This window comes from Albimonas sp. (genome assembly GCF_055129145.1).
In genome coordinates this window covers 1-56070 of record NZ_JBSRTQ010000015.1, presented here as the reverse complement: position 1 = coordinate 56070, position 56070 = coordinate 1, and the positions used below count along the sequence as shown (strand labels likewise).

At 71.7% G+C, this 56070-nt stretch carries 49 protein-coding genes, 2 tRNA genes and 2 pseudogenes (1 of these 53 only partly in view); 26 read left to right on the top strand and 27 right to left on the bottom strand.

Annotated features, from left to right (window positions below; genetic code table 11):
- On the bottom strand, window positions 1-43 hold the 5' portion of the coding sequence (locus tag ACTB72_RS04650; protein WP_463035820.1) for an ABC transporter permease. It extends 782 nt beyond the left edge of the window; only the first 43 of its 825 coding nucleotides appear in the window; its start codon is at window positions 41-43; its stop codon lies off the left edge, out of view.
- A 376-nt stretch (window positions 44-419) separates the two neighbouring features.
- On the opposite strand from ACTB72_RS04650, the gene ACTB72_RS04645 reads away from it, so the two are divergent.
- The gene (locus tag ACTB72_RS04645; RefSeq protein ID WP_463035819.1) at window positions 420-800 is read left to right on the top strand and encodes a hypothetical protein; all 381 of its coding nucleotides are present in this window, start codon (window positions 420-422) and stop codon (window positions 798-800) included.
- Window positions 801-987: 187 nt separating this feature from the next.
- The gene (locus ACTB72_RS04640; protein WP_463035818.1) at window positions 988-2139 is read left to right on the top strand and encodes a polysaccharide biosynthesis/export family protein; all 1152 of its coding nucleotides are present in this window, start codon (window positions 988-990) and stop codon (window positions 2137-2139) included.
- 20 nt (window positions 2140-2159) lie between these two features.
- Here the strand turns inward: ACTB72_RS04640 and ACTB72_RS04635 are convergent, their stop codons facing one another.
- A complete protein-coding gene (locus ACTB72_RS04635; RefSeq protein ID WP_463035817.1) occupies window positions 2160-3512 on the bottom strand; it encodes a capsule biosynthesis protein in 1353 nt (450 codons plus the stop codon).
- A gap of 185 nt (window positions 3513-3697) precedes the next feature.
- Between ACTB72_RS04635 and ACTB72_RS04630 the strand changes: the two genes are divergently transcribed.
- On the top strand, window positions 3698-4945 hold the full coding sequence (locus ACTB72_RS04630) for a capsular polysaccharide export protein, LipB/KpsS family (protein WP_463035816.1): 1248 nt from the start codon (window positions 3698-3700) through the stop codon (window positions 4943-4945).
- Window positions 4946-4954: 9 nt separating this feature from the next.
- On the opposite strand, the gene ACTB72_RS04625 is transcribed toward ACTB72_RS04630, so the two are convergent.
- The 4 genes and pseudogenes from ACTB72_RS04625 to ACTB72_RS04610 form a co-directional block, all read right to left on the bottom strand.
- On the bottom strand, window positions 4955-5671 hold the full coding sequence (locus ACTB72_RS04625; RefSeq protein ID WP_463035815.1) for an SIMPL domain-containing protein: 717 nt from the start codon (window positions 5669-5671) through the stop codon (window positions 4955-4957).
- A 187-nt stretch (window positions 5672-5858) separates the two neighbouring features.
- Window positions 5859-6889 (bottom strand): annotated as a pseudogene (locus tag ACTB72_RS04620) (molecular chaperone DnaJ).
- Window positions 6890-7162: 273 nt separating this feature from the next.
- The gene (dnaK, locus tag ACTB72_RS04615) at window positions 7163-9094 is read right to left on the bottom strand and encodes a molecular chaperone DnaK (protein WP_463035814.1); all 1932 of its coding nucleotides are present in this window, start codon (window positions 9092-9094) and stop codon (window positions 7163-7165) included.
- Window positions 9095-9308: 214 nt separating this feature from the next.
- The gene (locus tag ACTB72_RS04610; RefSeq protein WP_463035813.1) at window positions 9309-9878 is read right to left on the bottom strand and encodes a hypothetical protein; all 570 of its coding nucleotides are present in this window, start codon (window positions 9876-9878) and stop codon (window positions 9309-9311) included.
- 48 nt (window positions 9879-9926) lie between these two features.
- Here ACTB72_RS04610 and ACTB72_RS04605 point away from each other — a divergent pair, with 48 nt between their 5' ends.
- Window positions 9927-10556 carry an alpha-ketoglutarate-dependent dioxygenase AlkB family protein gene (locus tag ACTB72_RS04605; RefSeq protein WP_463035812.1) on the top strand — a complete coding sequence of 210 codons (630 nt, stop codon included), beginning with the start codon at window positions 9927-9929 and terminating at the stop codon, window positions 10554-10556.
- 4 nt (window positions 10557-10560) lie between these two features.
- Here the strand turns inward: ACTB72_RS04605 and ACTB72_RS04600 are convergent, their stop codons facing one another.
- The gene (locus tag ACTB72_RS04600) at window positions 10561-11754 is read right to left on the bottom strand and encodes an FAD-dependent monooxygenase (RefSeq protein WP_463035811.1); all 1194 of its coding nucleotides are present in this window, start codon (window positions 11752-11754) and stop codon (window positions 10561-10563) included.
- 272 nt (window positions 11755-12026) lie between these two features.
- Here ACTB72_RS04600 and ACTB72_RS04595 point away from each other — a divergent pair.
- A tRNA-Arg gene (locus ACTB72_RS04595) sits at window positions 12027-12103 on the top strand.
- Between the two features lie 179 nt (window positions 12104-12282).
- Window positions 12283-13620: a UDP-glucose dehydrogenase family protein gene (locus ACTB72_RS04590; protein ID WP_463035810.1), complete on the top strand. Its 1338-nt coding sequence runs from the start codon at window positions 12283-12285 to the stop codon at window positions 13618-13620.
- Between the two features lie 123 nt (window positions 13621-13743).
- Here the strand turns inward: ACTB72_RS04590 and ACTB72_RS04585 are convergent.
- The 11 genes and pseudogenes from ACTB72_RS04585 to ACTB72_RS04535 all read right to left on the bottom strand — a co-directional run.
- Window positions 13744-14469 (bottom strand): annotated as a pseudogene (locus ACTB72_RS04585) (SMP-30/gluconolactonase/LRE family protein); the annotation flags it as partial.
- 75 nt (window positions 14470-14544) lie between these two features.
- On the bottom strand, window positions 14545-15117 hold the full coding sequence (locus ACTB72_RS04580) for a hypothetical protein (RefSeq protein WP_463035809.1): 573 nt from the start codon (window positions 15115-15117) through the stop codon (window positions 14545-14547).
- A 139-nt stretch (window positions 15118-15256) separates the two neighbouring features.
- Window positions 15257-15742, bottom strand: coding sequence for a hypothetical protein (locus tag ACTB72_RS04575; RefSeq protein ID WP_463035808.1), 486 nt, complete (start codon window positions 15740-15742; stop codon window positions 15257-15259).
- A 216-nt stretch (window positions 15743-15958) separates the two neighbouring features.
- On the bottom strand, window positions 15959-17194 hold the full coding sequence (locus ACTB72_RS04570; RefSeq protein ID WP_463035807.1) for an acetyl-CoA C-acetyltransferase: 1236 nt from the start codon (window positions 17192-17194) through the stop codon (window positions 15959-15961).
- A 172-nt stretch (window positions 17195-17366) separates the two neighbouring features.
- The gene (locus tag ACTB72_RS04565; RefSeq protein WP_463035806.1) at window positions 17367-18881 is read right to left on the bottom strand and encodes an aldehyde dehydrogenase family protein; all 1515 of its coding nucleotides are present in this window, start codon (window positions 18879-18881) and stop codon (window positions 17367-17369) included.
- Between the two features lie 109 nt (window positions 18882-18990).
- Window positions 18991-20376: an aminotransferase family protein gene (locus ACTB72_RS04560; protein WP_463035805.1), complete on the bottom strand. Its 1386-nt coding sequence runs from the start codon at window positions 20374-20376 to the stop codon at window positions 18991-18993.
- Window positions 20377-20489: 113 nt separating this feature from the next.
- Window positions 20490-21518, bottom strand: a complete 1029-nt coding sequence (locus ACTB72_RS04555; protein WP_463035804.1) for an ABC transporter ATP-binding protein — start codon at window positions 21516-21518, stop codon at window positions 20490-20492.
- Window positions 21515-22507 carry an ABC transporter ATP-binding protein gene (locus ACTB72_RS04550; protein WP_463035803.1) on the bottom strand — a complete coding sequence of 331 codons (993 nt, stop codon included), beginning with the start codon at window positions 22505-22507 and terminating at the stop codon, window positions 21515-21517. Before ACTB72_RS04550 ends, ACTB72_RS04555 begins: the two co-directional genes overlap by 4 nt.
- A 2-nt stretch (window positions 22508-22509) precedes the next feature.
- Window positions 22510-23400 (bottom strand): ABC transporter permease, encoded by an 891-nt coding sequence (locus tag ACTB72_RS04545; protein ID WP_463035802.1) that lies wholly within the window; start codon window positions 23398-23400, stop codon window positions 22510-22512.
- Entirely contained in the window at window positions 23397-24383 is a 987-nt protein-coding gene (locus tag ACTB72_RS04540; RefSeq protein WP_463035801.1) for an ABC transporter permease, read from the bottom strand. The genes ACTB72_RS04545 and ACTB72_RS04540 overlap by 4 nt, the downstream gene beginning before the upstream one ends.
- Before the next feature lie 75 nt (window positions 24384-24458).
- Window positions 24459-26048, bottom strand: a complete 1590-nt coding sequence (locus tag ACTB72_RS04535; protein ID WP_463035800.1) for an ABC transporter substrate-binding protein — start codon at window positions 26046-26048, stop codon at window positions 24459-24461.
- Between the two features lie 203 nt (window positions 26049-26251).
- Here ACTB72_RS04535 and ACTB72_RS04530 point away from each other — a divergent pair, with 203 nt between their 5' ends.
- The 5 genes from ACTB72_RS04530 to ACTB72_RS04510 all read left to right on the top strand — a co-directional run bounded on the left by ACTB72_RS04530 (window position 26252) and on the right by ACTB72_RS04510 (window position 32302).
- Entirely contained in the window at window positions 26252-27880 is a 1629-nt protein-coding gene (locus ACTB72_RS04530; protein ID WP_463035799.1) for an amidohydrolase, read from the top strand.
- Window positions 27877-28833, top strand: coding sequence for a CobW family GTP-binding protein (locus ACTB72_RS04525; protein ID WP_463035798.1), 957 nt, complete (start codon window positions 27877-27879; stop codon window positions 28831-28833). Before ACTB72_RS04530 ends, ACTB72_RS04525 begins: the two co-directional genes overlap by 4 nt.
- Window positions 28834-28911: 78 nt before the next feature.
- Entirely contained in the window at window positions 28912-30420 is a 1509-nt protein-coding gene (pdxR, locus tag ACTB72_RS04520; RefSeq protein WP_463035797.1) for a MocR-like pyridoxine biosynthesis transcription factor PdxR, read from the top strand.
- Window positions 30421-30476: 56 nt separating this feature from the next.
- The gene (locus ACTB72_RS04515; RefSeq protein WP_463035796.1) at window positions 30477-31328 is read left to right on the top strand and encodes an SMP-30/gluconolactonase/LRE family protein; all 852 of its coding nucleotides are present in this window, start codon (window positions 30477-30479) and stop codon (window positions 31326-31328) included.
- 131 nt (window positions 31329-31459) lie between these two features.
- A complete protein-coding gene (locus ACTB72_RS04510) occupies window positions 31460-32302 on the top strand; it encodes a protein-methionine-sulfoxide reductase heme-binding subunit MsrQ (protein ID WP_463035795.1) in 843 nt (280 codons plus the stop codon).
- A 690-nt stretch (window positions 32303-32992) separates the two neighbouring features.
- Here the strand turns inward: ACTB72_RS04510 and ACTB72_RS04505 are convergent.
- Together ACTB72_RS04505 and ACTB72_RS04500 are read right to left on the bottom strand one after the other, a co-directional pair.
- A tRNA-Glu gene (locus ACTB72_RS04505) sits at window positions 32993-33067 on the bottom strand.
- A 205-nt stretch (window positions 33068-33272) separates the two neighbouring features.
- Window positions 33273-33626: a DUF6476 family protein gene (locus tag ACTB72_RS04500; RefSeq protein WP_463035794.1), complete on the bottom strand. Its 354-nt coding sequence runs from the start codon at window positions 33624-33626 to the stop codon at window positions 33273-33275.
- Between ACTB72_RS04500 and ACTB72_RS04495 the strand changes: the two genes are divergently transcribed.
- Together ACTB72_RS04495 and rpoH are read left to right on the top strand one after the other, a co-directional pair.
- Window positions 33625-34740 (top strand): RluA family pseudouridine synthase, encoded by a 1116-nt coding sequence (locus ACTB72_RS04495; protein ID WP_463035793.1) that lies wholly within the window; start codon window positions 33625-33627, stop codon window positions 34738-34740. The two genes, ACTB72_RS04500 and ACTB72_RS04495, sit on opposite strands and share 2 nt — an antisense overlap.
- 227 nt (window positions 34741-34967) lie before the next feature.
- Entirely contained in the window at window positions 34968-35867 is a 900-nt protein-coding gene (rpoH, locus tag ACTB72_RS04490) for an RNA polymerase sigma factor RpoH (protein ID WP_463035792.1), read from the top strand.
- 230 nt (window positions 35868-36097) lie between these two features.
- Here rpoH and ACTB72_RS04485 read toward each other — a convergent pair whose 3' ends face one another.
- Window positions 36098-36874, bottom strand: a complete 777-nt coding sequence (locus tag ACTB72_RS04485) for a sulfite exporter TauE/SafE family protein (RefSeq protein ID WP_463035791.1) — start codon at window positions 36872-36874, stop codon at window positions 36098-36100.
- 347 nt (window positions 36875-37221) lie between these two features.
- On the opposite strand from ACTB72_RS04485, the gene mdh reads away from it, so the two are divergent.
- The 5 genes from mdh to ACTB72_RS04460 all read left to right on the top strand — a co-directional run bounded on the left by mdh (window position 37222) and on the right by ACTB72_RS04460 (window position 42231).
- Complete coding sequence (gene mdh / locus ACTB72_RS04480; protein WP_463035790.1) at window positions 37222-38184, top strand: malate dehydrogenase; 963 nt, start codon at window positions 37222-37224, stop codon at window positions 38182-38184.
- Between the two features lie 103 nt (window positions 38185-38287).
- Window positions 38288-39403, top strand: a complete 1116-nt coding sequence (locus tag ACTB72_RS04475; RefSeq protein ID WP_463035789.1) for an HNH endonuclease — start codon at window positions 38288-38290, stop codon at window positions 39401-39403.
- Window positions 39404-39536: 133 nt separating this feature from the next.
- Complete coding sequence (leuD, locus tag ACTB72_RS04470) at window positions 39537-40154, top strand: 3-isopropylmalate dehydratase small subunit (RefSeq protein ID WP_463035788.1); 618 nt, start codon at window positions 39537-39539, stop codon at window positions 40152-40154.
- Window positions 40155-40174: 20 nt separating this feature from the next.
- Complete coding sequence (locus tag ACTB72_RS04465; RefSeq protein WP_463035787.1) at window positions 40175-41014, top strand: hypothetical protein; 840 nt, start codon at window positions 40175-40177, stop codon at window positions 41012-41014.
- A complete protein-coding gene (locus tag ACTB72_RS04460) occupies window positions 41011-42231 on the top strand; it encodes an endonuclease/exonuclease/phosphatase family protein (protein WP_463035786.1) in 1221 nt (406 codons plus the stop codon). The genes ACTB72_RS04465 and ACTB72_RS04460 overlap by 4 nt, the downstream gene beginning before the upstream one ends.
- 108 nt (window positions 42232-42339) lie before the next feature.
- Here the strand turns inward: ACTB72_RS04460 and ACTB72_RS04455 are convergent, their stop codons facing one another.
- A complete protein-coding gene (locus tag ACTB72_RS04455) occupies window positions 42340-43113 on the bottom strand; it encodes a DUF1013 domain-containing protein (protein WP_463035785.1) in 774 nt (257 codons plus the stop codon).
- A gap of 295 nt (window positions 43114-43408) precedes the next feature.
- Here ACTB72_RS04455 and ACTB72_RS04450 point away from each other — a divergent pair, with 295 nt between their 5' ends.
- Window positions 43409-43609 (top strand): hypothetical protein, encoded by a 201-nt coding sequence (locus tag ACTB72_RS04450; protein ID WP_463035784.1) that lies wholly within the window; start codon window positions 43409-43411, stop codon window positions 43607-43609.
- A gap of 53 nt (window positions 43610-43662) precedes the next feature.
- On the opposite strand, the gene ACTB72_RS04445 is transcribed toward ACTB72_RS04450, so the two are convergent.
- Complete coding sequence (locus tag ACTB72_RS04445) at window positions 43663-44661, bottom strand: NAD(P)H-quinone oxidoreductase (RefSeq protein WP_463035783.1); 999 nt, start codon at window positions 44659-44661, stop codon at window positions 43663-43665.
- Between the two features lie 193 nt (window positions 44662-44854).
- Here ACTB72_RS04445 and ACTB72_RS04440 point away from each other — a divergent pair, with 193 nt between their 5' ends.
- Complete coding sequence (locus ACTB72_RS04440; RefSeq protein ID WP_463035782.1) at window positions 44855-45310, top strand: hypothetical protein; 456 nt, start codon at window positions 44855-44857, stop codon at window positions 45308-45310.
- A gap of 13 nt (window positions 45311-45323) precedes the next feature.
- Here the strand turns inward: ACTB72_RS04440 and rlmN are convergent, their stop codons facing one another.
- Both rlmN and ACTB72_RS04430 read right to left on the bottom strand, forming a co-directional pair.
- Entirely contained in the window at window positions 45324-46550 is a 1227-nt protein-coding gene (gene rlmN, locus ACTB72_RS04435) for a dual-specificity RNA methyltransferase RlmN (RefSeq protein ID WP_463035781.1), read from the bottom strand.
- A gap of 120 nt (window positions 46551-46670) precedes the next feature.
- Window positions 46671-47279 (bottom strand): invasion associated locus B family protein, encoded by a 609-nt coding sequence (locus ACTB72_RS04430; RefSeq protein WP_463035780.1) that lies wholly within the window; start codon window positions 47277-47279, stop codon window positions 46671-46673.
- Window positions 47280-47567: 288 nt separating this feature from the next.
- Here ACTB72_RS04430 and ACTB72_RS04425 point away from each other — a divergent pair, with 288 nt between their 5' ends.
- The 6 genes from ACTB72_RS04425 (at window position 47568) to ACTB72_RS04400 (ending at window position 52782) form a co-directional block, all read left to right on the top strand.
- Window positions 47568-48242: a sigma-70 family RNA polymerase sigma factor gene (locus ACTB72_RS04425; protein WP_463035779.1), complete on the top strand. Its 675-nt coding sequence runs from the start codon at window positions 47568-47570 to the stop codon at window positions 48240-48242.
- Entirely contained in the window at window positions 48235-49266 is a 1032-nt protein-coding gene (locus ACTB72_RS04420; RefSeq protein ID WP_463035778.1) for an asparaginase, read from the top strand. Before ACTB72_RS04425 ends, ACTB72_RS04420 begins: the two co-directional genes overlap by 8 nt.
- 206 nt (window positions 49267-49472) lie before the next feature.
- Window positions 49473-49862 (top strand): hypothetical protein, encoded by a 390-nt coding sequence (locus ACTB72_RS04415; protein ID WP_463035777.1) that lies wholly within the window; start codon window positions 49473-49475, stop codon window positions 49860-49862.
- Window positions 49863-50198: 336 nt separating this feature from the next.
- A complete protein-coding gene (locus ACTB72_RS04410) occupies window positions 50199-50885 on the top strand; it encodes a haloacid dehalogenase type II (protein ID WP_463035776.1) in 687 nt (228 codons plus the stop codon).
- Window positions 50879-51775, top strand: a complete 897-nt coding sequence (locus ACTB72_RS04405; RefSeq protein ID WP_463035775.1) for an alpha/beta fold hydrolase — start codon at window positions 50879-50881, stop codon at window positions 51773-51775. The genes ACTB72_RS04410 and ACTB72_RS04405 overlap by 7 nt, the downstream gene beginning before the upstream one ends.
- 35 nt (window positions 51776-51810) lie before the next feature.
- Window positions 51811-52782: a threonine ammonia-lyase gene (locus tag ACTB72_RS04400; RefSeq protein ID WP_463035774.1), complete on the top strand. Its 972-nt coding sequence runs from the start codon at window positions 51811-51813 to the stop codon at window positions 52780-52782.
- Window positions 52783-53059: 277 nt separating this feature from the next.
- Here ACTB72_RS04400 and ACTB72_RS04395 read toward each other — a convergent pair whose 3' ends face one another.
- Together ACTB72_RS04395 and ACTB72_RS04390 are read right to left on the bottom strand one after the other, a co-directional pair.
- Window positions 53060-55546, bottom strand: coding sequence for a GcvT family protein (locus tag ACTB72_RS04395; RefSeq protein WP_463035773.1), 2487 nt, complete (start codon window positions 55544-55546; stop codon window positions 53060-53062).
- Window positions 55547-55661: 115 nt separating this feature from the next.
- A partial coding sequence (locus ACTB72_RS04390; protein ID WP_463035772.1) for an EamA family transporter occupies window positions 55662-56070 on the bottom strand: 409 nt, incomplete at its 5' end.

Sequence of the window (56070 nt, the reverse complement as noted above, 5' to 3'; positions counted from 1 at the left end):
GGATCGGTGCGGGGCCGGAACGCGGGTCGGTGCTGGTCGCCATGCGAAGGCGGTCTCCTGGTGGCGGTCGTCCGGGGGGCGCGTCGCAGGCGCGGGAGGCGGGCGCGAACGGCCGGCGCGGACAAGTCGCGAACGGGGCGCGCGGGCGCGTGGCCGAAGCTCGGCCGGCGCGGGCGCTGCGGTCCCGATAGCACAGCCGGGGGGGCGAAGGCGAGCAGGCGGTTTCGGCTGGCCGGGCCGCGCCCCCGCTTCGCGCGCCGGCGCCTCCCCCGCCGCGTTCCGCTCCGCCTCTGTGATGCACGCAGGACACGCTTGCGGCCCCTGCGCGATCCGCGTCTTCGCAGTGCAGCATCGGTCACGTTGGGGTCACATTGGGCATGTCATGGTGCGAATTACCAATCAGGCAAGGAGATTCGCCTGTGAAACCGCGCCAGACCCTTTGCCTCGCGGCCCTCGGCTTCGCGATTGCAGCAATCGTCGGCCTCTCCGCCACCGCGAAGACCGACCTGACCGGGGCCGCCGATGCGGCGCTGTTCGGCGATCACCTGTCCGCCGCCGCGGCGGAACCCGCCGAGGCGGGCCCGGAGCCCCGCGTCATCGGCGCCTGGCCCTGCATCGACGCGCCCGGCTGCGACCGGCCGTCGCTGGAAGGCTTCGCGGCGACCGATGGCATGCCGAAACCCCCGCCGCAGGCGATGACCGCCACCTCCGCGGTGCCGCTGCCCACGGCGCTGACCCTGCTGGGCCTCGCCCTGTCCGGCGCGGCGCTGGGCGTCCGGTCCCGGCGCCGCGTCGCCTGAGGCGCGCCGCCTCTCCGCCCGCCAGACCGCCTGCGCCGCCTGCCCGTCCCCCGGCCGTCGGAGGCTGTGGCGTTCCGCGGGTTGCCTGCGACGCCCGGGCGATGCACAACCCGGTGGCGCCGCGCGCAGGACGCGCCGCGCGCAGCGGCGGGCGCGGATGCCGCCGGCGGACGGGGAGAAGCGGAACATGCGGGTTTGGGTGATCGGCGCGGCGCTGGCGCTTGCCGGATGCGCTTCCGTCCCGATGAACGGCCCCACCTCCGGGGCGGTTCTGGCCGCGGTGGAGGATCCCGACACCACGGTTCAGCCCTTCGCCTTCGCGGCGATCACGCCCGAGACGCTGACGGCGCTGGACCGGCGGCGGCTGGAGCCCCCCTCGGATCTCACCGGCGGCGGCGGACAGAATTTCGCGTTCAAGGTCGGCGACGAGGTCTCGGTCACCATCTGGGAAGCGGTCGAGGGCGGCGTGTTCTCCGGCGGCGGCCAGATGGGCGGCTCGCGCGGCTCGGGCCTGCCCAAGCAGCGGGTCGGGGCCTCGGGCGACATCTCGGTGCCCTATGCGGGCCGGGTGCGCGCCGCCGGCCGCACGCCCGAGGCGGTGGCCGACGCCATCGTCCAGGGCCTGCAGGGCAAGGCCATCGACCCGCAGGTGCTGGTGACGCTGGACCGGTCGCCCGTCTCCGCCGTCACCGTCATCGGCGATGGCGCCGCCAAGTCCGGCCGCGTGCCGCTGCTGGGTGTGGGGGAGCGGGTGCTCGACGTGCTGGCCGCGTCGGGCGGAACCTCGGCCCCCGCGCATCGGGCGCTGGTCCGGCTGACCCGAGGCGACGCGCAGGCCGAGACCCATCTCTCCCGCATCCTGCGCGAGCCGTCGCAGAACGTGCGGATGATGCCCGGCGACGTGATCACCGTGCTCGATTCGAACGAGAGCTATTCGGTGATGGGCGCCGCCGCCCGGGCGCGCCGCGTCCCCTTCGCCACCGAGGTGGTGACCCTGGACGAGGCGCTGGCCGATTCCGGCGGGCTCAACGACAGTCTCGCCAATCCCGAGGCGGTCTACGTGTTCCGCTACGAGCCGCTGTCGCTGGTGGCCTCGCTGCCCGGGGCGACGGTGCCGCCTTCGGCCGCGCTCTCCGGGCCGATGACGCCGATGGTCTACAATCTCGACCTGTCGGATCCAGGCTCGTTCTTCCTCGCGCGGCGCTTTCTGGTGCAGGACGGGGACATCATCTACGTGGCCAACGCCAGCTTCGCCAACGCGACCAAGGTTCTGCGGCTCGTGGCCTCGGTGCTGTCGCCGGCGGCGGCGTCGCTGCGGCTGATCAACGACATGAACTGACGCGGGGCGGGGCGGGGCGGTCAGCCCGGCCGCCCGTCCGGCCCGCAGGCCTCCTCCCGGTCCGCGTCGCGCGGGCGCACCGGCAGGCGCGGCGGCGTGGGCACGTAGGCGCCGAAGCCGTTGACCTCGCCCGCGGCGATCCGGGCCACGATCTCCGCCCTGGCCCGCGCGCGGCCCGAGGCTTCGTAGAACGAGCCCTTCACCTGCGCCGCCGCCGCCAACGCCAGCGCGAAATCATCCGACAGGCTCCGGTCCACCGGCTCGGGCGCCGTCCAGAACGCCGAGAGCGGCCCCTGATGGGTCAGCCCGGGGATGTCGTAGACCGCGGCCCCCAGCGCCAGCGTCGGGCGCTGCGCCCGGATCGCGTGCAGCCCCACCGTCGAATTCACCGAGACCACGCCCGCGGCCGCCGCGATCAGCCCATCCAGCGCCCCGCCGTCGAGATGCATGACCCGGTCCGCCACGCCGTTCGCCGCCGCGGCGCGGGCCACGGCGCGGGGCCAGTTCTCCAACCCGTTGTCGAGCGGGTGCAGCTTGAACACCAGCCGCTGATCCGGCCCGGCATGGCGGGCGAAGGAGGCGACGAGCTGGTCGATCGCCTCGCGCAGGCTGTCATAGGGGGCGTTGTCGCGCAGCTGATAGTCGGCCTCCACCTGCAGGGCCGCGAGGTGATAGGGGGCCTCGCCCGAGAGGCATCGCGCCTCGACCTCCGCCGCGTGGCGGTCCCGCGCGCGGATTTTCAGCAGCTTGGGGATCCAGCCCACGTAATCGGTCAGCGCGTGGTAGCGCTTGTCCATCTGATAGAACGGGTAGGGCCAGCAGAAGAGCGCGTTGACCAGGTTGAAGATCAGTTCGTCGCGCGCCTCGCGCACGAAGCGGTGGCCGTGGCGCGGCGCAAGGTCGGGGGCGACGCCCGCCGCGCGCGCCGCTGCGGCGATGGCGCGGATCTGCTCGGGATCGTTGGGGAAATGCGAGAACGCGCCCATGCCCCGCCGCTCCAGCGTCAGCCAGTCGGGGCGCAGATAGCCGAATTCGACGGCGTGGCAGGGGATGCCGAGCCGGTCAGCCTCCTCCGCCGCGATGACGTGATAGGGCAGGCGGTCGGCGAAATAGAGCACGTCGGTGACCTGCTCGCGCGCGAGGTGCTCGGCGATCCAGGCCCGCCAGCCCGAGAGGGTCCCGCGATAGTTCGCGGCCCCCGGGCGGCGCCACAGCAGGCGGTCGGCGGTGGAGAGGTTGACGCGCAGCGCGGCATGGCCCTGCGCCTCGAATTCGGCGGCGAGCTCGGACCAGAACGCCGTCGGCGGGCCCTGCAGGAACAGCGCCCGGCGCGGGCCGGGGGCGGTGGTCTGCGTCTCGGCCTCGTCGCGCACGCCTGTCCCCTCGCGGTCCGTCTCGTCGGGCGCGGGGCTAGGCCCGGGGCGGGGTGGTGTCAACCCGGACGCCGCGTCCCCCGCTCCCCCCATGGCGCGCGCGGCCGCCCCGGCTCGCGCCCCATGGGGGGAGGGTGTAGAAGCGGGCGAACGCCCCGTTCGACTGGCCCGGGAGGCCCCGCCGCTTGACCCAGCCCATGCCGCCCCGCGCCCGGCCCTCCCGGCGGTTTCTGATGCTGCACGGGCCGTCCTCGCTGTTCTTCTCACGGCTTGCGGGCGCGCTCGAGGCGCGGGGGGCGGAGGCGCATCGCATCCATCTGTGCCCCGGCGACGCGCTTTACTGGCGCCGGCCGCGAGGACGGTCCTATCGGGGCGACGCGGCCGGCTGGCCGGATTTCCTGGGCGACGTCATCGCGCGGGAGGGGATCACCGACCTCGCCTTGCTCGGTAACAACCGCCCCCGGCACGGGCAAGCGGTGGCGCTGGCTTTGCGCCTGGGCATCCGCGTGCACCATGTCGAACTGGGCCTCGTCCGCCCGGACTGGCTGACGGTCGAACCCAACGGCGCCGGCCCCACCTTGCCGCTGCCCGAGGCGCCCGAGGCGGTGGCGGCGCTCGCCCGGGCCGAGCCGCCGGAGGAGCGGCGCCTCTTCCCCCCGAGTTTCGCGGAATACGCGGCGCTGGACGTGGGGTGGAACCTCGCGAACCTCCTGTTCTCCTGGGCCACGCATCCGCATTATGAGCGGCACGCGATCTGGCATCCGACCGCGGAATGGGCCGGTTTCCTGTGGAAATCGTTTCGGGCGCGCCGCGACCGGGATCATGCGGCGCGGGTCTGGGAGGCGTGGGGGCGGGGCGAGGCGCCGCTGTTCCTCCTCCCCCTGCAACTGCGCACCGATTTTCAGATCCGGGTGCACGGGCCCGACCCGGACTTGCGGGTGACGATGGCGGGCGTGATCCGCGACTTCGCCCGCCATGCGCCCGCGGCCGCCCGCCTGCTGGTCAAGGAGCATCCCGGCGACAACGGCATGACGCCGTGGCGGAGCCTGCTGCGCGACGAGGCCGCCCGCCACGGCGCGGCGGATCGGGTCGAGGTGATCGACGGCGGCGACCTGAACGCCATGCTGGCGCGCGCGGCGGGGGTGGTGACGGTGAACTCGACCGTCGGGCTTTCGGCGCTGCGGCGCGGCGTGCCGGTCAAGGCGCTGGGAAAAGCGGTGTTCGCGCGCGATGGGATGACCGACCCGCAGCCGCTGTCGGGTTTCTGGACGGCGCCCGTGGCGCCCGACCCGGCCCGCGTCGCGGATCTGCTCGGCGCGCTCGGCTGGGCCACCCAGTTGCGCGGCGGGTTCGAGGGCGAGGGCCTCGCCCCCGGCGCCGCCGCGATGGCCGAGCGGATGCTGGCCCCGGCCCGGCTGCCCGGACCGGGTTGACGCAACGCCTCAGCGGCAGAGCTCGAAGGTCATGTTGACCGTGGCCGACAGGGTCTGCTGCCCCTCGGCGATCGGCATCGCCTCGGCCGCCATCGATCGGGCGAACATCGGCTGGGGCGAGGAGATCTGGCCGCCATCCGACATCTCCAGCACGTCGCCGAGCTTCAGGCCCGCGGCTTCGGCCATCGCCTTGGCCTTCTCCATCGCGTCCCTGACCGCGGCGGCGCGGGCCTCGGCCATCAGGGCGTCGGTCTCGGAGATCTCCATGCTGATGCCCGAAACCTCCGTGGCCCCGGCGTCGGCGGCGGCGTTCACCACGTCGCCGAAGCGCGCGATGTCGACCAGCGACACCCGGAGCCCGTTCGCCGCCCGCCAGGCGACGATGGCGGGGGCCTTGCCCTGCTTGGGCTCGTCGCGGACCGGGTAGAGAGAGACCTCGGTGGTCTGCAGGTCGGCGTCGGCGATGCCCTTGTCCTTCAGCGCCTTGAGCATGGCCTGGGCCTGCGAGGCGGCTCCGTTCAGCGCATCGGCCGGCGAGGCGGCCTCGGTCTCGGTGCGCAGGCTGACGCGCAGCAGGTCAGGGGCGGCGGCGGTTTCGCCCATGCCGGTGATCGCGAGGCGGCCGGGGCAGGTGGAGGCCTGCGACGCGTTGTTCTGGGCGACGGCGGTCTGGGCGACCGCGGCCAGCGTCAGGGCGGCGAAAAGCGTGGGAAGCGGGCGGGGCATGGATGATCTCCTGCGGAAAAACTCGGAACGTGTCGGATAGCGCGGGATCTTACCCGGCCTGCGGCGGCGGCGGGGCGTTTTCGAGGCCCGGAGACGAAGCCGCCGCGCTTCGGGCGAAGCGCGGCGGCGGTTTCCAGGTCGGTCGGACGGTCGGACCCAGGCGCCCGAACACCCCAGCCGGAGGCGGTCAGCCGGTCATGCCGTCCCAGAACGATTTGACGCGGCTGAAGAAATCCGAGGCGCCGGGCGAGTTGTCCTTGCCGGCCTCTTCGAATTCCTTGAGCAGGTCCTTCTGGCGCGAGGTCAGGTTGACCGGGGTCTCCACCGCCAGTTCGAGGTAGAGGTCGCCGCGCCGCCCGCCACGCAGGTTGGGCATGCCCTTCTCGCGCAGGCGCAGCTGCTTGCCGGCCTGGACGCCGGCAGGGACTTTGACGCGGGACCGTCCGCCGTCGATCAGCGGGGCCTCGATTTCCCCGCCCAAAGCGGCGGCGGTCATCGGCACCGGGATCCGGCAATGCAGGTCGACGCCGTCGCGTTCGAAGATCGAGTGCGTCTCGACCTCGATGAAGATGTAGAGGTCGCCGTTCGGCCCGCCCATCACCCCGGCCTCGCCCTCGCTGGCGAGGCGGATGCGGGTCCCGGTCAGCCCTGCTGGGCCCGCACCTTGCCGAGGCCGGAGCAGGTGGGGCAGGCGGCCGGCTGGGCGCCGCCCTCCGCGCCCGTGCCGTTGCAGGCGTCGCACTGGACCGAGCCGGGGACGGTGATCGTCTCCTGCTTGCCCTTGAACGCCTCCTCCAGCGTCACCGACAGGTTGTAGCGCAGGTCCGAGCCGCGCGCGGCGCCCGAGCGCCGACGCTGACCGCCGCGCTGGCCGCCCATGAATTCGCCGAACAGATCCTCGAACACATCCGAGAAGGCCGAGCCGAAATTCGGATCGCCGCCGGGGCCGCCGGGGCCCGGGCGGAAGCCGCCGGGGGCGCCGCCGCCGCCGTTCTCGAAGGCCGCGTGGCCGAACTGGTCGTAGGCCGCCTTCTTCTGCGGATCCTTGAGGCAGTCATAGGCCTCGTTGACCAGCTTGAACTTGCCCTCGGCTTCCGGATCATCCCGATTGCGGTCGGGATGGGTGGCCTTGGCCTGGGTGCGGTAGGCCTTCTTGATCTCTTCCTCGGAGGCGCCCTTGGCGATGCCGAGCACCTCGTAGAAATCGCGTTTCGCCATGCTTCGCATCACTCCCGTTTCACCTGGCCCCGATGCGCCCGGAACCGTTGCTCACGGTCCCTCATGCGACGGTTGCGCGCCCGGCGGATCGCCCTGGGGTCGGGGGAGCGCCCTGCGCACCGTTCCCCGGGATCCGGCCGTGGTCAACCGCCGCGCGGCTGCGGGGCGGATCGCCGGCATATGGCCCTGGGCCCGGTCGCGCCACGGCCCCGCCCCCGGTCAGGGGCGGGGCCGCGCAGTCGCGACCGGTCCGGTCCGGACCGGCCGTCAGCGTCAGCCGGCCTTGCGGCCGTCGTCCTTCTCTTCGGTGAACTCGGCGTCGAGCACATCGTCTTCGGCCTTGGCCGGACCGCCCTCGGGCGCTTCGGCGTCGGTCGGGCCTGCGGCTTCGGCCTGGGCCTTGTAGATGGCCTCGCCCAGCTTCATCGAGGCTTCGGTCAGGGCCTGGGTCTTGGCCTTGATGTCCTCGGCCTCCGGCGCCTCGGCCTCGATCGAGGCCTTGAGCGCGGCCACCGCGGCCACGATCTCGGCCTTCACCGTCTCGCCGGCCTTGTCGCCATGTTCGGCGAGCGATTTCTCGGCGCCGTGGATCAGGCTTTCGGCGTGATTGCGGGCTTCGACCACCTCGCGACGCTTCTTGTCGGTTTCGGCGTTGGCCTCGGCGTCCTTCACCATCTTCTCGATATCGTCGTCCGAAAGGCCGCCGGAGGCCTGGATGGTGATCTTCTGCTCCTTGTTCGTCGCCTTGTCCTTGGCGCCGACCGACACGATGCCGTTGGCGTCGATATCGAAGCTGACCTCGATCTGCGGCAGGCCGCGGGGCGCGGGGGCGATGCCCTCGAGGTTGAACTGGCCGAGGGACTTGTTGTCCCGCGCCATCTCGCGCTCGCCCTGGAAGACGTTGATGGTCACCGCGGTCTGGTTGTCGTCGGCGGTGGAGAACACCTGGGACTTCTTGGTCGGGATCGTGGTGTTGCGGTCGATCAGGCGGGTGAACACGCCGCCCAGCGTCTCGATGCCGAGCGACAGCGGCGTCACGTCGAGCAGCACCACGTCCTTCACGTCGCCCTGCAGAACGCCGGCCTGGATGGCGGCGCCCATGGCCACGACCTCATCGGGGTTGACGCCCTTGTGGGGCTCCTTCCCGAAGAACTTGGCGACCTCTTCCATGACCTTGGGCATGCGGGTCATGCCGCCGACCAGGACCACTTCGTCGATCTGGGCCTTGGAGACGCCGGCATCCTTCAGCGCGTCGGCGCAGGGCTTGAGCGTGCGGGCGATGAGGTCGCCCACGATCGACTCCAGCTTGGCGCGCGACAGCTTCAGCACCAGGTGCAGCGGCTGGCGGGTGTCGGGGTCCATCGAGATGAACGGCTGGTTGATCTCGGTCTGGGAGGAGGACGACAGCTCGATCTTCGCCTTTTCGGCGGCTTCCTTCAGCCGCTGCAGGGCGAGCCGATCCTTGGTCAGGTCGACGCCGGACTGCTTCTTGAACTCTTCGGCGAGGTATTCGACGATGCGCATGTCGAAGTCTTCGCCGCCGAGGAAGGTGTCGCCGTTGGTCGACTTCACTTCGAACAGGCCGTCGTCGATCTCGAGGATCGAGATGTCGAAGGTGCCGCCGCCGAGGTCATAGACCGCGATGGTCTTGCCCTCGGTCTTGTCGAGCCCGTAGGCCAGCGCCGCCGCGGTCGGCTCGTTGATGATGCGCAGCACTTCCAGGCCGGCGATCTTGCCGGCGTCCTTGGTGGCCTGACGCTGAGAGTCGTTGAAATAGGCCGGAACGGTGATCACGGCCTGGGTCACGGTCTCGCCCAGATAGGACTCGGCCGTCTCCTTCATCTTCTGAAGGATGTAGGCGGAGACCTGGCTGGGAGAGTACTTCTCGCCGCGGGCTTCCACCCAGGCGTCGCCGTTCTTGCCCTCGACGATATGGTAGGGGACCATCCCCTTGTCCTTCTCCACCGCCTTGTCGGAATACCGGCGCCCGATCAGGCGCTTGACGGCGAAGAGGGTGTTTTCCGGATTGGTGACCGCCTGGCGCTTGGCCGGCTGGCCCACGAGCCGCTCATCTTCGGTGAACGCGACCATGGAGGGCGTGGTGCGCGCGCCCTCGGAGTTCTCGATCACCCGGGCGCTCGCGCCATCCATGATGGCGACGCAGCTGTTGGTGGTCCCGAGGTCGATTCCAATGACTTTAGACATGCGTGTTCGTCCTTTCGTTCGGCGATCTGCGAGGCCGGGTCCGCTCGCGGCCCCCGCCCTCCATCCCATCGCGTCGGATCCGCGGGGCGGAGCGTGACGCTTGGCCGGGATATAGGCGCCGAGGGGGGAGGCTGCAAGCGATCCGGGGCGTGAGGTTCGCCCCCGAGCGCAAAGCGCCGCAGGGGCAGACGGAGGGCGGGCTGCCGGTCGACCGTCAGGGCCCCGGCGGGACGGCGGGGGCGGGCGGGGCCGCGATCCCGCCCCCCAGCCCGGACCGGATTTCGGCGAGCGTGGGCACGCGCAGGGCGCAGACCTCCGCCGCCGCCGCATCGAGCATGGAGGGGGTTTCGGCAGGGTTTCCGGCGGGGCTGCTGGCCGGATCTTCCGGCCCCAGCGCCGCGTCCATCTCCTGCAAATCGTCCATCGTGGCGCAGGCGTCGCGCAGGTCGAGCGCGGTGAAGCCGACCACGGCGGCCGCGCCGAGCCAGGGCACGCTCTCGGCCAGCACCGCGCCGGCATTGCGCGCCGCCCCCCGCGCCACGCGGGTCGAAACCCGGCGCGTCGCCGCCCGGATCGCGGCCTTGCGCGGGGCGACGGCCGCCGCCGCGCTGGCGGCGGTGCGCCCGACCACGGTGCCGACCCCGACCGCGGCCAGCGCGCCGTTGGCCACCGCCGCCACGCCGGACACGGTCAGCGTCGCCACGTTCAGACCCAGCATGGCGAGGAACACGATCAGGGTGGAGAATCGCCACGCGATGCGGAACAGACGGAACAGGATGGTCAAAGGCGGGCTCCTGCGGGGGCTGGCATGGGGCGCAAGATGGGGGCCCGGATGACGGATGCAACCGCGGGGCGGCCGGCGCCGCTGATGCTGAACGGGGCGGAGATCTGGAAGGGCTGGCTCGACCGCCCGGCGCAGGAGGCGATGGTGGCCGACATCCGCGCCGTCGCCGCCGCCGCCCCCTTCCAGCGATTCGCCACCGCCTGGGGCAAGCCGATGTCGGTGCGCATGACCGCCGCCGGGCGGCTCGGCTGGGTGATCGAGCGCGGCCGCTACCGCTACGCCGACCGCCACCCCGAGGGCGGGGCCTGGCCGCCGATCCCGCCCGCCGTGCTGGAGATTTGGCGCGCGGTGGCCGACTGGCCCGACGACCCCGACTGCTGCCTGGTCAACTGGTATGGCGAGGGCGCGCGGATGGGTCTGCATCAGGACAAGGACGAAGGCGAGTTCGCGGCGCCGGTGGTCTCGATTTCGCTGGGCGATCCCGCGACGTTCCGGGTGGGGGGGACGGCGCGGAGCGACCCGACCCGCTCGGTGAAGCTCGAAAGCGGGGATGTGGCGCGGCTCGGCGGGGCGTCGCGGCTCGCCTTTCACGGGGTGGACCGGATCGGCTTCGGCGGCTCGACCCTGCTGCCGGCGGGCGGGCGGATCAACCTGACGCTGCGGGTGGTGCGGGGGTGATCCCTCAGATCGGGGCGCGGACGGGGTCGTAGGCGTAAATCCGGTCGTTGAGCCCCTGGGCCTTGTCCGGCGCGACCCGCGCCAGCAGTGCCAGCGCCGCCGCCTTCGCCATCTGCTCGGGGATGGAGCGGGAGTGGAAGCGCCTGCCGGTCCGCGCCGCGGCCGCCTGCAGCCAGGTCGCCCGCGGTTTGCGCGCCGCCTCCCAGGCCGCAAGGCCGGACGTCAGCTCATGGCTGGTCAGCGCCCGGCCGAGCATCGCCGCATCCTCCAGCGCGAGACCCGCGCCCTGGGCGAGGAACGGCAGCGTCGGATGCGCGGCATCGCCGGTCACCGCCACCCGCCCCTCATGCCAGCGCGCGAGCGGCGCGTGGCGGAAGAGGCCCCATTGATAGGTCTCGTCGACCGCGGCGAAGAGCGCGCCGACCTCCTCATGCCAGCCGTGGAAGCTGGCGCGCAGCGCGTCGGGATCGCCGGGGGCGGACCAGCCCTCGGCCGTCCATTCCTCGCGCGTCTCCACCGCCACGAAGTTCAGCAGCCGGCCTTCGCGCAGGGGATAGGTCACCAGATGCCGGCGCGGACCCATCCACACCGTGCAGCGGGGCGCCAGAAGCCCCGCCGGCAGGCGATCCGCCGGGACCGTGCCGCGCCAGGCGACGAAGCCGGAATAGCGCGGCCGCCCGCGCGAGGTCAGCGCCTCGCGCACCACGGATCGCACGCCGTCGGCGCCGATCACCAGATCCGCCTCGATCCGCCCCGCATCGGTATGCAGCGCCGCGCCGCCGCGGATGTCTCCGGCGCGTTCCGCCGTCACGCCGGTGCGGATCTCCGCCCCGGCATCCCGCGCCGCGCGCTCCAGGATCGACAGCAGATCGGCGCGGTGGATGTGCAGATAGGGCGCGCGCCAGCGCGTTTCCGCCGTGCGGCCCAGCGCCAGACGATACACCTGCCGGCCCGAGCCATGCAGCCGCAGCACCACCGCCTCGGGCCGCGAGGCCACGGCCTGCACCGCCTCGCCCACCCCCAGCGCGTCGAGCGCGCGCATGGCGTTGGGCGACAGCTGAAGCCCGGCGCCGACCTCGGTCAGCGCGGGCGCGCGTTCGATCACGGCGGCGCCATGCCCGGCGCGGCCAAGCGCCACGGCCATGGCGAGCCCGCCGATGCCGGCCCCGGCCAGCGCCACTTGCAGCCTGCGCCCCATGCGCGGGCCCCCCTTCGCATTGGTCGCGCGCGTCGGCCGGGCGTGGCCCCGCGCGTCGTGATTCCCGGAGGCGACGCCCCGGTCGGGCCGTTGCGAGGCCGGAGCGGGGCGGGCGATCCTTCGTGCGCGAACGATAGCGGGCGCGAAGCGCTGCGAACAGGGGATGCGGCGACATCGGCGGGCGCGCAACCGCCCCGCGGCCCGATTTCGACGGTCGCGGCGCCAGCGACGCGTTGACCCGGCGGGGCCGGCGCGGCTATCACGCCAGGGATGGCCCCGTGGCTCAACTGGATAGAGCAGCCCCCTCCTAAGGGGCAGGTTACAGGTTCAAGTCCTGTCGGGGTCACCATCGCTTCCGGTCCCGCATCACGCCCGGCCGCGGCCGATGCGGCCCCGATCCATGATTTTTCGTTCATCGCCGTCCGCCCGCGGCCCGAGAGCCTATTGTCCGGACGCAGGGGCTGACCTACCACGGCTGCGCGACATGAGGCGCCGCCCCCGCCGGGCCGAATTTCTGAGGAGAGACGCATGCGGATCGCGATGATCGGGACGGGCTATGTGGGTCTGGTGTCCGGGGTGTGTTTCTCGGATTTCGGCCATGACGTGGTCTGCGTCGACAAGCTCGCCGCCAAGGTCGAGACCCTGCGCGCCGGCGGCGTGCCGATCTATGAGCCGGGCCTCGACGAGATGCTGGCGCGCAACGTCGCCGCCGGCCGGCTGAGCTTCACCACCGATCTGGCCGAGGCGGTGGCCGGCGCGCGGGCCGTGTTCATCGCGGTCGGCACGCCCACCCGTCGCGGCGATGGCCATGCCGACCTGACCTATGTCTACGCCGCCGCGCGCGAGCTCGCCGACGTGATCGACGACGGCGCGGTGGTGGTCACCAAATCCACCGTCCCGGTCGGCACCAACCGCGAAGTCGCCCGCGTGATCTCCGCCCGCCTGGCGGAGACCGGGCGCGACATCCGCTTCGAGGTCGCCTCCAACCCCGAATTCCTGCGCGAGGGCGCGGCGATCGAGGATTTCATGCGCCCCGACCGCGTGGTGTGCGGCGTCGAATCCGAAGCGGCCGAGGCGGTGATGACCGAGATCTACCGCCCGCTTTCCCTGCGCGAAGCCCCGGTGATGTTCACCACGCTCGAGTCGGCCGAGGTGATCAAATACGCCGCCAACGCCTTCCTCGCCACCAAGATCACTTTCATCAACGAGATCGCGGATCTCTGCGAAAAGGTCGGCGGCGACGTGAAGGCGGTGGCCAAGGGCATCGGCATGGACGGGCGCATCGGCTCCAAGTTCCTTCATGCCGGGCCGGGCTACGGCGGCTCGTGCTTCCCCAAGGACACCGCGGCGCTCGCCCGCATCGGGCAGGACCACGCCCTGCCGATGCGCATCGTCGAGACGGTGATGGCGGTCAACGACGCCCGCAAGCGGCGCATGGTCGACAAGGTCATGGACCTCTGCGGCGGCTCGGTGAACGGCAAGAGGATCGCCGTGCTGGGCGTGACCTTCAAGCCCGAGACCGACGACATGCGCGACAGCCCGTCGCTGGTCATCGTGCCGTCGCTGGTGGGCGGCGGGGCCAAGGTCTCGGTCACCGATCCGCAGGGCCGGCGGGAGGGCGAAGCGCTGCTGCCCGGCGTGACCTGGGTCGACGACGCCTATGCGGCCGCCGAAGGGGCCGACGTGGTGGTGCTGCTGACCGAGTGGAACCAGTTCCGCGCCATCGACCTCAAGCGCCTGCGCTCCGTGATGAGGGGCGACGCCTTCGCCGACCTGCGCAATGTCTACGCCCCGGCCGAGGCGGTGGCGGCGGGGTTCCGCTACGTCTCCATCGGCCGGCCCGACGCCGCCCCGGAAGCGGGCTGAAGCGGAAGGCCGAGCGGCAGGGGATGCGCCCCGGCCCGCTCGGACCCCTGGGAACATCCGTTTTCCGGGCGCGTCGCGCCTGATCCGCAGGATCGTGCCGCCGTCGGATTCGGCGATGAAGAGGCCCCGGTTCTGCCGCCCGCCATAGGCGCAATGGGCGGGCGTCAGGCCGGTGCGCGAGCGGATGCGCAGGATCGGCTTGTCCAGCGCGCTGAACGGCCAGACCACGCCGAGCCTGAAATCGCGGACCGCGAGCGTTCCGGCCGCGTCCGGCCCCATCCCCTCCGGTCCGCGGCCCCCCGCCATCGCGATGAACCGACCCGCCTTCGAGGTGCGGCCGTCCCGCAGCAGCGGCGCCCGCCAGACCGCGTGGTCGCGGGGCACGGCGACGCGCATCATCGTCTCGTCCGGGCTCATCGCCAGCCCGTTGGGGCGAGGAAGTTGGACCGGACCGCGTCGAGCCGCCCGTCGGGAGCAAGCCGGCTGAGGCGCCCGGCGGGGTGGTGCAGGCCGGTCAGGCCCCGATCGGCGAACCGCAGGTCGCCGCGTCCCGCGAAGAACAGGCCGTCGACGCCCTTGAACCGCGCCAGCGACGGGCGGTCGGAATGGGGCGAGCGGGCGCCGCGTGGAGACCCGTTGCGCCGGGACCGCCCCGAAGCTGAGCTGCCGGAGGCGCTGCGGCGCGGAAACATAGAGGTACCGCAAACGGCTGAAGCATTTCTCGTCGCCCAGACAGATGGCCTGAGGGACGGTCAGGGAAGGGCGCCGGCGACGCCTCCTGATGCACCCTCGCGATGCCGGCTCGGGCGCGTCGGCGGGGCGGGCGAAGCGAACCGGGCGACCGTCCACCGGCGCCCGCCCTCGGCAGGCGCGCGGCGATCAGCACGCCGGCGAGCGCCGATGGAAACCCCGAGGCCGCATAGGTCAGGCGCGCCACCTGGCGGACCTTGATCCCCATGCTGCGGGCGGAGCGGCGCCAGCCCCCGCCAGCCCCCGCCAGCCGATGCGCAGCCGGGCGACGGTGATGTGGATCAGGATCGCGATCACCGCCATGAACAGGAAGCGGACCGGCAGGCCGAAGACATCTCCGATTCCGATGAAGAACCGGATGGCGTCGTCGAGAAACCTGCCCGCGGTCGCCATCGCGTATCTTGGCGGCGGAAGGTCCATCGCCGCCCGCACGCCGATCAGCGCCATCAGGTTGGTCGGAAACGCCTGCCGCCTGAGAAACCCGATGAGGACGCCTTTGACCCGCCCGCCCAGCGCGCCCAGCGCCAGCGCGGTGGGGATCGCGGTCCACAGGGGCCATCCCGCCGCCGACGGCAAGCGCCCGTGCCGCCAGGTTCTGCGGCGCGCAGGTCGAACTGACCGACAGGTCGATCCCCCCGCCGCCATCGCGGTCATCATGGCGCGGGTGACCAGCGCGAACTCGCCCAGCCGCAGCCCGGTGTCCGAGATATCGCCCGCCGACCAGCAACTGGGGATCTGCGCATTCATGAACAGCGCCAGCCCCACCCGCAGCCGGAAGGGGATGGCGTTGGCGGTCCACCGCTTCCTGAGGATCGCGCCCAGCAGGGGATCGGGGATCCGGCGGTCGTGCAGCCGGAGCGCCGCTTCGGGGAAGCTCGCGTCACGCTCATGTCAGGGGGGGCGACGGCCCCGGAGGCCGCCGCCGCCGGCCGTCTAGGCTGGCCGCGTCGCTGCAGGCGGCCGAGGGGCCGGAAATGGGCGTCGTCGATGGTATCGCCGAGATCATCTTCAGGGGCGAGCGGAGCTTGGCCTCGGTCTCGCCCGCCTTCCCCGCCTCCTTCGCCGCCGCCGCCGTGCCGGTGTGCATTGCGTCACGGAAACCGATGGCGGCGCAGAGGTCGGGGCGCCGCTGCCACACGATCGCGGTGATGGTGCGCGCCTTGGCGGCGTCCCAGCCGGCGGCCTGGCCGGAGACGAGCTTGATCTCGGAAGGCTGAGGAGGTTGTCCACGCCGCGCATGGTGCAGGCCTACGCCGCCGCGGCCAGCACGCCCTGCGCGATCTGCACCTTGCCGGTCGTCCCCGCTCGACGCCTTCGCCTTGAGGGGGCAGGCCCAGGTCGGATCCTCGGCTCGGGATGTGGTCGCGATCATCTCCCGCGCCGAGGCGCAAGTGGGTAGGCCGAGGGCGTTGTTCTCAGTCGCCCCTGTCACGGCGCGGCGAAGCGCATCGGCGCCCGGCCGGTCCGCACGCGGGAGCGCCGGTCCATCGCGCCCGCCCGCCCCACGAAAAAGCGCGGCGCCCAGGGGGCGCCGCGCGTCGCGTTTTCGGGGAGCGTTCTGGAGGGAGCGCTGTCGCGCCCCGAAGGATCAGACCCGCTCGATGATCAGCGCGGGGGCCATGCCGCCGGCGGCGCACATGGTGACCAGGCCGCGCTTCAGGTCGCGCCGCTCCAGCTCGTCGATCAGGGTGCCGATGAGGATGGAGCCGGTGGCCCCGATCGGATGACCCAGCGCCATCGCGCCGCCGTTCACGTTCACCTTGTCACGATCCAGCTTCAGATCGCGGATGAACTTCTCGGCGACCACCGCGAAGGCTTCGTTGATCTCCCACAGGTCGATGTCGTCCACGGTCAGGCCGGCGCGGGCCAGCGCCTTGCGGGCGGCCGGCACCGGCGCGTTCAGCATCAGCTCGGGGCTGTCGCCGATGTTCACCGCGGTGACGATGCGGGCGCGCGGCTTCCAGCCGTTGGCCTCGCAGGCCTCCTTCGAGGCCACCAGCATCGCCGCGGCGCCGTCGACCACGCCGGACGAGTTGCCGGCATGGTGGATGTGCTCGATCTTCAGGTCCGGATAGGCCTTCTCGATCAGCTGGCGATGGGTGACGCCGGTGTCGTCCACCGGCATGTCGAGCATGCCCTCGAAGGCGGGCTTGAGCTGGGCCAGACCCTCGAGCGTGGTCTGCGGGCGGGGGAACTCCTCATGGCTCAGCGCCACGGTGCCGTCGGCCTTGCGGACCTCGATGAGCGATCGGTCGAAGCGGCCCTCGGCGATGGCGCGGGCGGCGCGGACCTGCGATTCGACGGCCAGCTCCTCCGTCGCGCGGCGGGAAATCCCTTCCAGCGTGGCGATGGCGTCGGCGCAGATGCCCTGGCCGACCTGGGGGTGACGCTCGCGCAGGCGCATGTTGCCGCCGTCGAAGCTGACCTTGCGCCGGCCCTCGGGGGAGGATCCGTAGGACATCATCTCGCAGCCGCCCGAGATCACGATGTCCTGCAGGCCGGCCATGACGGTCGCCGCGCCCAGCGCCGCGACGGTGAGGCCCGAGCCGCAGAACCGGTCGAGCGTGACGCCCGAAGCGCGCACGTCATAGCCGGCGTCGAGCGCGGACATGCGGCCGAGGTCGCCGCCCTGCTTGCCGGACTGGTTGGAGCAGCCCCAGATGATGTCGTCGACCTGGGCGGTGTCGATGTTGTTGCGGTCGCGGAGCGCCGACAGCACGGCGGCGCCCAGATGCTGCGGATGCATGTCCGCCAGCGCGCCCTTGCCGACCTTGCCGATGCCGCGGGGCGTGCGGCAGTGATCCACGATGAAAGCTTCGGCCATGACGATTCCTCTCCAATGGCACGCGGCCTTGGCGGCCGTCGTCGGAGGGCGAGCATAAGCCCCTTAATCGAGCGATGAAACCATGTTCCGCCTGGCGCGACGTGGTGCTGCACTGCGTGATGACATCCGGCTCGGGCGGGGGGCGGACGCCCTCCCGCCCGGGCCGGTCCCCTCACATGGCGGCGAGCACGATGGTCTTCGACCGGGTGAAATGCGCCAGCATCGCCTCCAGCGACGCCTCCTTGCCGAGGCCGGAGCGGCCGAAGCCGCCATAGCTGAGGTTCGGCTGGATGGTGAGGTTCTGGTTCACCTGCACATAGCCCGCATTGACCCGGCGCGAGGCGTCGAGCGCAACCCCCAGATCCCGGGTCCAGATCGTCGCCGCCAGCCCGTAGCGGGTGGCGTTGGCGGCGGCGATCACCGCCTCGTAGTCGTCCCAGGGCTGGATCACAGCCACCGGGCCGAAGATCTCCTCGCGCACGCAGGGGCTGTCTTCGGGCAGGCCGAGCAGCAGGGTCGGCCGCATGAAGAGGTCGGGGGCGACGCCGGCCTCGGGGGTCTTGCCGATGCGGCGGACCTCGGCGCCCTCCGTCGCCTCGGCGATGGCGACGTAGCGCTCCACCGTCGCCTTCTGGGCCTCCGAGATGATGGTCCCGACGTCCGTCGCCTCATCCAGCGGATCGCCGATCACCAACGCCTCCAGCTTCGCGGTCAGGCCCTCGAGGAAGCGGTCGTAGAGGTCCCGGTGCACGTAGATGCGCGAGGCGGCGGTGCAGCTTTGCCCCTGTCGGGTGAAGCGCATCCCGGAGACGGCGCCGGCCACCGTCTTCTCCAGATCCGCGTCGGCGCAGATGATCATCGGGGACTTGCCGCCGAGCTCCAGCGACACCGGGATGATCCGGTCGGCGCCCGCCCCGTAGACCGTCTCGCCGACTTCCTCCGAGCCGGTGAAGGTGATCTTGGCGACCAGCCGGTGATTGGTCAGCGGGGCGCCGCATTCGAGCCCGTCGCCGACCACCACGTTGACCACGCCGGACGGCAGCACCGCGTCGAGGATCGCGGCGGCGGCGAGCGTGGCGAAGGGCGCCTCCTCGGCCGCCTTCACCACCACGGTGTTGCCGGCGACGAGCGCGGGCGCGATCTTCAGCATCATCAGCACCAGCGGCACGTTCCAGGGCAGGATCGCGGCGACCACGCCCAGCGGCTCGCGCATCGTCACCGACAGGGTCCTGGGGTCGAAGGGGATGGTCTCGCCCTTCAGCTCCGACCCGAGGCCGCCGTGGAATTCCAGCAGGTCGGCGGCCACCGCCAGCTCGCCCCGGCACTCGGTGCGCAGCGCCTTGCCGGTTTCGCGGGCGAGCAGGCGGGCCAGCGGCTCGGACTGGGCCAGCAGGCGCCGCCCGGCTTCGGCCACCAGCTTGCCGCGGGCGCGGGCGGGCATCGCGGCCCAGGCGGCTTGGGCTGCGGCGGCGGCCTGCACCGCGGCGTCGACCTCCTCCGGGCCCGAGGCGGCGGCCATGCCGAGCACCCGCATATGGGCGGGTTCGTTCACCGCCATGCCCTCGCCTGGCGCTTCGACCAGCGCGCCCCCGATCAGGTTGCGCCGCTCCAGCGCGGCGAGCCAGGCCTGCGCGCGGGCCTCCGGGTCGGTGTCGGCGGCGTCGAGCGGCGAGAAGGGCTTGTTCATGGCGGTCGGTCCGGGTCGGCGCAGGGCGCGGGAATCGAGCGCGGTCGCCGGGGGCGGCCGCGGTGAGGTCCCCGGCCTCCCAAGGGAAGGCCGGGTCTTGCAGGTCAGGTCAGAGCGTGGCGGCGACGGCCCCGATGGCGGCGTCCACCGCATCGGCGATCGTGTCGATCTCGGCGGCGGAGACGATCAGCGCCGGCGAGAGGCAGAGCGTGTTGTTCAGCCCGGGCAGCGAGCGGTTGGTCATGCCGATCATCACGCCGCGCGCGCCGGTCTCGGCCACGATGCGGGCGACGATCTTCTCGTCCAGCGGCGCTTTCGTCTCCCGGTCCGCCACCATCTCGACGCCCTGGAACAGGCCCATGCCGCGCACGTCGCCGACGATGGCGTGCTTGGCCTTCATCTGCTCCAGCCGCGCCATCAGCTGCGCGCCGCGGGCGACGGTGTTCTCAAGGAGACCCTCCTCCTCGATGATCGCCAGGTTCTCCAGCGCCGCGGCGGGGCCCGATGTGCAGCCGCCGAAGGTGGAGATGTCGCGGAAATGGCTCAGCGGGTCGGAGGCGTCGTCCTTGAACATGTCGAACACGCGCTCGGTGGTCACGGTGCACGAGATCGCCGCGTAGCCCGACGCGAGCCCCTTCGCCATGGTCACGATATCGGGCTTCACGCCGAACTGCTGGTAGCCGAACCAGGTCCCGGTCCGGCCCATGCCGCAGACGACCTCGTCGATATGCAGGAGGATGTCGTATTTCGCGCAGATCTCCTGCACCCGCTCCCAGTAGCCGGCCGGGGGGACGATGACGCCGCCGCCGGCGGTGATCGGCTCCAGCACCAGGCCGCCCACGGTTTCGGGGCCTTCGCGCAGGATCACTTCCTCAATGGCGTCGGCGGCGCGCTGGCCGTAGTTCTCCACGTCCCACTGCTTGCGGTATTCGAGGCAATGCGGGACCTGCACGAAGCCGTCGGGGAACGGGCCGTACTGCATGGCGCGCTCGGGCTGTCCGCCCGAAGCGAGGGCCGCGATGGTGGTGCCGTGGTAGTCCCGCTCCCGGAACAGGATCTTGTATTTCTCGCCGCCGTATTTCTTGTGGGCGATCTGGCGGATCAGCTTGTAGGCCTTCTCGTTCGCCTCGGAGCCGGAGTTCGAGTAGTACACGCGGGACATTCCCGGCATCTTCTCGATCAGCTTCTCGGCGAAGAGCGCGGCGGGGATCGAGCCGGCGGCCCCGGCGAAGTAGTTCATCTTGACCAGCTGATCGCGCACCGCATTGGCGATCCGCTCGCGCCCGTAGCCGACATTGACGGTCCACACGCCCCCCGACACGGCGTCCAGCATCTCGCGCCCGGTGGCGTCCCAGACCTTCAGGCCCTTGCCCTCGACGATCACGCGCGGATCGGAGGTCTCGAACGCCTTGTGCTGGGTCAGGTGGTGCCAGACATGGGCCTTGTCGGCCTCGATGACATGGGAGAGATCGTTGGCATTGGCGACGACGTTCATTCCGGTACTCCTAGGTCTCTCCCGCGGGGACGGCAGGCGGTGCGAGCCTGTCCTAAACCGTCGGGACGGGGGGCGTTAGGTCCAGGCTGGACCAAATCGGGGGCCAGAGCGGGTCAGCCCTCCAGCGGGAAATGGCAGGCGACCTTGGCCTCGCCAAGGCGGCGCAGCGCGGGTTTTTCGCTGGCGCACCGCGCCTGGGCCCGGGGGCAGCGCGAGGCGAAGGCGCAGCCCCTGGGCAGGTTCATCGGCGAGGGCGGATCGCCCTTCGCCGAAGCCGCCCGCGCATAGCCCGCCGACTTGCGCCGGGCGAGCGAGGGGGCCGCGTCGAGCAGCGCCGCCGTGTAGGGGTGGCGGGGCGCGGCGAAGAGCGTGGGCCGGTCGGCGTATTCGACGATCTCGCCCAGATACATCACTGCGATGTCGTCGCAGATGAACTGCACGACGCCGAGGTCGTGCGAGATGAAAAGATACGACAACCCGAACTGGTCCTGCAACCGACGCAGCAGATTGAGCACCTGCGCCTGGATGGCGACGTCGAGCGCCGACACGGGCTCGTCGCACACGATCAGTTTCGGATTGGTCGCCAGCGCCCGGGCGATGGAGATGCGCTGGCGCTGCCCGCCCGAGAACTGGTGGGGGAAGAGGCTCATCTGGTCGGGGCGCAGGCCCACCAGCGCGAACAGCTCGCGCACCCGGTCGGCGCGGTCGGCCTTCTCGCCCACGTCCATCAGGTCCAGCGGCTCGCGCACGATGGCGCCGACCCGGTCGCGGGGGTTGAGCGACGAATAGGGGTCTTGGAAGATCACCTGCATGTGCCGGCGGCGCAGGCGCAGCTGCTCGGGCGGCAGGGCGAGGATGTTTTCGCCCTCGAACATCACCGCGCCGCCGGAGGGTTCGACCAGCCGCACCGCGGCCATGGCGGTGGTGGTCTTGCCGGACCCGGACTCGCCGACGATGCCCAGCGTGCGGCCGTGGTGGACTTTGAAATCCACCCCGCGCACGGCGTGCAGATGGTCCCGCTCCGCGAAGGGCGATTTCTTCGGCATCGGGAAGCGGACGGAGAGGGCCGCCGCCTCCAGCAGCGGGGTCGCGCCGGGGGCGGGAGTGGGGGAGGTCGCGGGGAAGGGGGTTGCGACGCTCATGCGGCGACCTCCGTCTCGGCGGCATGGCAGGCGGTGGCGTGACCGGCGCCGAGCAGGCCGGGCCGTTCGCGGCGGCAGCGGTCGTGGACCCGCGCGCAACGCTCGGCGAAGGCGCAGCCGTCGCCCAGCAGATGCAGCGGCGGCACCACGCCGGGGATCTCCTGCAAGGCCGGCAGCCGCTCGGTGGACGCCGCCGCCCGGCCGAGCGCGGGAATGCAGCCGATCAGGCCGGCGGTGTAGGGGTGGCGCGGATCGTCGAGGATGTCGTCGGCCAGCCCCTGTTCGATCACCCGGCCCGCATACATCACCGCCACCCGGTCGGCCATTTCGGCGATGGCGCCCATGTCATGGGTGATCATCACGATGGCCACGCCGAACGTCTCCTGAATCTCGCGCATCAGGTCGAAGATCTGGGCCTGCACGGTGACGTCGAGCGCGGTGGTCGGCTCGTCCGCGATCAGCACCTTGGGCCGGCAGGAGATCGCCATGGCGATCATCACCCGCTGACGCATCCCCCCCGACATCTCATGCGGATAGGAGGACGCGCGGCGGGCAGGCTCGGGGATCCCCACAGTCTTCAGCAGTTCCACCGCCCGGTCCCGCGCCTCGCGCTTGGACACATCCTGGTGGAGCATGATCGCCTCGGCGATCTGGTCGCCGGCGGTGAAGACGGGGTTCAGCGAGGTCATCGGCTCCTGGAAGATCATCGAGATGTCGCGGCCGCGCAGCTGGCGCATGCGCCGCGCGTCGGCGCGGGTGATGTCCTCGCCCTCGAACAGGATGCGGCCCCCGGTGAGGTGGCCTGGCGGGTTGGGGATCAGCCCCATCATCGCCAGCGCGGTGATGGATTTTCCGCAGCCGGACTCGCCGACGATGCCCAGCGTCTCCCCCGGCATGACGTCGAGGCTGATGCCCGCCAGCGCCGTGACGCGCCCATGGCGGGTGTCGAACTGGACCTGCAGGTCCTGGACGGACAGGATCGGTTCCATGCTCACCTCGACCGCAGCTTGGGATTGAAGGCGTCGTTCAGCCCGTCGCCGATCAGCGAAATGGCGAACACCGTCAGGAAGATGGCGAGGCCGGGCAGGGTCACCGGCCACCACGCCTCCAGCAGATAGCCGCGGTTCTGGCCGATCATCAGCCCCCAGGACATGGTGTTGGGATCGCCGAGGCCGAGGAAGCTGAGCCCCGCCTCGAACAGGATCGCCACGCCGATGGTCAGCGTCGCCGACACGATCAGCGGCGGCAGGGCGTTGGGCAGCACCACGCGGAACATGATCCGCCCGTTCTTCGCCCCGATGGACCGGGCGGCGGAGACGTATTCCAGCTCCCGGATCCGCAGGAACTCGGCGCGGGTCAGGCGCGCGGTCTGCGGCCAGCTCACCACCCCGATGGCGATGGAGATGGTCACCAGCGACGGCGAGAAGAGGGTGACCAGAACCATGGCGAACAGCAGCGCGGGCAGCACCTGGAAGAACTCCGTCACCCGCATCAGCAGATCATCCACCCAGCCGCCGAAATAGCCCGACAGCGCGCCGACGAAGATGCCGATGAAGACGGTGAGCAGCGCGGCCGAGGCCCCGACCGCCAGCGTCGGCCAGCCCCCGGTCAGCAGCCCCGCGAGGATCGAGCGGCCGAGATAGTCGGTGCCGAGCGGCGCATAATCCACTTCCTCCATCGGGGGCGTCATCGGGGCCCAGACGATCTCGTAGGGGTCGGCGTCGAAGAAGAAGGCGCCGTATAGCAGCGCCAGCAGGATCAGGCCGAGGATGGCCGTGCCCAGCAGCGCCGGCCGGTTGCGCAGGAAGATCCCCCAGGATTCGCGCAGCGGGCTGACCGCGTCCACGGCAGGGCCGGCGGAAGCGACGGAGATATCGGTCATTTGCGGGCGCCTCCGGTGCGGATGCGGGGATCGGCCAGGCGATAGCTCAGGTCGGTGAGAAGATTGGCGATGACCACCATGGCGGCGGCGAAGAACAGCACGCCGAGCAGGGTCGGGTAGTCGCGGCGCAGCACGCTGTCGAAGGCGAGCCGCCCCATGCCCGGCCAGTTGAACACGGTCTCGACCAGCAGCGCGCCCGAGATCAGGTTTCCGAACTGGATTCCCGCCACGGTAAGGATCGGCAGCACCGCGTTGCGCAGCGCGTGCTTGAAGGTCACCGCCCGCTCCGACAGCCCCTTCGCCCGCGCGGTGCGCACATAGTCCGCCCCCAGCACGTCGATCATAGAGGCGCGCGACAGCCGCGCGTATTGCGCGAGGAAGATGATCCCCAGGGTCGCCGCCGGCAGCGCCAGGTGATGGAGCACGTCGAGCGCATAGGCGAAGGCCCCGCCGGAGAAGCGGGCGGAGGTCATCCCCTCCACCGGGAAGATCGGGAGGATCGAGGCGAAGAGCACGATCAGCATCAGCCCGGTCCAGAACACCGGCGCCGCATAGCCGATGGTCGAGAACACCGAGACGAAGGCCGACCACGGCCCCTGGGGCTTGCGCGCCGCCAGCACCCCCATGAAGACGCCGAGCGTGATGGCGAAGACCTGCGCCGCCGCGACCAGCAGGATGGTCGGCACGATGCGCGCGCCGATCAGGTCCACCACCGGCTGATTGAAGAAGTAGGACTGCCCGAAATCGCCGCGCACGATGTCGCCGAGGTAAATGCCCAGCTGCACGATCAGGGGCTTGTCCAACCCGTAATCGGCGCGGATCCTCGCCATCATCTCGACGGTCGCGCCGCCCATCTCGCCCGCGATCACCTCGGCCGGGTCGCCCGGGGCCGCGTGGATCAGCAGGAAGTTCAGCACCACCACGCCCAGCAGCAGGATCACGCCGTAGGCGAGCCGCCTGAGGATGTAGCCAGATGCGCCCATGGGTGTCGCTCCGCGAATGCCTGCAGGGTCAGTCGGCGCGCCGCGAGACGGCGGCGCGCCGGTCGGGTCGTCGGCTCAGCGCTTCTCGGCCCAGAAGACGTCGTCCATCGACTGCATCGGACCCCAGATCGAGGTCGGCACGCCGCCCAGCCGCGTATCGTAGGCGGTGTGGTAGGGCACGGCGTTGATCCAGTGGATCGGCAGGTCCTCGCCCACGATCATCTGGAACTCGTCGTAGAGCGCCTTGCGCCTGGTCTCGTCCAGCTCCACCGCGGCGGCGTTGAGCAGCTCGTCCACCTTCGGGTTGGCGTAGCCCTGGGTGTTGGACCAGATCACCGGGCGGATGTTGTCCGACAGATACGTGCGGTGCACGCCGATCACCGGATCGCCCCAGTTGAACACCGTGTCCATGGTCATGTCGAAATCGCCCGCGGCGATCCGCTTGGCCCAGGTCGGGAAGTCGGGCGAGGCGCGGACCTCGACCCCGATCCCCACCTTGCCGAGCGCCGAGCGCAGGTATTCCGCGACGTTGCGCTGCTGCTCCTCGCTGCCGGGGATGAAGTCGACGGTCAGCGAGAAGCGGGTCCCGCCGTCGCCGGCCGGGAAGCCCGCCTCGTCCAGCAGGGCGGCGGCCTTCTTCAGGTCGAACTTGTAGTCGGGCATCTCGGGGTTGAAGAAGGGCGAGCTTTCGATGATCGGCCCGCGCTGGACCTTCGACACGCCGCGCTGCAGGGCCTTGGTGACGAAATTGCGGTCGACGGCGTAGCCGATGGCCTGGCGCACCTTCTTCTCGGCCAGCGGGCCCTTGCGCATGTTGAAGGCCAGCCAGTTGATCGGCCCGACGGCGTCGTAGCCCGCGTCGGTCACGGTCAGCCCGTCGGCGTCCGACAGCCGCTTGATCCCCTGGGAGGTGGTGAGGAACGGCATCATGTCGGCCTCGCCCCCCTCCATCGACAGGAGCGCCGCCTGGGTGTCGCGCACGATGCGGATCACGATGCGGTCGAGATAGGGCTTCCCGTCGAGGAAGAAGTCCGGGTTCTTCACCAGCACGATCTGCTCGCCGGGCGCGAAGCTCTCCAGCTTGAACGGGCCGGAGCCGACGGGGGCGGCGTTCGCCGGATGCGTGGCGATGTCCTGGCCGTCGCCGTAGATGTGCTTGGGGATGATCGGGCAGAGCGCGCCCGAAAGGGCCAGCATCAGCGCGGGATGCGGCTGGCTCAGCTTGATGACCGCGGTCAGCGGGTCCGGCGTCTCCACCGCCTCGACCGGGGCGAACATGGTCTTGAACGGGTGGTTGGCCTTGATGGTCTCGATGGAGAAGGCGACGTCTTCGGAAGTGATCGGTTCGCCGTCGTGGAATTTCGCGCCCGCCACCAGGCGCAGGGTCAGGCTGAGCCCATCCTCGGCCCAGTCCCAGGACTCGGCCAGATAGGGATGCGGCTGCCAGTCGCCGTCATAGCGGAGCGGCGAGGCGAAGATCTGCGTGCCGGGCACCGCGGTCGCCGTGCCGGACTGCACGGCGGGGTTGAGATGACGCGGCACCTGGGTGACGATCACCACCAGGTCGCCGCCGGCGGTCGGCTCGGCCGCGAAGGCGGGGCGGAGGCCCGTCGCGAGGGCGAGGGCGGCGGCGGACGCGAAGAGCGACCGGCGGGTGATGCTCATGATCTGGCCTCGTTGAAATTAATGCCTAAGACGAAGTCAGCATCCTTCGGGGGTGAAACGCAAACGCGAAGCGCGGCGCCCATGGAACTGGCACAAGCTTTTCGCTTATCTGGCCCTAAGCTGACAGGCGCGGTGGGGCGAGGGTCATCCTGACCCATCCCGCGCCCCCCCGCGCGCCCCCGTCCGTCCCCCCGAGGAGCCCCATGTCCGAGACCGTCGCCTACCGCGCCCGCAAGATCGTCACCATGGATCCCAACCGGCCCGAGGCCACCCATGTCGTGGTGCGCGACGGCCGGATCCTCGCCGTCGGCGGGCCGGACGCGGCCGAGCCCTGGGGCGGCGCGCGGCTCGACGACCGGTTCGCCGATGCGGTGATCCTGCCCGGCTTCGTCGAGGGTCACGGCCACCTGATGACCGGCGCCATGTGGAACTACGTCTACACCGGCGACCAGGACCGGGTCGCGCCCGACGGCACGCTGCACAAGGGCATGCCCACCATCGAGGCCGTGGTCGCCCGCCTGAAGGAAGCCGCCGAGACGATCCCTGAAGGCCAGCCCATCGTCGCCTGGGGTTTCGATCCGATCTTCCTCGGCGGGGACCGGATGAGCCTGCGCGACCTCGACAAGGTGTCCATCGACCGTCCCGTCGCCGTGGTCCATTCCAACTTCCACCTGCTGACCGTGAACTCGAAGGCGATGGAGCTCGCCGGCTATTCCCGCGACACCAACGTGGAGGGCGTCGCCCGCTTTCCCGATGGCGAGCCCAATGGCGAGCTGCAGGAGATGGCGGCGATGTTCCCGGTCCTGCGCCGCTGCAAGATCGACTTTCGCGAACTCTCGCGCCGCGAGCCCGCTGTGCGCGCCTATGCCCAGTCCGCCATGCGCTGCGGCGTGACCACCGCCACCGACCTCGCCGCGATGCTGGAGGATGAGGACGTCGACGGGCTGCTGCGCATCACCTCGTCGGACGATTTCGCCCTGCGCATCGTGCCCACGCTGGTGTTCCGCGACATGGCTCCGGCCGATTTCGTCGCCCGGGCGCAGGCTCTGGCGAAACGGTCCTCCGACATGCTGCGGCTCGGCGCGGTCAAGATCGTCACCGACGGCTCGATCCAGGGCTTCACCGCGCGCCTCAAATGGCCCGGCCACCTGCATGGCGAGCCCAACGGCATCTGGAACGTGCCCCCCGCCCAGCTTTTCGCGGTGATCGAGGCGCTGAACGCCGCGAAGATCCAGATGCACATCCACACCAACGGCGACGAGGCGTCCGAGGTGACGCTGGACGCGCTGGAAATCGCGCTGTCGAAGAACCCCTGGCCGGGGCATCGCCACACGCTCCAGCACGTGCAGCTGGCGGGCGAGGACCAGTTCGCCCGGATGGCCGCCATGGGCGTCTGCGCCAATCTCTTCGCCAACCACATCTGGTATTTCGGCGACGCGCATTACGAACAGTCCATCGGGCCGGACCGGGCGCGGCGCATGGATGCCTGCCGCTCCGCGCTCGACCATGGGGTGACGCTGGCGATCCATTCCGACACGCCGGTGACCCCGATGGGGCCGCTGACCGTGGCCTGGTCGGCGGTGAACCGCATCACTCCCAAGGGCCGCGTGCTGGGCGCCCATCAGCGGATCACGGTGCAGGAAGCGCTGCACGCCATCACCCTGGGCCCGGCGAAGACGCTGAAGATGGACCGCGACATCGGCTCGATCGAGACCGGCAAGAAGGCCGATTTCGCCATCCTCGCCGACGATCCGCTGTCGGTCGCGCCCTATGAGCTGCGCGATATCGAGGTGCTGGGCACGGTGTCCGGCGGCCGGGTGTTCCTCGCGTGAACCGGCCGGACGCAACCGGGGGGGGCGGGCTCGCCCCCCTGCCGGTGACGGTGATCTCGGGCTATCTCGGCGCCGGCAAGACCACGCTCGTCAACCGTCTGCTGACCGAGGCCCATGGCAGGCGCATCACCGTGCTGGTCAACGATTTCGGGGAGATCGCGCTGGACGAAAGCCTGATCGTCAACCGCGACGGCGACACGGTGGCCCTGGCCAACGGCTGCATGTGCTGCTCCATCGGGGGGGACCTCTTCGATGCGCTCGACCGCATCCTCGAAGCCCGCCCCCGCGCCGAGCACCTCGTCATCGAGACCTCGGGCGTCGCCGACCCCGCCCGCGTCGCCGACATCGCGCGCGCCGAGCCCGAGATGCGCCACGCGCTGACCGCGACCCTGGTCGACGCCGCCAATTTCGACGCGGGCCTCGACGATCCGCTGCTCGCCGACACGCTGATCCGGCAGGCGAAGGCCGCGGGCCTCATCGTGATCTCCAAGGCCGACCATGCGGGGGCGGAGGCTACGGCCCGCGTCGCCGCCCGCCTCGAATCGCTGGCCCCGGGCATCCCCCGCGTTGAGGCCGCCTTCGGGCGCCTGCCGGTCGACATGCTGCTCGACCCCGCCGCCGTGCCGGGGCGGGAGGCGGGGGCGCCCGACCGCCACCCTCCCCACCACGACCACGGCGCCCATTACCGGAGCTGGGCCTGGAGCGGCCCGGAAGCGCTCGACCGCGCGGCCGCGACAACGCTGATCGCCGAGGATCTGGGCTTCTACCGCCTCAAGGGCGTCGTGCGCCTGACCGATGGCGGCTGGGGAGAGCTGCACCGCGCCGGCGCCCAGTCCGGCCTGCGCGACGTCCCCGCCCCCGCCGACGGGCAGGGACGCGCCGTCGCCATCGGCTTCGCCGAGCGCTTCGACGCGACGGCGCTGGATGCAAGCTGGCGCGCCCTGCTAAGCTGATCCAAGGCGGGGGGCGCCAGCCGGGCCTCCCCTTGCATCCGGCCCGGCCCCGCGTCATGCCGCTGAGGCGGAGGGCCGATGCGCGACACGCTGTTCCATCTCGACCGGACCGAGGGCGTGTCCCTGCAGGCGCAGCTGCGCGAGCGGCTGGTCTCCGCCATCCTCGCCGGGCAGTTCCCCGCGGGGGCCGCCATGCCCTCCACCCGCGCCATGGGCCAGCGCATCGGCATTTCGCGCAACACCGTGGTGCTCGCCTATCAGGCGCTGGCCGATGACGGTTATCTGGTGGCGCGCGAACGCTCGGGGTTTTACGTGGCCGAGGATCTTCCCGCCGCGCCCGCCGGGGTGGGGCCGACCCCTTCGCCCAGCCCGACGCCTGCGGGCCGGCCGGACTGGGCCTCGCGTTTCCGGCTCTCGCCCTCCACCCAGCGCAACATCGTGAAGCCGGCGGACTGGCACGCCTATCCCTATCCGTTCCTCTACGGGCAGCTCGACAGCGACCTGTTTCCGCTCGCCGCCTGGCGCGACTGCATGCGCCAGTCGATGTCGCGAAAATGGTTCGGGGCCTGGACCGACGACCGCTTCGCCGAAGACGACCCGATGCTGATCGAGCAGATCCGTCAGCGCCTGCTGCCCCGCCGCGGCATTCTTGCAGGGGCCGACGAGGTGCTGGTGACCATGGGCGCGCAGAACGCGCTCTACCTCATCGCGCAGCTGCTGGTGCGCCGCGACACCGCGGCGGTGATCGAAAACCCCGGCTACCCGGACCTGCGCAACATCCTCGCCCTGCATTCCGACCGGGTGATGCCGCTGCCCGTGGATGACGAGGGCCTGGTCACCGACCGCCTGCCCGAGGAACCGGCGCTCGCCTTCGTCACCCCCTCTCACCAGTCGCCGACGACCGTGACCATGAGCCTCGCGCGCCGGCGGGCGTTGATGGACTGGGCGCGGCGCTGCGACGGGCTGATCGTCGAGGACGATTACGAGTTCGAGTTCAACTATCGCGGCCCGCCCACGCCCGCGCTGAAGTCGCTGGATCGCGAGGACCGGGTGATCTACGTCGGCTCGCTGTCGAAATCGCTTATGCCCGGCCTGCGCATGGGCTTCATCGTCGGCCCGGCGGCCTTCGTGGCCGAGGCCCGCGCCCTGCGCCGCCTGATGCTGCGCCACCCGCCCGGCAACAATCAGCGCGCGGTGGCGCTGTTCCTGGCGCTGGGCGCGCATGACGCGCTGATCGGGCGGCTGCATCGCAGTTTCCAGACGCGGTGGGAGACGACGCATGCCGCCCTCGACGTCCATCTTCCCGGCTGGGCGCAGGGCGCGGGGTTTGGCGGCGCGGCGTTCTGGGTGCGCGGGCCGGACTGGCTCGACGCCGCCGATCTGGCGCGGGAGGCGCGGGCCGAGGGCGTGCTGATCGAGCCGGGCGCGGTGCTGTTCGCCGACGCCGACGCGCATCCCGGGGCGGGGCTCGCGCCCCGGCCGCGCAATCATTTCCGGCTCGCCTTCTCCTCGATCTCCGACGACCGGATCGGCCCGGGGATCGAGCGTCTGGCCGCCGCCGCCGCCCGGCTCGCGCCCCGCGGTTGATGTCGGGACCGGCGCATCGCAGGATCGCCGCAAAAGACATCCCAGGGAGCCGCGCCATGAGCCGTCGCACAAAAATCCTCGCCGATGATCTCTGTTTCGGCGAGGGGCCGCGCTGGCATGACGGGCGGCTGTGGCTGTCGGACATGCACGACCACAAGGTGCTCGCCATCGCGCCGGACGGGACCCGGGAGGTGATGCTGGAGATCGAGGATCAGCCCTCGGGCCTCGGCTGGCTGCCGGACGGGTCGCTGCTGGTGGTCTCGATGACCCGCCGCCAGGTGCTGCGTGTCAGGGACGGGGCGGTGACGGTGCATGCGGACCTCTGGGACCTCGCCGATTTCCATTGCAACGACATGATCGTGGACGCTTCGGGCGCGGCTTATGTGGGGAATTTCGGCTATGACCTCGCCGCCGCGCTGCGCGGCGAGGCGGCGCCGAGGGCGACCCGCCTGATCCGGGTGGCGCACGATGGCTCGGCAAGCAAGGTCGGCCCGGAGCTGATGTTTCCCAACGGCATGGCGATCACGCCCGATGGCAAGACCCTGATCGTGGGGGAGACGGCGGGCGGGCGGCTGACCGCCTGCGATTTCGGGCCGGACGGAGATCTGACCCACCCGCGGATCTGGTCGCAGCCGCCCGGCCTGCGGCCCGACGGCATCAGCCTCGACGCCGAGGGCGCGGTCTGGGTCGCCTCCCCCCGCCGCGGCGCCTGCGTGCGGGTGGGGATGGGCGGACAGGTGCTGGACGAGATCAAGGTGGAGACGGAGGCCTACGCCTGCATGCTGGGGGGCGAGGACGGGCGGACGCTCCACATCCTCACCGCCCGGACCCATGACCGCGACCAGACCCGGGCCCAGCGCGCGGGCCGGGTCGAGACGGCGCGGGTCGAGGCGCCTGCGGCCGGGTGAGCGCGGGGGCGTCCCCTCACCCGCCGTTCGCTTTTTCGTCACCCGCGATGCGCCCGCCGCTAGGGACCCCAGATGAAGGCAAGGGCGCGGATCGCGCCCGCAGGCGGAACGCCAGGGGGGCGCATATGGACATGCCATGGACCGACCGCAGCGGACGCTTCAGCGCCCTGCGCGCCGCGGGTTTCGCGCTGGTGGCCGCGCCGGCGCTGTGGCTTCTCTTCGACGCCGCGACCGGCGGATTGGGGCCGAGGCCGCTGACCGAGGCCATCCACCGCTCCGGCGACTGGGCGGTGCGGCTGCTGACGGTCACGCTGCTGGTCACGCCGCTGCGCCGGATCACCGGCTGGGGTCGCTGGATCATCCTGCGCCGGATGCTGGGGCTGGCGGCGTTCTTCTACGCGGCCGCCCATCTGGGGTTCTACATCGCCGACCAGGGCTGGGATCCGGCCAAGGTGGTCGCCGAGATCGCGTCGCGCATCTACCTCGCCATCGGCTTCGTCACGCTGCTGGGCCTGGGGGCGCTCGCCGTCACCTCCACCGACCGGGCGATCCGGGCGATGGGGCGCAACTGGCGGCGGCTGCATCGGGCGGCCTATCCGCTGGCGGCGCTGGCGGTGCTGCATTTCTTCCTGCAGTCGAAGGCCGACGTGTCCGAGGCTGCGATCGTGATGGGGGCCTGGCTGCTGCTGATGGGGTGGCGGCTGGCGGATGCGGCGGGCGGGTCGCTGCGCGCGCCCTGGGCGCTGGTCTGCGTCGCCGTCGCGGCGGCGCTGGGCGCGGCGGGGCTGGAGGCCGCCTGGTACGCCGCCGCCACCGGGGCGCCCTGGGGCGCGGTGCTGGAGGCGAACCTGCATCCCGAATGGGGCCTGCGCCCGGCGGGCTGGGTGCTGGCGGCGGGCCTCGCCGCCGCTGCGATCCCGCCCGCCCAGGCGCTTTCCGCCCGGCTGCGGCCGGCGGCGCCGCGGCGGGCCTGAACGGCCCGCCCGGGCTCGGATGGCGCGCAGGCTTTCCGGCATCTTGTCCATGGTCACGGGATCGTCGCGCCCCCTTTTGCCGGGGGCGCTATGGCGGCGTCGGCCTCGGCGATGGCCGCGGCCGCGCCGCAGAGGCCGAGCTCGCCCACCCCCTTGGCCTTCGGCGGCGAGCCGGACGGGGCGCCGCGGGCCAGTGGCGGCGCATCCTCGCGTCGGTCGCGGGATCGGCGTCGCGCGCCATCGCGCCGATGCGCAAGCCGCCGTCCTCGGCGGCATCGATGGCGTCGTCGGCGAGTCGCAGGCGACATGGCGGGGGCCGTCGCCTTGCTACGGGCGGCGCCTTTCGGGCCGCCTGACGATCTGGCCGAAGGGGCGCCGTCGGGCGACGGCGCAGGCGGCGGAACCCCCGTCCCGTCCGCATCGTGCGATGACCCCGCGCCGCCCGGGCGTGTCCATGAGCGCGACGCAGGGGGGCGACCGCCGGCGCAGGCCGTCCGAGGTCGCCTCGAAGACCGCCGAAGCGCCGGGAGGGCGCTGCGCGCGGGCTGGTTCTTCCGGAAAGGCCCCGGCGCATTTCCCGCCGCATCTCCGGGGGGCCGCACGGCGCGACGGTCCGGAACGCGCCCGACTCCGCCAAACGATACGGGCCGGCGCTTTCGGCGCCGGCCCGTGACCGCAAGCGCGGCGAATTGGTATCCCCAAGGGGAATCGAACCCCTGTCTTCACCGTGAGAGGGTGATGTCCTAACCGCTAGACGATGGGGACTTGCGGCCGCGCTTGCGTTGCGGCGGGGATTAAGGCCTCGCAGGGGGGGGTGTCAAGGGCGGCTCTCCGCCTTCCTTCCGGCGGATCGCGCGACGACGTCGCAGGGGCTTCGCCGCAGCCCGGGGAGGCGCCCCTCCGGGCCGGCCATGGCGGCGGCGCGAGGGGGGCGATTCGGGCGAAACCCGGCCATCGCGATCCCCGAAGCTCAGTCTTCGCGCCGGATCGGGGTCTGCGACAGGCGCGCGCCGTCGGCGCGGCGGAAGACCAGCAGCCGCTCCGCCCCCGCCGCGTCGCGGGTGGTCACCAGGATCTCTGAAGCGGAAGCGCCCAGCGCGGTGATCGCCTGGCCCGCGGGCAGGGCCAGCGCCTCGGCCGTGACCGGGACCGCAGGCGGAACGGACGACCACAGCCGCCAGGCGATGACGCCCGCGATCACCGCCACCCCGAGCGTCAGCGTCACCGTCAGCGCCATCACGGTCAGGCGCAGAAGCCGCAGGCGGGGCGGTTCGGGAAACTCGTCCTCGTCCTCGGCCTTCGGCCCGGATAGGTTCGCGCGCATGACCGAGCCCCTTGATGATTTCGACGACGAAGACGCCGCCCCCCTTGCCCCGGAGGACGAGGCGCGCCTCGCCCTGCCGGAGGCCGGCGGGCCCCTGGAATTTCACGTGGACGACGCCCTGGCGGGCGAGCGTCTCGACAAGGCCCTGGCGGCGCTGGCGCCGCCCTGGCTGAGCCGTTCGCGCCTGCGGGCGCTGGCCTTGTCCGGGGCGGTCACCCGCGCCGGGACCGGGGAGGCGGTGCGCGACCCGCGCGCCAAAGTCAAGGCGGGCGAGGGCTTCGTGGTGCTGCCGCCGCCGCCCGTCCCGGCGACGCCGATGGCCGAGGACATCCCGTTGACCATCTTCTACGAGGATGACGATCTGCTGGTGGTCGACAAGCCCGCCGGCATGGTGGTGCATCCCGCGCCGGGGGCGTGGGAGGGGACCCTGGTGAACGCCCTGCTGCACCACTGCGCCGGCCGCCTCGCCGGCATCGGCGGCGAGGCGCGGCCCGGCATCGTGCACCGGATCGACAAGGACACCTCGGGCCTGCTGGTGGTCGCGAAGACCGACATCGCCCATCAGGGCCTGTCGGCGCGCTTCGCGGCGCATGATCTGGAGCGGGAATATCTGGCGGTGGCCTGGGGCGCGCCCTCGACCGCCGATCCGCGCGTGGTCGGCCTGCCGGGGGTGGAGGATGCGGGCGGCGGCTGGCTGAGGATCGAGACGCATCTCGACCGTCACCGCGGCGACCGCAAGCGGATGGCGGTGACCAAGACCGCGGGTCGCCGCGCGGTGACCCATCTGCGGACCGAGGCGAAGATGGGGCCGGAGCTGAAGCCCGTCGCCTCCCTGGTCCGCTGCGCGCTGGAGACGGGGCGGACCCATCAGATCCGCGTGCACCTGTCCTGGCTGGGGCATCCGCTGGTCGGCGACGCCACCTATGGCGGGCGGTCGCGCAAGGCGCCGGCCGGGCTCGACGACGCAGGCCGCGCGGCGCTGGACCTGTTCCCGCGCCAGGCGCTGCATGCCGCGGTGCTGGGCTTTCCGCATCCGGTGACCGGCGAGGCGCTGCATTTCGAATCCCCCCCCCCGGCGGATTTCGCGGCGCTGACGGCGGCGCTGGGCCTCTGACGGCGCGGTCCGTCCCCCCCTCCCCCCTGCCGGGGGGAGGACCGTCTCCGAACCGGCGCCTCACCGTCTCCTGACCGGCGTAAACGTTGAATTAAAGGGTTGCGGGGACCATATGCGGATCCGGGGGGCGCGTTCGTCCGCCGCAAGACTTTTGCGCGCCCGGGTGCGCGCGGGTCGTCGCCTCGGGCGGCGCCGCGGTCCCGACGCCCCGAAGGAGGGACGAGAACATGAGCACTTACGCCAGACTTCCGGCCCCGTCGCCGGAACAGGGCCTTTCGCGCTACCTGCAGGAAATCCGCAAGTTTCCGATGCTGGAGCCGGAAGAGGAATACATGCTCGCCAAGGCCTGGACCGACCATGAGGACAAGGAGGCGGCGCACAAGATGGTGACGTCGCATCTGCGCCTCGCGGCCAAGCTCGCCATGGGCTATCGCGGCTACGGCCTGCCGACGGCCGAGGTGATCTCGGAGGCGAATGTCGGCCTGATGCAGGCGGTGAAGCGCTTCGACCCCGAACGCGGCTTCCGGCTCGCGACCTACGCCATGTGGTGGATCCGCGCCTCGATCCAGGAATACATCCTGCGGTCGTGGAGCCTTGTGAAGATGGGGACCACCGCGGCGCAGAAGAAGCTGTTCTTCAACCTGCGCAAGGCCAAGAACCGCATCGGCGCGCTGGAAGAGGGCGACATGCGGCCCGAGAACGTGGCCACCATCGCCAAGAGCCTCGGCGTGACCGAGACCGAGGTGATCGCCATGAACCGGCGGCTGTCGGGCGGCGACGCCTCGCTGAACGCGCCGCTGAAGGCGGACGGGGAGGGGTCGGCCGAATGGCAGGACTGGCTCGCCGACGACGACGCCGACCAAGCCGCCGACTACGCGGAGCGCAACGAGCTGGAAAGCCGTCGCGAGCTGCTGATGGAGGCGCTGGAAAGCCTGAACGAGCGGGAGAAGCATATCCTGACCGAGCGTCGGCTGAAGGACGATCCGGTGACGCTGGAGGATCTGTCGAAGGTCTACGGGGTCAGCCGCGAGCGGGTGCGTCAGATCGAGGTCCGCGGCTTCGAGAAGCTGCAGAAGAAGATGCGCGACCTGGCCGGCGACAAGGGCATGATCCGCGAACTGGCCTGATCGGGGCGAGGGACGCGGGACGACGACGAAGGCCGGGCCCGCGCCCGGCCTTTCGCGTTCGCGCCGTCAGGTGGTCGTCTCGCTCGACCCCGGCCCGACCCCGGGGTGAGGGAGCGGCGCGCCGGCCGTCGCGCCGGTCGCCCCGTGGCGCCCGCGCCGCCATGGACCGGGGGCGCAGGTGGCGGCGGGCGCGGTCTGATCCAGGGTCGACTCTCCGGGTCCGGCGCCTCTCAGCCGATCAGGCCCGTCGCCCCGTCCCAGACCAGTTTCGCCCCGGTCAGCACCAGCAGCGTATGGATCAGCCGGAAATACAGCCGGTCCGGCACCCGCCTGTGCGCCCAGACCCCGCAGAGGAACCCGACCACAGCCAAGGGCGCCAGCCAGGCGGCGGCGGCCAGCTGGCCGTCTCCGAACAGCCCAAGCCCCCAATACGGCCCGAGCTTCGCGGCGTTGACGAACCAGAACAGGATCACCGTCGTCGCCTGATAGGTCAGCTTGTCGAGCCCGCGCGGCAGCAGATAGACCGCCACCGGCGGCCCGCCCGCATGCGAGGTGAACGAGGTGAAGCCGCAGGCCATCCCCCAGAACCCGCCCCGTGCCCAGGAGAACGGCTTCGACGCCCCCGCGCCGAGAAACCCCCGCGCCCGCGCCGCCTGGAAGGCCACGAATCCCAGCGCGATCAGCCCGATCAGCAGCCGCAGCCCGTCGGTGGGGATGATCGCGAAGAGCGCCGCCCCCAGCGCCATGCCCGGGATCGCGCCCAGCATCATGGCGCGCGCGTCCTTCCCGCTCCACTTTCCCCAATAGGCGCGCAACCCGGTCAGATCCATCACGCAGAACAGCGGCAGCAGGACGCCCACCGCCACCTCGGGCGAGGCGACCAGCGACAGGATCGGGGTCGACACGAACCCCGCCCCCGCGCCGAACCCGCCCTTGGAGATGCCGGCGATCAGCACCGCGGCCGCGGCGGCGGCGAGAAAGACGGGGTCGGTGATGTCGGGTCCCATGGACGCTCCCGGATCGAGGACGCGGCGGCGCAGGCGAGCCTGGCGCGGTCGCCCCGACGATGGACGCAGCCACGCCCGACGGCAATGCGACCGCGATGCGGGACCTGACGACGGGGGCTCCCTGGCGCATCGATCCTGCCCCGGCCTTGAAAACCCGGCCTGGAACCCCGCCGCCGAGCCGCGCAGACCCCCCGGGTACGCCCCGCCCCGCGCTGCGGCTTCGGCGCCCCCGCGGCCCGGTCTCGCCCGTCACGGCGCCGAAGCCCGGTCCGTTCGCGCTTGCGGGAGAGAGCGTAACGGAGTAGCCCCGTCTCCCGGATGAGACCAATCGCGGGAGACTGCTCAAGATGTCCAGACCCAAGATCGCGCTGATCGGCGCGGGCCAGATCGGCGGCACGCTGGCGCACCTCATCGGGCTGAAAGAGCTCGGTGACATCGTGCTGTTCGACATCTCCGAGGGCACGCCCCAGGGCAAGGCGCTCGACATCGCCGAGAGCTCGCCGGTCGACGGCTTCGACGCCGCGCTGTCGGGGGCCAACGACTATTCCGCGATCGCCGGGGCCGACGTCTGCATCGTCACCGCCGGCGTGCCGCGCAAGCCTGGCATGTCGCGCGACGACCTGCTGGGCATCAACCTCAAGGTGATGAAGTCGGTCGGCGAGGGCATCGCCGCCCACGCGCCCGACGCCTTCGTGATCTGCATCACCAACCCGCTCGACGCGATGGTATGGGCGCTGCAGAAGTTCTCGGGCTTGCCCAAGGAGAAGGTGGTCGGCATGGCCGGCGTGCTCGACGGCGCGCGGTTCCGCTACTTCCTCGCCGAGGAGTTCAAGGTCTCGGTCAAGGACGTGTCGGCCTTCGTGCTGGGCGGCCACGGCGACACCATGGTGCCGCTGACCCGTTATTCGACCGTCGCCGGCATTCCGCTGCCCGATCTGGTCGAGATGGGCTGGTCCACCCAGGAGAAGATCGACGCCATCGTGCAGCGCACCCGCGACGGCGGCGCCGAGATCGTCGGCCTGCTCAAGACCGGGTCAGCCTTCTACGCGCCGGCGGCCTCGGCCGTGGCGATGGCCGAGAGCTTCCTCAAGGACCAGAAGCGCGTCCTGCCCTGCGCCGCCTTCGTGGACGGGGCCTACGGGCTCGACGGGTTCTATGTCGGCGTGCCGACCGTGATCGGCGCCGCGGGCATCGAGAAGGTCGTGGAGATCAAGCTCGACAAGGCCGAGAAGGCCATGCTCGACAAGTCGATCGAGGCCGTGAAGGGCCTGGTCGAGGCCTGCAAGGGCATAGACCCCTCGCTGGCCTGATCGCCTGCGTCTGACCGCATCAGCGCCCCCGCCGGGTTGACCGGCGGGGGCGTTTTCTTGTCCGGAGATTGACTTTTGCCCGGCAAGCGTCCGACTTCACGTCATGAGCGCATCCGCAAATGACGTGAAGCGGCGTTGTTTCCGCCCGCCCCATCCAGGCATCGCCGAAGCGGCGGAGCTGCTGTCCCACGCCGCCGACGCCCATCTCTCTGGCGACGCCGCCGAGGCGGACCGCCTGATCCGCGCTGCCGACATGCCCGAGATCGCGGCCTGGACCAAGTCGATCTGGGGCAGGGTCGACCCGGAGCTGCACGCCTTCCGAAAGGTCCCCGACGCTCCGCCATACCTGACGGATGCCGCACGCAGCCGTCCCCGGATGCCCGGCGCCGCCGCCAGGCGCGCGATCGAGACCCGCGATGGCCTGCGTTGTCGGTTCTGCGAGACGCCAGTGATCCGACCGCAGGTCCGGGCCATTCTGCATGCCCGCTACCCCGATGCCGCCCGCTGGGGCGGCCGTGAGGCCGAGCAGCATGCCGCCTTGCAATGCCTTTGGCTTCAATATGATCACGTGGCGCCGCACAGCCGTGGCGGCGAGAGCTCGGTCGACAATGTGGTGATCACCTGCGCGGCCTGCAATTTCGGCCGCGGATCGTGGACGGTGGACGAGGTCGGGATCGAGGATCCTCGTCTGCGCGACCCTGCGCCTGCTGCGGGGTGGGACGGGCTCGACCGCCTGCTGCTCGCCGCGCCCCATCCGCGCAGCGTCACCGTCGCCGCCTCGCCGGCGGAAAGGAACGAGCCCGTGTTGGAAGAGAGCGTCGCCGACGCGCTGGAGGCGTTCGAGATCGAGCTCGCGGAGCTCGGCGTATTCGCGGACACCACGCTCAAAGGGAATCGTATGCTGCGCTGGCGGCGCGCGGACGGGAGAGTTTTCACCCTCGTCGCGATCATGGCGGGCGGGGCGCTCCACTTCAATTATGCGACGGAGTCCGCAGCCGCCGCCGGGCGTGCGGATCTCGGGCACGCCTATCTCAGGATGCTTGGGGCCGTCGCCAGCTTGAACGTGCGAGAGACAAGGGACGGGAGCCAGTGGTATCTGCGCGGCCGCGACGATGCCGAGACGCCGAGGCTGGAGGATCTGCTTTGCTGTTCCGGAGGCTGGGTGGCGGTGATCCTCGGCTACGTCGCGGCGCTGGAGGGGGCGGTGCGCGGAGCCTGAATCGGGGGCCGGGCCTCGGGGGCGTCGAGCCCCCTCGGCCCGGCGCCGGCTTCGCCGGCGAGCGCCCCCGCTCCGCAGCTTGCTTATCGGGCCGGGACGCGCTACCCGAAGCCATCCGCAAAGGAGCCGCATGATGGACAAATTCGACAAACTCGAGGGCGTCGCCGCCCCGCTGCCGCTGATCAATGTCGACACCGACATGATCATTCCCAAGCAGTTCCTGAAGACCATCAAGCGCTCCGGGCTCGGCGTGAACCTGTTCGACGAGATGCGCTACAATCAGGACGGCTCCGAGAAGCCCGAATTCGTGCTGAACAAGCCCGCCTACCGCGAGGCGAAGATCCTGGTCGCCGGCGACAATTTCGGCTGCGGCTCCTCGCGCGAGCATGCGCCCTGGGCGCTGGCCGACTTCGGCATCCGCTGCGTGATCTCCACCAGCTTCGCCGACATCTTCTTCAACAACTGCTTCAAGAACGGCATCCTGCCCATCGCCCTGCCGCAGGCGGAGGTGGACAAGCTGATGGACGACGCCCAGCGCGGCGCCAACGCCATCGTCACCGTGGACCTGGAGAACCAGGTGATCCGCGGCCCCGACGGCGGCGAGATCGCGTTCGAGGTCGACGCCTTCCGCAAGCATTGCCTGCTCAACGGGCTCGACGATGTGGGGCTGACCATGGAGAAGGGCGCCGCCATCGACGCCTATGAGGCCGCGGCCGCGGCGCGCCAGCCCTGGCTCGCCGCGGCGGGCTGATCTTGACCGTGGCGGGGGACATGCGTCGTCCCCCGCGGCGCCCGGGCATCGTGCCCGGGCGCCTGCAGGGGGCCGCGATCCGGTCGCTGCTGGTGATGGCCTGCTTCTCGGCGCCGGCGCTGGCGATCTCGGCGCGGCTGCCGGCCGACGATCCGGGCGGCAATATGGCGACGAGCCTGGTCCCCGCCGCCGCCGCCGCCCTGTTCGTGCTGCTGGAATACGGCGCCCGCACCCCTTCGCTGATCGATTTCCGCTTCGCCCCGCCGATCAACCGCATGCGCTTCGCGGTGATCTGCGCGGTGCTGGGGGCGGTGACGCTCTGCGTCGCGACCCAAGGCCCCGACGGGGCGGCGACGCCTTTCGCCGAGCTCGCCTCGGTCCTCGATTTCCGGTTCAGCCCGGCGCGGATGGCGGCCGAGAGCCTCGCCCGACCCTCGGCCCGCGGCCCGGATCCCGAGGCGCTGGCCGCCGCCGCCACGGCGCTGACCGCCTCGACGCTCGCCACCCTCGCCGCGCTGGCGGTGATCGCTTCGGGGCGCTGGCCGCGCGACCCCGACCGCTTCAACCCCTGGGTCAACATGCCGACCTTCGAGCCGGCGACGGGGGCCGGCGCCTCGGTCCGGCTGAAGCGGCTGGGGGCGCAGGTGGTGGTGACGGCGCTGGCGCTGCTGATCGCGCTGCTGGTGGTGGGGCGGGCGGCGACCGGGCTGATCGACCCCGACGCCTTCCTGTCGCCGCTGATCCTCACCTGGTCGGCGACGATCTGGGCGGCGACGCCGGGGCTGCTGGTGGTGCGGGGCGTGGCGATCCTGCGGCTGGCCCGTCTCGCCGGGCAGGCCGAGCGCGCGGCGAGGCTGTGAGCCGGGGCCGGGCCCCGCGGGGGCGGCTCGGCGCGCTGGCGATGGCGCTGGGGGTGTCGCTGGGCGCCTCCGGCGCGTCCGCGCAGGCCGGCCGCGACCCCGCCTGGCCTCCCCCGCCGGCGGAGGGCGCGGTGCGGGTGGCGGTGTTCAACGCCTCGCTGTCGCGCCAGGGCGCCGGGCTCGCCTGGAAAGCCATCCTCGACCGTCAGGACCAGGTCCGCGCGGTCGCCGCCATCCTGCGCGACGTGCGCCCCGACGTGCTGGCGTTGCTGGAGCTGGACCACGACCCCGAGGATCTGGCGCTCGACGCGCTGGCCGCGTTGCTGGCCGAGGCCGGCGAGGACGGGACCCCAGGCATCGCCTATCCCCACCGCCTTGCGCCGCCGGTGAACACCGGGTTGCCGACCGGGCTCGACCTGGATGGCGACGGCGATCCCGCCGGGCCGGGCGATGCGCAGGGCTATGGCGCCTTCGCGGGGCAATACGGGCTGGCGGTGTTGTCGCGCCTGCCGCTGGATCTGGGGGCGGCGCGCAGTTTTCGACTGACGCGCTGGGCGGACATGCCCGGCGGGCTGATGCCGACGCGGTTCTACCCGGCCCCGGCGCAGGCGGTGCTGCGGCTGTCGTCCAAAACCCATCTCGACCTGCCTGCGATCCTGCCCGACGGGCGGCGCCTGCATCTGCTGGTCAGTCATCCCACCCCGCCGGTCTTCGACGGGGCCGAGGATCGCAACGGCCGTCGCAATCATGACGAGATCCGGTTCTGGGTCGACTACATCTCCGGCGCCGGCTGGATCCGCGACGATGCGGGGGCCGCGGGGGGGCTGGCGGCGGGCGCGGGCTTCGTGGTGCTGGGCGACCTCAACGCCGACCCCGAGGATGGCGACGGCCGGCGCGAGGGCATCCGCGGCCTGCTCGCCCATCCCCGCCTGCGCGATCCCGCGCCAACCAGCCCGGGCGCCGCAGCGGCCGCGCGCGCGCAGGGCGGCGCCAATCGCGGCCAGTCCGGCGACCCGGCCCGCGACACCGCCGACTGGCGGGACGAGGGCGGTCCCGGCAACCTGCGCGCCGATTTCGTGCTGCCGTCGAGGGCGTGGGAGGTGACCGGCGCCGGCGTCTGGTGGCCGGCCCAGGGCGATCCGCGCGCCGCGTTGATCGAGGGCGGGCGCCGCCCGGCAAGCTCGGATCACCGGCTGGTCTGGGTCGATCTGCGCTGAGCCGTCGGTACGTCGCGGCGTCTCAAGCCGCCCGCAACGGGGACGGCAGGGCCGCCCGGTCGTCCCGGGCGGCCCTCGCTCATGCGTCGCAGGTCGCGCAGGCCCGGATCAGCGGGGCTGATCGTCCTCGTCGTCGTCGTCCGATCCGCCGGGCAGGTTGAACAGGTCGTCGGGGTTCATCGGCCCGCGGGCGTCGCGGGGGTCTTCCTCTTCGTCGGTCTCGACCAGGCTGAAGCTCTCCAGCCCCGAGATGTTCGACGGCATCCGCGGCTCGGGCCGGGCGGCGAGGCTCTCGTCCGTCGACAGCAGGCTCAGCCGCTCCTCGTGGGTCATGACCTCTTCGCGCTCGCGCCGCTTGCGCTCGGCGGCCTTGCGGACCGCCTCGTCGAGCTCGACCTGGCTGCACAGGCCCACCGCCACCGGATCGACCGGCTGGATGTTCTGGGCGTTCCAGTGGGTGCGGTTGCGGATCGCCTGGATGGTCGGCTTGGTGGTCCCGACCAGCTTCGAGATCTGGCCGTCCGAGAGCTCGGGGTGGTAGCGCACCAGCCAGGCGATGGCGGCGGGACGTTCCTGCCGCTTCGAGAGCGGCGTGTAGCGCGGACCCTTGCGGCGGGCCTCGCCCTCCATCGACTGGGTGCGCTTCAGCTTCAGGCGCAGGGTCGGGTTCTTCTCGCAGCGTTCGATCTCTTTCTGATCGAGCTGGTTGTTGGCGACCGGGTCGAAGCCCTTCATGCCCTGCGCCACCTCGCCGTCGGCGATGCCGTTCACCTCCAGCTCGTGCAGCCCGCAGAAGGCCGCGACCTGGGTGAAGGTCAGCGTGGTGTTGTCCACCAGCCAGACGGCGGTGGCCTTGGGCATCAGCGGCAGCGAATCGCTCATCGGTCGTCTCCCGGCATAAGTCTTCCCTCGGTCCGAAGACCCGGGTCGCATCCGGCGGGGCCGGCGACCGTCGTTCGCGAAGCGAGGGGGATCCGGGGCGATATAGTCCAATTCCGGCCCTGAGGGAAGAGCCGGCGGCGCGGGGCGCCGCGGGTCATCGGGCGGCCGTCAATTGCGGCGATCTCCCCTATAAAGGTTGATGCTTGCCAACAGTTCGTGCGAAATGTCGGTAGGAAGCGAGACGACGCGAAACGCTTCGGAAGGATTTTCCGAAACCCGATCAAGAAGTGCGTATTTGTCAGACGACGATGGATTCCACCGGGCGACCGGGAGCCGGACGCAGCCGCCTCCGGACGCGGGCGACAGCGATGCGCGGCGTCGTCTGGCCCTGACCCGCGTGCTGATCTGGGCGGAGCGGGAGGCGAGCGCGATGAACCGCGCCGACGTCTCGGCCGAGCTCAGGAAGGCCATCGCCATGCTGCATGGCGACGTCTGACCTGCGGCGCCGGCCGGGTGGGGGGGCGCCCGCCCCTCCCCCCGCCGTCTCGTTCAGATCACCAGCGCGATCTTGCCCATATGCGCCGAGCTCTCCATCAGCGCATGGGCCTTGGCGGCCTCCTCCAGCGGGAAGGTCGCGTGCATCTTCGGGGCGATCCGGCCCGAAGCGAGCAACGGCCACACCTCCGCCTCCAGCGCCTTCGCCATCTCGGCCTTGAACGCCGCCGTGCGCGGACGCAGCGTCGAGCCGGTGATGGTCAGCCGCTTCATCATCACCGGGGCGAAGTTGATCTCCGCCTTGGGGCCGCCGAGGAAGGCGATGAAGCTCAGCCGCCCGTCGGGGGCGAGCGCCTGGATGTCGCGCGCGATGTAGTCGCCGCCGACCATGTCGAGGATCACGTTCACGCCGGCCCCGCCGGTCAGCTCCTGAACCACGGCGACGTAGTCCTCGTCGCGGTAGTTGATGGCGCGCTCGGCCCCGAGGCCTTCGCAGAACGCGGCCTTCTCGGCGTTGCCGACGGTGGCGAACACCCGGCAGCCGCGGGCGGAGGCGAGCTGGATGGCGGTCGAGCCGATGCCGGACGAGCCGCCATGCACCAGCAGCGATTCGCCCCCCGTCAGGCCGACGCGGTCGAAGACGTTGATCCACACGGTGAAGAAGGTCTCGGGCACGCAGGCCGCTTCGACCATCGAGAGGCTCTCGGGGACCGGCAGGGCGTGGGCGGCCGGGGTGACCACGTATTCGGCGTAGCCGCCGCCGGGCAGCAGGGCGCAGACCGCGTCGCCGATGGCCCAGCGCGAGGCGCCGGGGCCGATGGCGGCGACGGTTCCGGCGGCCTCCAGCCCGGGCAGGTCGGACGCGCCCGGCGGCACCGGGTAGTTGCCGGCCCGCTGCAGGGCGTCGGGGCGGTTCACGCCGGCGGCGGCGACCTTGATCAGGATCTCGCCGGCGCCGGGGACGGGCACGGGACGGGTTCCGGGGACCAGGACCTCGGGCCCGCCGGGCTTCGAGATCTCCACCACGCGCATGGTCTTGGGCAGGTCGGTCATCGTGTTCCTCCGGTATTTGGCGCTTGGGCGCGGGGGTTTTGTCGCCCGGAGCCGTGGGCGGGGGCAAGGGGGCATGGGCTGCGTCGGGTGGCGCGGGGGGGCGTCGGGGCGCGGCGCACACGTCGAATTCATCTTTTGAGGATGCCTTGGGCGCGGATGGGGCGCGCGCGCCCAAGGCTCGGGGAGGCGGATCATGGCGAGGCGGCATGCGGTCGGGCGGTCGGGGGGGGAGGCCGCGACGGGCGGCGCCGCCGTCCAGCGGATCTTCCGGGTGGCGGCGCTGATGGCGATCTGGGCGCTGGCCTGGATCGTGGCCGCGCAGATCCTGCACCGGATCGCGCCCGGTCTCGGCGGCCCGGGGCCGGGGACGCAGGTGTCGCCGGGTTGGGGGGCGATGGCGCTGTCCGGGGCGGCGGTGGCGCTCTGCGCCGGGCAGGTGCTCGGCCGGACGCGACGGATGCGGACCTCGGACGCCTGGACGATCACGCTGCTGCTGGCCGTCGGCGCGGGCGGCATGGCGCTTCTGGCCGGAACGGCGGAGGCGGAAATGAGCGACGGGCCCGCGACGCTGGGCCGCGTGGGCGCCGGTCTCGCGCCGCTGCTCGCCGCCGTGACCTACGCCGCCGCGCGGCGGCGCAACCGGCGCTGAGCGGGGCGGGGCTTCAGCCCCCCGCCTCCGCCGCGATCTCGGAGGCGCGCTTGCGCCCGCGCTCGGTCGTCGACTTCAGCTGCCCGCAGGCGGCCATGATGTCCTGCCCGCGCGGCGTGCGGACCGGCGAGGCGTAGCCGGCCTTGTTCACGATCTCCGCGAAGCTTTCGATACGGTCCCAGTCCGAGCGCTCATAGGGCGAGCCCGGCCAGGGGTTGAACGGGATCAGGTTGATCTTCGCCGGGATGCCCGCGATCAGCTGCACCAGCCGCTTGGCATCCGCGTCCGAGTCGTTCACGTCCTTGAGCATCACGTATTCGAAGGTGATCCGCTCGGCGTTCGACAGGCGCGGATAGTCCCGGCAGGCCTGCAGCAGGGTGGCGATGTTCCACTTCCTGTTGATCGGCACCAGCACGTCGCGCAGCTCGTCGCGCACGGCATGCAGCGAGATCGCCAGCAACGACCCGATCTCCGCCCCCGCCTTCGCCATGTTGGGCACCACGCCCGAGGTCGACAGCGTGATCCGGCGGCGCGAGATCGACAGCCCCTCGCCATCCATGGCGATCTTCATCGCGTCGCGCACGCCCTCGAAATTGTAGAGCGGCTCGCCCATGCCCATCAGCACGATGTTGGATAACATCCGCCGCTCCGGCGGACGCTCTCCGGCGACCGGCCATTCGCCGAGGTCGTCGCGGCAGACCATGATCTGGGCCACGATCTCTTCGGCGGTCAGGTTGCGGACCAGCTTCTGGGTGCCGGTGTGGCAGAAGGTGCAGCTGAGCGTGCAGCCCACCTGGGAGGAGACGCAGAGCGTGCCGCGATCCTCCTCCGGGATATACACCGCCTCGACCTCATGCCCGCCGGCGAGGCGGAGGAGGTATTTGCGGGTCCCGTCCTCCGACAGCTGACGGACCACGATCTCGGGCCGGTCGATTCGGAAATTCTCGGCCAGAAGCGCCCGGATCGGCTTCGAGAGATTGGTCATCTGGGCGAAATCGGTGGCGCCGCGGGCGTAGAGCCACTGCCAGACCTGGCCCGTGCGCATCTTGGCCTGCGACTCTTCGATGCCGGCCGCGACCAGCGCCGCCTGCATCGCGGGGCGGGTCAGGCCGATCAGCCGGGCAGGGCCCGCAGCCGCGCGGGGCGCGTAGCCGGGGGTGTCGGCGGCGAGCGGCGGCAGGGGCGCTGCGCCCGCCTGCTCTGAAAAGACGGCGCGCGCGGTCGGGGCGGGCTGGGTCATGTCGCAGGCCTCCGGAAACGAAACGACGCCCCCCGGATGGCCGGGGAGCGCGAGTTGACCCTCACATAGCGGCTTGCGGAGGATTCGTCCACGGCGCCGCCCGAAGGCGGCGCCGGCGGATCAGTTGCAGAGCCGCTGCGCCGAGGTCAGCGCGTCGGTGAACCCCAGCAAGGAGAACCGGTCGGTGGTCGAGGTCCCGCGGGACGAGACCCCGGTGAACGACGCCGCCGTGCCCGCCTTCATCGCCGCGACCATGGCCGCATCGTCGGCGGGATAGGTCCACGCGCTTTCGCCCTCGGTGAACATCGAGAAGGATTTCGAGTCGATCTGCGCCTTGACCGTGGAGCCGTCCTTGAACGGATAGCCCCCGACCATGGCGATTTCGCTGCTCACGCCCTGGCGGGGGCGCACGGCCACCGTCAGGTAGATTTCGCCCCGGCGCACCTGCACCGGCTTGCCGCCGCGCGTGGCGACCGACGACTGGGGCTGGGTCACGACCCAGCACACCGGCCCGCCGGCGTCGGCCTTGAAGACCGACCAGTCCCTGAAGGCCTCGACCCGGTTGGTGGTCTGCTGCGCCGCCGCCGGCCCGGCGCCGGCCGTCAGGCCCGCCGTCACGCCGATGGCCGTCGCAGCCAGGGACAGCCCGGTCGCCGCCAGCGCCGCGCCGATCCGGCCGCCACGCCGCGCCGACGCCGGACGGGTCCCGCGATTCGCCTCCGCTCTCATGCTCGCCTCGTTTCGCCTGTGTTCGTCGTTCTGGGTTCGTCGATGACGTCTGCTCTGACCCGCCCGCCGCGACCGCCACCTCCCGCGCTCCGCCATCGAGGCGGCGGGCCGGGTTCCGTGAGGGCGCCGCGCGCCGATCCGCGCCGATCCGTCTTTCCAGCCGACGCGCCGACCCCTAATCTAGACGCAAAACCGCCTGAGGCGCCACCCCGCCGGCTCAGAGGCTCGGGGTGGACGAGGCGCTCACCGTCGCGCTTCGCGACGCAGACACGGAAGTTTTCCGAAAAGATGGACGACTCCTCTTCCAGCGATCCGGTCCTGGGCGCGCCCGTCGCGGCCGAGGCGATCCGTGCGGCCCGCGCCCGGACCGCCCGTCCGGCCGCGCCCGTCGCGCCGGAGCCGGAGACCGACGCCGATCTGCTGATCCGCATGGCGCAGGGCGATGACCGCGAGGCGTTCGCCCTGCTTTTCGGCCGCTACGCGGTGCGGGTGAAGGCCTATCTGATGCGGGGCGGCGCGCCCGCCGACGTCGCGGACGAAACGGCGCAGGACGTCATGGTCTCGGTCTGGCGGCGCGCCGCGCTCTACGATCCGGCGAAGGCCGGCGTCTCCACCTGGATCTTCGCCATCGCCCGCAACCGGCGCATCGACATCCTGCGGCGCGAGATCCGCGCCACCCCCGATCCCGACGACCCGCTGTTCCAGCCCGACGCCCCCGACGACCCCGAAACCGCCGCCGCCGCGTCGGACCGCGACGCGCAGGTGCGCCAGGCGATGGGCGATCTTTCCGACGATCAGCGCGACGTGGTGCGCATGGCGTTTTTCGTCGGCATGACCCAGGTCGAGATCGCCGAGGCGCTTGACGTGCCGCTCGGAACCATCAAATCCCGGATGCGCCTGGCGCTCGGCCGGTTGCGGGTCGCGCTCGGCGACGATTTCGCGGAGGAGCTGCTCGATGACTGACCCCGACCTGTCCCGTTCCGTCCCCGGATCCGGCTCGGTTCCGCTTGCGGAAGTGATTCGCGGCGCCTTCGTCGAAAGCGTGCATCGCGGCGCGGCGGTGGTCTGCGACGCGTCCGGCGATGTGGTCGCGGCCTGGGGCGACGTGGACCGGGTGATGCTGCCGCGCTCGTCGTGCAAGATCCTGCAGGCGCTGCCGCTGGTGGAAAGCGGGGCGGCGGATGCGGCGGGGCTGGGCGTGCCGCAGCTGGCGCTCGCCTGCGCCTCCCATCGCGGCGCGGCGATCCATACCGGGCCGGTGCGCGACTGGCTCGCCAGCCTCGGCCTCGGCGAGGGCGACCTGCGCTGCGGCCCCCAGACCCCCGAGGACCGCGACGCGCGCGAAGCGCTGATCCGGGCGGGCGGCTGCGCCGACCAGACCCACAACAACTGCTCCGGCAAGCACAGCGGCTTCCTGACGCTCAACCGCCATCTCGGCGGCGGGACCGAATACGTGGACCCCGACCACCCGGTGCAGCGCGCCGCGAAGGAGGCGTTCTACGCGATGACCGGCGACGACGAGGGGTTGGGTCATGTCATCGACGGCTGTTCCGCCCCCAATTTCGCCGCGACCCTGACCGGGCTGGCGCGGGCCATGGCGCGGCTCGCCGACCCGTCCGCTCTCGGCGGCGTGCGCGCCAAGGCCGCGACAAGGCTCGCGGAGGCGATGCGCACCCATCCCGAACTGGTGGGCGGAGAGCGGGAGCCTGCGACCGAGCTGATGCGGGCGCTGCCCGGCAAGGTCTCGCTCAAGTCGGGGGCGGAGGGGGTGTTCACCGCCATCATCCCGGGCCGGGGACTCGGCGTGGCGCTCAAGATCGACGACGGCGCCGGGCGGGCGGCTGCGGTGGCGATGGCCGCGATCCTGTCGCGGCTGGGCGTGGCCGAGGTCGCCGACCCGGTCTTCGCCGCCCTCCTCGCGCCCGAGCAGCGCAATCGCCGCGGCCTGCTCACCGGTTCGATCCGCCCGGCGGCGGCGCTCGCCTGACCCGTCGCGGTCCTTTCGGGGACCGTTTCGGCGCCGGCGTCCATTAAGGCTGATCGCCGCCCGAAACGCGCATTCGCCCTTCCGCGTCAACGACCTTTTCACCGCGCCGGGCGATAACCGGCGGCGGTGGAGATGGTGTTCGGCCGCGTTCGACCGGGCCTCCGATCGGGGGCTGATGCGAAGGGCGGCTGGCGTAAGGAGCTGAGATGAGCGCGATGACGAGCGTGATCCGACTGGCCCCCGCGGTGGGCGAGACCCTGCTGGACCTCGAGGCGCTCAAGGCGCTGGAGGTCGGGCTCGCCCCTGGCGAAGGCGCGGAGGCGCTGGACGACGGGATCCTCGAAGCCACCGACCTGCTGGTCGCGATCGAGCGGCTGCTGGCGGAGGAGAGCTGGACCGCCCTGTCGCGCAACGCCCGCGCCATGGCCAAGCTCGCCCCGCGTCTGGGCCTGTCCTCGCTGGGCGCCCAGGCGGCGGCGCTGGAGGATTGCTGCCAGTGCCTCGACCGGATCGCCGCCCACGCGGTCGGCGCCCGGCTGCTGCGCAGCGGCGAGGCGGCGCTGGCCGCGAGCCTGATGCATCCCGCGGTCCGCTGATCGGGCCGGCCTGACCGCGGCGCCGGCCCCGCGGGGTCGGCGCGGCGTTTCGAACCGGCGCGCCGTTCGGGCAGGATCCATCGGCGCGCGAACGGCCCGTCGGCCGGAACGGAACCTCGCCGGGTCCGGTCTTCCAGCGGTCGCCAGGGCCGCCCGGTCGCCTCGTGCAGGCGCCTCGCTCGCCGCGCCGCTCCGGGCCCCGCTTGCCTTTCCCCTGGCCCGCGGGCGATGCTCCGCCCCGGCCGGACGCCCCCGGCCGACGGCCTGATCCCGCCCGCGCCTTCCTTCTCCTCCGGCGCGGCGCGCCCGGGCCCGACCCGCAGGGAGAGGTCCGCCATGCCCATCGCCACCTGCGTCTTCGACGCCTACGGCACGCTCTTCGACGTCGCCGCCGCGGCCCGCCGGCTCGCCGCCGATCCGGCCCATGCCCGCTTCGCCGAAACCTGGCCGCGCCTCGCCGAGATCTGGCGCGCGAAACAGCTGCAATATTCCTGGCTGCGCGCCACCGCCGGCGTCCATACCGACTTCTGGCAGGTGACCGCCGACGCGCTCGACTACGCGCTGGAGGCGGTCGGCGGCGTCGCGGAAGATGAACGCCGCCTGCTGCTCGACCTCTATTTCGAGCTCGACGCCTTTCCCGAGGTCCCCTCGATGCTCGCAGCCCTCAAGGACGCGGGGATGGAGACCGCGATCCTGTCCAACGGCTCGCCCGCCATGCTCGACGGCGCGGTGCGCTCGGCGGGCCTGGGCGACCTCATCGACGAGGTGCTGTCGGTCGAGTCGGTCGGCGTGTTCAAACCGGCCCGCGTGGTCTACGACATGGTCGGTCACCGTTTCGGTCGGACCCCGCGCGAGGTGCTGTTCGTCTCCTCCAACGGATGGGACGCCGCCGCCGCCGCGGGCTACGGCTTCCGCACGGTCTGGGTGAACCGCAACGGCGACCCGCTCGACCGCCTTCCCTGGAAACCGCAGAAGATCGCCGACGACCTGCGCGCCATACCGGAGCTCGCCGCCTCATGGTGACCCTCAACCGTTTCAAGACCGCCGACGGGCTCGCCCTCGCCTATGCGGACGAGGGGCCGCGCGATGGCCTGCCCGTCCTGTGCCTGGCAGGGCTGACCCGCAACATGGATGATTTCGCCGCGCTGGCCGCCCGGCTGTCGGCCACCTGCCGCGTCATCCGGCTCGACGCCCGCGGGCGCGGCGCGTCCGACCATGCGCCCGACCCGATGACCTATGACGTGCCGCGAGAGGCCGGCGACGCGCTGGCGCTGCTCAACCATCTTGGCCTCGCCTCCGCCGTCTTCGTGGGCACGTCGCGGGGCGGGCTCCTGACCATGGTCACCGCCGCCATCGCGCCCCAGCGCATCCGCGCCGCCATCCTCAACGACATCGGGCCCGAGATCGCGCCCGGCGGGCTGGAGCGGATCATGGACTATGTGGGCAAGCCGCCCGGCGCGACGACGCTGGACGGGCTCGCCGAACAGCTGGAGGCGGCGGGCCGCGCCGGCGCCCCGACGCTGACCCGGGCCCAGTGGCGCGGGATCGCGGCCGATGTCGCCGAGGAGAAATCCGGCGGCCTCGTCTGGCGCTATGACCTGCGCCTGCGCGACGCGCTCCTCGCCCAGGGCGAGGCGCTGGGCGCGGCGATCGCGAACGGGTCCCGGCCCCCCGACCTCTGGGCGATGTTCGGCCTGCTCGCCGCCTGCCCGGTGCTGGTGCTGCGCGGGGCGAATTCCGACATCCTCTCGGCCGAGACGCTGGAGCGGATGCAGGCCGTCGCCCCGGACCGGGTGTCCGTCGCCACCGTCCCCGACCGCGCCCATGCGCCCCTGCTCGACGAACCCGAGAGCATCCGCGCCATCGATGCGCTGCTCGGCCGGATCGCCGCGCTTTCGACCCCCGCCGCCTGACCCCGTTCCCTCGCCCCCCGTCTCCCAGGACCGCCATGACCGACATCGCCGCCATCCGCGCCGCCGCCCAGCGGCTCGCCCCCGTCGTGCGCCGCACGCCGCTGCTGGAAAGCCCGTTCCTCAACGAGATCGCCGGCCGTCGGCTGCTGGTGAAGGCGGAATGCCTGCAGCACACTGGGTCGTTCAAGTTCCGCGGCGGCTGGTCGGCGGTGTCGGCGCTGGCGCCCGAGGTGCGGGCGCGCGGCGTCTTCGCGTTTTCGTCCGGCAACCATGCGCAGGGCGTGGCCTGGGCGGCGAAGCTGCACGGCATCCCGGCGGTGATCCTGATGCCCGAGGACGCGCCCCGCCTGAAGCTTGCCAACACCAAGGCGATGGGGGCCGAAGTGGTGACCTATGACCGCGAGACCGAGAACCGCGAGGCGATCGGCGCGCGGCTGGCGGCCGAGCGCGGCCTGACCCTCATAAGACCCTATGACGAGCCGATGGTGATCGCCGGCCAGGGCACCGCCGGGCTGGAGATCGCCGAACAGGCGGCCGAGGCGGGGGTGAGCGTCGCCGACGTTCTGGTCTGCGCCGGAGGCGGCGGGCTCGCCACCGGGGTGGCTCTGGCGCTGGCAGCGGAGGCGCCGGGGCTGCGGGTGCGCACCGCGGAGCCCCAGGATTGGGACGACTGGGCGATTTCGCTGAAAAAAGGTGAACGCACGCCTGCGACGGGTGGTCGCAAGTCGATCTGCGACGCCATCGTCACGCCCGCGCCCGGGGAGATCACCTTTCCTATCCTCTCGAAGCTCGCCGGGCCCGGCTTCGTGGTGTCGGATGACGACGCGCTGCGGGCGATGTCGCTTGCATACGAACGACTTAAGATCGTGGTGGAGCCCGGCGGCGCGGTGGCGCTGGCCGCGGCCCTGTTCCACGCCGACCAGATCGAGGGCGACGCGGTCATCGCCATGGCCACCGGCGGCAATGTCGATCGCGAGATTTTTTCGCGCGCCCTGGAAATTAACTGAGGGGTTTTGTGGTTCCGGTCACGGCGCAGTCACGACGAATCACGCATGTCTGTCGGCACGGTTTGCGGTGAGTGTGTGGAAGTCGGCAGGCCGAGGGGGCCGGATGCTTTCCTGGGGAGAGCAGCCAAAGACCTCGCGGTTCCTCGGCAGGCGCGGTCGGGTCGTTTTCCTGGGGAGGACGACCGGCCCGGGCTGGAGGGCGGCGGCGTTGCGCCGGGCCGCTCATGGAACGGGGATCGCGCGGGGGCGCGGTCCCCGTTTCCGTCTGCGGGGCGCTTCAGCCGTCCAGGCGCAGGCGGGCGTTGGCGGGGTCGTGGGGGCTGTCCTCGATGACCTCGGCGTCGAAGAGCTCGCCCAGCATCCGCACTTTCAGGCGCGTGCCGGGCGCGGCGAACTCAGGCCGCACATAGCCCAGCCCGATCCGCCTTCCCATCGCCACCGACCAGCCGCCGGAGGTCAGCCGTCCGATCACCTCGCCGCCCGAGAGCAAGCCCTCGCGCCCCCACGGGTCCGCATCCGCCGGCCCGTCCATCGCCACGGTCACGCATTTCACGCGGATCCCCAGCGCCTGCATCGCCGCCTTGCCCCGGAAATCCTTGTCGGCGTCCACGAACCGCTCCAGCCCCGATTCCAGCGGGCTCGCGTCGCGGCCGAGGTCCGAGCCGAAGGCGCGGTAGGATTTCTCCTGCCGCAGCCAGTTCTGGGCGCGGGCGCCGAAGAGGGTCAGTCCGTGCGGCGCGCCGGCCTTCATCAGCGCGTCGAACAGGTGGTTCTGCATCTCGATGGGGTGGTGCAGCTCGTAGCCCAGCTCCCCGGTATAGGCGACGCGGATCGCCATGACCGGAACCAGCCCGAGGTCGATGTTGCGCATCGAAAGCCACGGGAACCGCTTGTTCGACAGGGCCGAGGCCGGGTCCGCATCCACGATCAGCGGCCGCAGCACTTCGCGCGACGCGGGCCCGGCCAGCGCGAAGACGCCGTATTGGGCGGTGACGTCCTGCACCTCGATCCAGCCGAGTTTCGGCCGGGCCCTCGCGGCTTCCTTCTCGAAATAGTCCTGGTCATAGGCCTGCGCGGCGCCGGCGGTGACGACGTAATAGTCGTCCTCGGCGAGCCGCACGATGGTCGCCTCGGTCCGCACCGTGCCGGCGTCGGTCAGGGCGTAGGTGAGGTTGATGCGCCCGACCTTGGGCAGCCGGTTGCAGGTCAGCCCATCCAGAAACGCCGTCGCCCCCGGCCCCTTGATCCGCGTCTTCGCGAAGGCCGTCGCATCCAGCAGGCCCGCGCGTTCGCGCACCGCCCGCGCCTCCGCCTCCGCGAACCCCCACCAGCCGCCGCGCCGGAACGACCGGGCGGCGTGGTCGTCGAAGCCGAGCGGCGCGAAGTAATTGGGCCGCTCCCACCCGTTCACCGCGCCGAACTGGGCGCCCGCGTCCTTCATCCGCCCGTAGCAGGGCGCGGTTTTCAGGGGGCGGGCGGCGGGGCGTTCCTCGTCGGGGTGGTGGAGGATGAAGACGTGCTCATAGGCCTCCTCGTTCTTCACCGCGGCGTATTCGCGGTTCACCCAGCGCCCGAAGCGGCGGGGGTCGAGCGACCACATGTCGATCTCGGCCTCGCCGGTCGTCATCACCTGCGCGAGGTAATGCCCGGTTCCGCCGGCGGCGGTGATGCCGAACGAAAACCCTTCCGCGAACCAGAAATTCTCCACGCCGGGCGCGGGGCCGACCAAGGGATTGCCGTCGGGCGTGTAGCAGATCGGGCCGTTGAAATCGTCCTTGAGCCCCACCCCCTCCGACGAGGGAATCCGGTGGATCATCGACATGTATTCCGTCTCGATCCGGTCCAGATCCAGCGGCAGCAGGTCGGCACGGAACCCCGAGGGCACGCCGAACTTCGCCCAGGCGGGGGCGTTGCGCTCATAGGGCCCCAGTATCCAGCCGCCCCGCTCCTCGCGCACATACCATTTGGCGTCGGCGTCGCGCAGGACCGGGTGTTCCGGCATGGTCTTGCGGAACTCGACGAGGGCGGGGTCGGGCTCGGTCACGATATACTGGTGTTCGACCGGCATCGCGGGAATGTAACAGCCGATTTTCGCCGCCGTCGCCTGTGCGTGGTTGCCGGTGGCCGAGACCACATGCTCGCAGCGGATTTTTGAAACCTCGCCCGAGGGGATAAGGTTCCCCCCCCGCTCGATCATGTGGGCGACGGTCACCTCCCACTCGCCCCCCACCCGCTCGAAGGCCTCCACCTGCACCCGGCGCACGATCTCGACCCCAAAACCCCGCGCGCCGCGCGCCATGGCTTGCGTGACGTCGGCGGGATTGATGTAGCCGTCGGTCGGATGAAAGATCGCGCCCTTGAGGTCCTCGGTCCGCACCAGCGGCCAGCGGCGCTTGATTTCGGCCGGCGTCAGCCATTCATGCGCCACCCCCACCGTCTCGGCGGTGGCGGCGTAGAGGCGGTATTCGTCCATCCGCGCCTCGGTCTGGGCCATGCGCAGGTTGCCGACCCGGGCGAAACCGGGGTTGAGGCCGGTCTCCGCCTCCAGCCCCGCGTAGAATTTGACGGAGTAGTCGTGGATGTGCCCGACCGCGTAGCTCATGTTGAACAGCGGCAGCAGCCCAGCCGCATGCCAGGTGGAGCCGGAGGTCAGCTCGTCCCGCTCCAGCAGGATCACGTCCCAGCCGGCTTTTCCGAGGTGATAGGCGATGGACACCCCCACCGCGCCGCCGCCGACCACCACTGCGCGCGCCTGCGTCTTCATCGCGCCATCCTCCGACCGGTTTCGCCTCGCCCAGCTTCCGTTCTAGCGGGGCGCAGGGCGGCGCGGAGGCGGCTTGGCGACGGGGGAGGCGGGATTTGCGACAGGCGGGGCGGGCTCAGCGCCGGCGCGACGCCAGCGTCGCCGCCCCGACCCCGCCGAGGATCAGCGCCGCGGCGCCCCAGAACCGCGCGCCCGGCGCTTCGCCCAGCCAGATCATGCCCCCCGCCAGCGCGATCAGCGGCACGGTCAGCTGCGCGACGGAGGCGAGGGTCGCGTCGATCCGCGGCAGCACCGCATACCACATGGCGTAGCCGAGCGCGGAGGTCACGGCGCCCGAGGCCAACGCCAGCGCCGCCTCCCGCGCGCCCAGCCCCGGCGCCCAGCCGAACGCCGTCGCCCCCAGCCACAGCGCGACCGCCGCGGGGGCGGCCAGCACGAACGCCCCGGCGATGTCGGCGATGGGCCGGGTCGAGCCGCGCCCGACCAGCGAGAACACGCCCCAGCAGGCCCCGGAGGCCGCGATC

What these genes read in the sequence shown, in the direction of transcription:
- ACTB72_RS04640 (WP_463035818.1), top strand. Translation starts at nt 988, where the DNA reads ATGCGGGTTTGGGTGATCGGCGCGGCGCTGGCGCTTGCCGGATGCGCT.
- ACTB72_RS04625 (WP_463035815.1), bottom strand. Translation starts at nt 5,671, where the DNA reads ATGCCCCGCCCGCTTCCCACGCTTTTCGCCGCCCTGACGCTGGCCGCG.
- dnaK (WP_463035814.1), bottom strand. Translation starts at nt 9,094, where the DNA reads ATGTCTAAAGTCATTGGAATCGACCTCGGGACCACCAACAGCTGCGTC.
- ACTB72_RS04605 (WP_463035812.1), top strand. Translation starts at nt 9,927, where the DNA reads ATGACGGATGCAACCGCGGGGCGGCCGGCGCCGCTGATGCTGAACGGG.
- ACTB72_RS04600 (WP_463035811.1), bottom strand. Translation starts at nt 11,754, where the DNA reads ATGGGGCGCAGGCTGCAAGTGGCGCTGGCCGGGGCCGGCATCGGCGGG.
- ACTB72_RS04590 (WP_463035810.1), top strand. Translation starts at nt 12,283, where the DNA reads ATGCGGATCGCGATGATCGGGACGGGCTATGTGGGTCTGGTGTCCGGG.
- ACTB72_RS04580 (WP_463035809.1), bottom strand. Translation starts at nt 15,117, where the DNA reads ATGAATGCGCAGATCCCCAGTTGCTGGTCGGCGGGCGATATCTCGGAC.
- ACTB72_RS04575 (WP_463035808.1), bottom strand. Translation starts at nt 15,742, where the DNA reads ATGATCGCGACCACATCCCGAGCCGAGGATCCGACCTGGGCCTGCCCC.
- ACTB72_RS04570 (WP_463035807.1), bottom strand. Translation starts at nt 17,194, where the DNA reads ATGGCCGAAGCTTTCATCGTGGATCACTGCCGCACGCCCCGCGGCATC.
- ACTB72_RS04565 (WP_463035806.1), bottom strand. Translation starts at nt 18,881, where the DNA reads ATGAACAAGCCCTTCTCGCCGCTCGACGCCGCCGACACCGACCCGGAG.
- ACTB72_RS04560 (WP_463035805.1), bottom strand. Translation starts at nt 20,376, where the DNA reads ATGAACGTCGTCGCCAATGCCAACGATCTCTCCCATGTCATCGAGGCC.
- ACTB72_RS04555 (WP_463035804.1), bottom strand. Translation starts at nt 21,518, where the DNA reads ATGAGCGTCGCAACCCCCTTCCCCGCGACCTCCCCCACTCCCGCCCCC.
- ACTB72_RS04550 (WP_463035803.1), bottom strand. Translation starts at nt 22,507, where the DNA reads ATGGAACCGATCCTGTCCGTCCAGGACCTGCAGGTCCAGTTCGACACC.
- ACTB72_RS04545 (WP_463035802.1), bottom strand. Translation starts at nt 23,400, where the DNA reads ATGACCGATATCTCCGTCGCTTCCGCCGGCCCTGCCGTGGACGCGGTC.
- ACTB72_RS04540 (WP_463035801.1), bottom strand. Translation starts at nt 24,383, where the DNA reads ATGGGCGCATCTGGCTACATCCTCAGGCGGCTCGCCTACGGCGTGATC.
- ACTB72_RS04535 (WP_463035800.1), bottom strand. Translation starts at nt 26,048, where the DNA reads ATGAGCATCACCCGCCGGTCGCTCTTCGCGTCCGCCGCCGCCCTCGCC.
- ACTB72_RS04530 (WP_463035799.1), top strand. Translation starts at nt 26,252, where the DNA reads ATGTCCGAGACCGTCGCCTACCGCGCCCGCAAGATCGTCACCATGGAT.
- pdxR (WP_463035797.1), top strand. Translation starts at nt 28,912, where the DNA reads ATGCGCGACACGCTGTTCCATCTCGACCGGACCGAGGGCGTGTCCCTG.
- ACTB72_RS04515 (WP_463035796.1), top strand. Translation starts at nt 30,477, where the DNA reads ATGAGCCGTCGCACAAAAATCCTCGCCGATGATCTCTGTTTCGGCGAG.
- ACTB72_RS04510 (WP_463035795.1), top strand. Translation starts at nt 31,460, where the DNA reads ATGCCATGGACCGACCGCAGCGGACGCTTCAGCGCCCTGCGCGCCGCG.
- ACTB72_RS04495 (WP_463035793.1), top strand. Translation starts at nt 33,625, where the DNA reads ATGACCGAGCCCCTTGATGATTTCGACGACGAAGACGCCGCCCCCCTT.
- ACTB72_RS04500 (WP_463035794.1), bottom strand. Translation starts at nt 33,626, where the DNA reads ATGCGCGCGAACCTATCCGGGCCGAAGGCCGAGGACGAGGACGAGTTT.
- rpoH (WP_463035792.1), top strand. Translation starts at nt 34,968, where the DNA reads ATGAGCACTTACGCCAGACTTCCGGCCCCGTCGCCGGAACAGGGCCTT.
- ACTB72_RS04485 (WP_463035791.1), bottom strand. Translation starts at nt 36,874, where the DNA reads ATGGGACCCGACATCACCGACCCCGTCTTTCTCGCCGCCGCCGCGGCC.
- mdh (WP_463035790.1), top strand. Translation starts at nt 37,222, where the DNA reads ATGTCCAGACCCAAGATCGCGCTGATCGGCGCGGGCCAGATCGGCGGC.
- ACTB72_RS04475 (WP_463035789.1), top strand. Translation starts at nt 38,288, where the DNA reads ATGAGCGCATCCGCAAATGACGTGAAGCGGCGTTGTTTCCGCCCGCCC.
- leuD (WP_463035788.1), top strand. Translation starts at nt 39,537, where the DNA reads ATGGACAAATTCGACAAACTCGAGGGCGTCGCCGCCCCGCTGCCGCTG.
- ACTB72_RS04465 (WP_463035787.1), top strand. Translation starts at nt 40,175, where the DNA reads ATGCGTCGTCCCCCGCGGCGCCCGGGCATCGTGCCCGGGCGCCTGCAG.
- ACTB72_RS04455 (WP_463035785.1), bottom strand. Translation starts at nt 43,113, where the DNA reads ATGAGCGATTCGCTGCCGCTGATGCCCAAGGCCACCGCCGTCTGGCTG.
- ACTB72_RS04445 (WP_463035783.1), bottom strand. Translation starts at nt 44,661, where the DNA reads ATGACCGACCTGCCCAAGACCATGCGCGTGGTGGAGATCTCGAAGCCC.
- ACTB72_RS04440 (WP_463035782.1), top strand. Translation starts at nt 44,855, where the DNA reads ATGGCGAGGCGGCATGCGGTCGGGCGGTCGGGGGGGGAGGCCGCGACG.
- rlmN (WP_463035781.1), bottom strand. Translation starts at nt 46,550, where the DNA reads ATGACCCAGCCCGCCCCGACCGCGCGCGCCGTCTTTTCAGAGCAGGCG.
- ACTB72_RS04430 (WP_463035780.1), bottom strand. Translation starts at nt 47,279, where the DNA reads ATGAGAGCGGAGGCGAATCGCGGGACCCGTCCGGCGTCGGCGCGGCGT.
- ACTB72_RS04425 (WP_463035779.1), top strand. Translation starts at nt 47,568, where the DNA reads ATGGACGACTCCTCTTCCAGCGATCCGGTCCTGGGCGCGCCCGTCGCG.
- ACTB72_RS04420 (WP_463035778.1), top strand. Translation starts at nt 48,235, where the DNA reads ATGACTGACCCCGACCTGTCCCGTTCCGTCCCCGGATCCGGCTCGGTT.
- ACTB72_RS04415 (WP_463035777.1), top strand. Translation starts at nt 49,473, where the DNA reads ATGAGCGCGATGACGAGCGTGATCCGACTGGCCCCCGCGGTGGGCGAG.
- ACTB72_RS04410 (WP_463035776.1), top strand. Translation starts at nt 50,199, where the DNA reads ATGCCCATCGCCACCTGCGTCTTCGACGCCTACGGCACGCTCTTCGAC.
- ACTB72_RS04405 (WP_463035775.1), top strand. Translation starts at nt 50,879, where the DNA reads ATGGTGACCCTCAACCGTTTCAAGACCGCCGACGGGCTCGCCCTCGCC.
- ACTB72_RS04400 (WP_463035774.1), top strand. Translation starts at nt 51,811, where the DNA reads ATGACCGACATCGCCGCCATCCGCGCCGCCGCCCAGCGGCTCGCCCCC.
- ACTB72_RS04395 (WP_463035773.1), bottom strand. Translation starts at nt 55,546, where the DNA reads ATGAAGACGCAGGCGCGCGCAGTGGTGGTCGGCGGCGGCGCGGTGGGG.